General features: G+C 71.3%; 58 protein-coding genes (1 of these 58 only partly in view). 43 read left to right on the top strand and 15 right to left on the bottom strand.

Annotation, left to right across the window (positions count from 1 at the left end):
- Nucleotides 1–530 (top strand): ATP-binding protein (locus ACFOWB_RS07150; protein ID WP_378146478.1); only part of this gene is annotated, 530 nt, incomplete at its 5' end.
- Here ACFOWB_RS07150 and ACFOWB_RS07155 read toward each other — a convergent pair.
- Complete coding sequence (locus ACFOWB_RS07155) at nucleotides 520–1,017, bottom strand: hypothetical protein (RefSeq protein ID WP_261403970.1); 498 nt, start codon at nucleotides 1,015–1,017, stop codon at nucleotides 520–522. The two genes, ACFOWB_RS07150 and ACFOWB_RS07155, sit on opposite strands and share 11 nt — an antisense overlap.
- Before the next feature lie 689 nt (nucleotides 1,018–1,706).
- Between ACFOWB_RS07155 and ACFOWB_RS07160 the strand changes: the two genes are divergently transcribed.
- On the top strand, nucleotides 1,707–2,243 hold the full coding sequence (locus ACFOWB_RS07160) for a hypothetical protein (RefSeq protein ID WP_261403969.1): 537 nt from the start codon (nucleotides 1,707–1,709) through the stop codon (nucleotides 2,241–2,243).
- A complete protein-coding gene (locus tag ACFOWB_RS07165) occupies nucleotides 2,194–3,513 on the top strand; it encodes a DNA-packaging protein (protein WP_378146900.1) in 1,320 nt (439 codons plus the stop codon). The genes ACFOWB_RS07160 and ACFOWB_RS07165 overlap by 50 nt, the downstream gene beginning before the upstream one ends.
- A gap of 258 nt (nucleotides 3,514–3,771) precedes the next feature.
- Here ACFOWB_RS07165 and ACFOWB_RS07170 read toward each other — a convergent pair whose 3' ends face one another.
- The gene (locus ACFOWB_RS07170; protein ID WP_378146480.1) at nucleotides 3,772–4,779 is read right to left on the bottom strand and encodes a DUF1236 domain-containing protein; all 1,008 of its coding nucleotides are present in this window, start codon (nucleotides 4,777–4,779) and stop codon (nucleotides 3,772–3,774) included.
- A 232-nt stretch (nucleotides 4,780–5,011) separates the two neighbouring features.
- On the opposite strand from ACFOWB_RS07170, the gene ACFOWB_RS07175 reads away from it, so the two are divergent.
- From ACFOWB_RS07175 to ACFOWB_RS07185, 3 genes are all read left to right on the top strand, one after another.
- Entirely contained in the window at nucleotides 5,012–6,172 is a 1,161-nt protein-coding gene (locus tag ACFOWB_RS07175; RefSeq protein WP_261403967.1) for a phage portal protein, read from the top strand.
- 412 nt (nucleotides 6,173–6,584) lie between these two features.
- Nucleotides 6,585–7,145 (top strand): HK97 family phage prohead protease, encoded by a 561-nt coding sequence (locus ACFOWB_RS07180; protein WP_261403966.1) that lies wholly within the window; start codon nucleotides 6,585–6,587, stop codon nucleotides 7,143–7,145.
- Nucleotides 7,142–8,407: a phage major capsid protein gene (locus ACFOWB_RS07185; protein WP_378146483.1), complete on the top strand. Its 1,266-nt coding sequence runs from the start codon at nucleotides 7,142–7,144 to the stop codon at nucleotides 8,405–8,407. Before ACFOWB_RS07180 ends, ACFOWB_RS07185 begins: the two co-directional genes overlap by 4 nt.
- An 85-nt stretch (nucleotides 8,408–8,492) precedes the next feature.
- Here ACFOWB_RS07185 and ACFOWB_RS07190 read toward each other — a convergent pair whose 3' ends face one another.
- A complete protein-coding gene (locus ACFOWB_RS07190; RefSeq protein ID WP_261403965.1) occupies nucleotides 8,493–9,752 on the bottom strand; it encodes a hypothetical protein in 1,260 nt (419 codons plus the stop codon).
- A gap of 215 nt (nucleotides 9,753–9,967) precedes the next feature.
- Between ACFOWB_RS07190 and ACFOWB_RS07195 the strand changes: the two genes are divergently transcribed.
- Genes ACFOWB_RS07195 through ACFOWB_RS07250 form a run of 12 tightly spaced genes read left to right on the top strand, consistent with a single transcriptional unit; the run spans nucleotide 9,968 to nucleotide 20,173 of the window.
- The gene (locus ACFOWB_RS07195) at nucleotides 9,968–10,501 is read left to right on the top strand and encodes a head-tail connector protein (RefSeq protein ID WP_261403964.1); all 534 of its coding nucleotides are present in this window, start codon (nucleotides 9,968–9,970) and stop codon (nucleotides 10,499–10,501) included.
- Entirely contained in the window at nucleotides 10,498–10,830 is a 333-nt protein-coding gene (locus ACFOWB_RS07200; protein WP_378146486.1) for a phage head closure protein, read from the top strand. The genes ACFOWB_RS07195 and ACFOWB_RS07200 overlap by 4 nt, the downstream gene beginning before the upstream one ends.
- Nucleotides 10,827–11,234, top strand: a complete 408-nt coding sequence (locus ACFOWB_RS07205) for a DUF3168 domain-containing protein (protein WP_378146487.1) — start codon at nucleotides 10,827–10,829, stop codon at nucleotides 11,232–11,234. Before ACFOWB_RS07200 ends, ACFOWB_RS07205 begins: the two co-directional genes overlap by 4 nt.
- Nucleotides 11,235–11,265: 31 nt before the next feature.
- Entirely contained in the window at nucleotides 11,266–11,673 is a 408-nt protein-coding gene (locus ACFOWB_RS07210; protein WP_261403962.1) for a phage major tail protein, TP901-1 family, read from the top strand.
- Nucleotides 11,674–11,696: 23 nt separating this feature from the next.
- The gene (locus ACFOWB_RS07215) at nucleotides 11,697–12,053 is read left to right on the top strand and encodes a gene transfer agent family protein (RefSeq protein WP_261403961.1); all 357 of its coding nucleotides are present in this window, start codon (nucleotides 11,697–11,699) and stop codon (nucleotides 12,051–12,053) included.
- Nucleotides 12,054–12,070: 17 nt separating this feature from the next.
- Entirely contained in the window at nucleotides 12,071–12,235 is a 165-nt protein-coding gene (locus ACFOWB_RS07220; RefSeq protein WP_315855136.1) for a phage tail assembly chaperone, read from the top strand.
- The gene (locus ACFOWB_RS07225) at nucleotides 12,228–12,734 is read left to right on the top strand and encodes a phage tail tape measure protein (RefSeq protein ID WP_261403960.1); all 507 of its coding nucleotides are present in this window, start codon (nucleotides 12,228–12,230) and stop codon (nucleotides 12,732–12,734) included. Before ACFOWB_RS07220 ends, ACFOWB_RS07225 begins: the two co-directional genes overlap by 8 nt.
- Before the next feature lie 16 nt (nucleotides 12,735–12,750).
- On the top strand, nucleotides 12,751–13,380 hold the full coding sequence (locus ACFOWB_RS07230; RefSeq protein ID WP_261403959.1) for a DUF2460 domain-containing protein: 630 nt from the start codon (nucleotides 12,751–12,753) through the stop codon (nucleotides 13,378–13,380).
- Between the two features lie 9 nt (nucleotides 13,381–13,389).
- Nucleotides 13,390–14,262: a DUF2163 domain-containing protein gene (locus ACFOWB_RS07235; protein WP_378146491.1), complete on the top strand. Its 873-nt coding sequence runs from the start codon at nucleotides 13,390–13,392 to the stop codon at nucleotides 14,260–14,262.
- Complete coding sequence (locus tag ACFOWB_RS07240) at nucleotides 14,255–14,707, top strand: NlpC/P60 family protein (protein ID WP_261403957.1); 453 nt, start codon at nucleotides 14,255–14,257, stop codon at nucleotides 14,705–14,707. Before ACFOWB_RS07235 ends, ACFOWB_RS07240 begins: the two co-directional genes overlap by 8 nt.
- Before the next feature lie 35 nt (nucleotides 14,708–14,742).
- Nucleotides 14,743–18,675 (top strand): baseplate multidomain protein megatron, encoded by a 3,933-nt coding sequence (locus ACFOWB_RS07245; RefSeq protein WP_261403956.1) that lies wholly within the window; start codon nucleotides 14,743–14,745, stop codon nucleotides 18,673–18,675.
- A gap of 22 nt (nucleotides 18,676–18,697) precedes the next feature.
- Nucleotides 18,698–20,173, top strand: a complete 1,476-nt coding sequence (locus ACFOWB_RS07250; RefSeq protein WP_378146495.1) for a DUF2793 domain-containing protein — start codon at nucleotides 18,698–18,700, stop codon at nucleotides 20,171–20,173.
- A 30-nt stretch (nucleotides 20,174–20,203) separates the two neighbouring features.
- On the opposite strand, the gene ACFOWB_RS07255 is transcribed toward ACFOWB_RS07250, so the two are convergent.
- Nucleotides 20,204–20,467: a hypothetical protein gene (locus ACFOWB_RS07255; RefSeq protein ID WP_261403954.1), complete on the bottom strand. Its 264-nt coding sequence runs from the start codon at nucleotides 20,465–20,467 to the stop codon at nucleotides 20,204–20,206.
- A gap of 81 nt (nucleotides 20,468–20,548) precedes the next feature.
- On the opposite strand from ACFOWB_RS07255, the gene ACFOWB_RS07260 reads away from it, so the two are divergent.
- The 6 genes from ACFOWB_RS07260 to ACFOWB_RS07285 all read left to right on the top strand — a co-directional run bounded on the left by ACFOWB_RS07260 (nucleotide 20,549) and on the right by ACFOWB_RS07285 (nucleotide 25,087).
- Nucleotides 20,549–21,232, top strand: a complete 684-nt coding sequence (locus ACFOWB_RS07260; protein WP_378146498.1) for an NlpC/P60 family protein — start codon at nucleotides 20,549–20,551, stop codon at nucleotides 21,230–21,232.
- Between the two features lie 34 nt (nucleotides 21,233–21,266).
- The gene (locus tag ACFOWB_RS07265) at nucleotides 21,267–21,629 is read left to right on the top strand and encodes a hypothetical protein (RefSeq protein WP_261403952.1); all 363 of its coding nucleotides are present in this window, start codon (nucleotides 21,267–21,269) and stop codon (nucleotides 21,627–21,629) included.
- A gap of 13 nt (nucleotides 21,630–21,642) precedes the next feature.
- Entirely contained in the window at nucleotides 21,643–22,302 is a 660-nt protein-coding gene (locus tag ACFOWB_RS07270) for a hypothetical protein (RefSeq protein ID WP_378146500.1), read from the top strand.
- Nucleotides 22,303–22,417: 115 nt separating this feature from the next.
- Nucleotides 22,418–22,948: a PepSY domain-containing protein gene (locus tag ACFOWB_RS07275; RefSeq protein ID WP_378146502.1), complete on the top strand. Its 531-nt coding sequence runs from the start codon at nucleotides 22,418–22,420 to the stop codon at nucleotides 22,946–22,948.
- A 31-nt stretch (nucleotides 22,949–22,979) separates the two neighbouring features.
- Nucleotides 22,980–23,645, top strand: a complete 666-nt coding sequence (locus tag ACFOWB_RS07280; RefSeq protein ID WP_378146504.1) for a response regulator transcription factor — start codon at nucleotides 22,980–22,982, stop codon at nucleotides 23,643–23,645.
- Nucleotides 23,642–25,087, top strand: coding sequence for an ATP-binding protein (locus tag ACFOWB_RS07285; protein ID WP_378146506.1), 1,446 nt, complete (start codon nucleotides 23,642–23,644; stop codon nucleotides 25,085–25,087). The genes ACFOWB_RS07280 and ACFOWB_RS07285 overlap by 4 nt, the downstream gene beginning before the upstream one ends.
- Nucleotides 25,088–25,093: 6 nt before the next feature.
- On the opposite strand, the gene ACFOWB_RS07290 is transcribed toward ACFOWB_RS07285, so the two are convergent.
- A complete protein-coding gene (locus ACFOWB_RS07290; RefSeq protein WP_261403949.1) occupies nucleotides 25,094–26,806 on the bottom strand; it encodes an FAD-dependent oxidoreductase in 1,713 nt (570 codons plus the stop codon).
- Nucleotides 26,803–27,864 (bottom strand): NAD(P)/FAD-dependent oxidoreductase, encoded by a 1,062-nt coding sequence (locus ACFOWB_RS07295; RefSeq protein ID WP_261403948.1) that lies wholly within the window; start codon nucleotides 27,862–27,864, stop codon nucleotides 26,803–26,805. Before ACFOWB_RS07295 ends, ACFOWB_RS07290 begins: the two co-directional genes overlap by 4 nt.
- Before the next feature lie 306 nt (nucleotides 27,865–28,170).
- On the opposite strand from ACFOWB_RS07295, the gene ccmI reads away from it, so the two are divergent.
- The 9 genes from ccmI (at nucleotide 28,171) to ACFOWB_RS07340 (ending at nucleotide 37,515) form a co-directional block, all read left to right on the top strand.
- Entirely contained in the window at nucleotides 28,171–29,298 is a 1,128-nt protein-coding gene (gene ccmI, locus ACFOWB_RS07300; protein WP_261403947.1) for a c-type cytochrome biogenesis protein CcmI, read from the top strand.
- Between the two features lie 12 nt (nucleotides 29,299–29,310).
- Nucleotides 29,311–29,853, top strand: a complete 543-nt coding sequence (ccmE, locus tag ACFOWB_RS07305; RefSeq protein WP_261403946.1) for a cytochrome c maturation protein CcmE — start codon at nucleotides 29,311–29,313, stop codon at nucleotides 29,851–29,853.
- Nucleotides 29,850–31,835 carry a heme lyase CcmF/NrfE family subunit gene (locus tag ACFOWB_RS07310; RefSeq protein ID WP_261403945.1) on the top strand — a complete coding sequence of 662 codons (1,986 nt, stop codon included), beginning with the start codon at nucleotides 29,850–29,852 and terminating at the stop codon, nucleotides 31,833–31,835. The genes ccmE and ACFOWB_RS07310 overlap by 4 nt, the downstream gene beginning before the upstream one ends.
- Before the next feature lie 131 nt (nucleotides 31,836–31,966).
- Complete coding sequence (locus ACFOWB_RS07315) at nucleotides 31,967–32,440, top strand: cytochrome c-type biogenesis protein (RefSeq protein ID WP_261403944.1); 474 nt, start codon at nucleotides 31,967–31,969, stop codon at nucleotides 32,438–32,440.
- 132 nt (nucleotides 32,441–32,572) lie between these two features.
- Nucleotides 32,573–34,144, top strand: coding sequence for a Do family serine endopeptidase (locus tag ACFOWB_RS07320; RefSeq protein ID WP_378146902.1), 1,572 nt, complete (start codon nucleotides 32,573–32,575; stop codon nucleotides 34,142–34,144).
- A gap of 230 nt (nucleotides 34,145–34,374) precedes the next feature.
- A complete protein-coding gene (locus ACFOWB_RS07325) occupies nucleotides 34,375–35,070 on the top strand; it encodes a response regulator transcription factor (protein WP_315855135.1) in 696 nt (231 codons plus the stop codon).
- Complete coding sequence (locus ACFOWB_RS07330; protein WP_261403942.1) at nucleotides 35,054–36,502, top strand: sensor histidine kinase; 1,449 nt, start codon at nucleotides 35,054–35,056, stop codon at nucleotides 36,500–36,502. Before ACFOWB_RS07325 ends, ACFOWB_RS07330 begins: the two co-directional genes overlap by 17 nt.
- 447 nt (nucleotides 36,503–36,949) lie before the next feature.
- Entirely contained in the window at nucleotides 36,950–37,159 is a 210-nt protein-coding gene (locus ACFOWB_RS07335) for a DUF3126 family protein (RefSeq protein ID WP_261403941.1), read from the top strand.
- 59 nt (nucleotides 37,160–37,218) lie between these two features.
- On the top strand, nucleotides 37,219–37,515 hold the full coding sequence (locus tag ACFOWB_RS07340; RefSeq protein ID WP_261403940.1) for a DUF6949 family protein: 297 nt from the start codon (nucleotides 37,219–37,221) through the stop codon (nucleotides 37,513–37,515).
- A 10-nt stretch (nucleotides 37,516–37,525) separates the two neighbouring features.
- Here the strand turns inward: ACFOWB_RS07340 and ACFOWB_RS07345 are convergent, their stop codons facing one another.
- Complete coding sequence (locus tag ACFOWB_RS07345) at nucleotides 37,526–39,328, bottom strand: alkaline phosphatase D family protein (RefSeq protein WP_261403939.1); 1,803 nt, start codon at nucleotides 39,326–39,328, stop codon at nucleotides 37,526–37,528.
- Between the two features lie 156 nt (nucleotides 39,329–39,484).
- Here ACFOWB_RS07345 and ACFOWB_RS07350 point away from each other — a divergent pair, with 156 nt between their 5' ends.
- Nucleotides 39,485–40,015: a gamma carbonic anhydrase family protein gene (locus ACFOWB_RS07350; protein WP_261403938.1), complete on the top strand. Its 531-nt coding sequence runs from the start codon at nucleotides 39,485–39,487 to the stop codon at nucleotides 40,013–40,015.
- Between the two features lie 105 nt (nucleotides 40,016–40,120).
- Here ACFOWB_RS07350 and ACFOWB_RS07355 read toward each other — a convergent pair whose 3' ends face one another.
- From ACFOWB_RS07355 to ACFOWB_RS07365, 3 genes are all read right to left on the bottom strand, one after another.
- Nucleotides 40,121–40,756 carry a transglutaminase-like cysteine peptidase gene (locus ACFOWB_RS07355; protein WP_261403937.1) on the bottom strand — a complete coding sequence of 212 codons (636 nt, stop codon included), beginning with the start codon at nucleotides 40,754–40,756 and terminating at the stop codon, nucleotides 40,121–40,123.
- Between the two features lie 434 nt (nucleotides 40,757–41,190).
- A complete protein-coding gene (locus tag ACFOWB_RS07360) occupies nucleotides 41,191–41,787 on the bottom strand; it encodes a PilZ domain-containing protein (RefSeq protein ID WP_261403936.1) in 597 nt (198 codons plus the stop codon).
- 110 nt (nucleotides 41,788–41,897) lie between these two features.
- A complete protein-coding gene (locus ACFOWB_RS07365; protein WP_261403935.1) occupies nucleotides 41,898–42,494 on the bottom strand; it encodes a PAS domain-containing protein in 597 nt (198 codons plus the stop codon).
- A gap of 215 nt (nucleotides 42,495–42,709) precedes the next feature.
- Here ACFOWB_RS07365 and ACFOWB_RS07370 point away from each other — a divergent pair, with 215 nt between their 5' ends.
- From ACFOWB_RS07370 to ACFOWB_RS07380, 3 genes are all read left to right on the top strand, one after another.
- Nucleotides 42,710–43,534 (top strand): rhomboid family intramembrane serine protease, encoded by an 825-nt coding sequence (locus tag ACFOWB_RS07370; protein WP_261403934.1) that lies wholly within the window; start codon nucleotides 42,710–42,712, stop codon nucleotides 43,532–43,534.
- A gap of 87 nt (nucleotides 43,535–43,621) precedes the next feature.
- Nucleotides 43,622–44,053, top strand: coding sequence for a CBS domain-containing protein (locus ACFOWB_RS07375; protein ID WP_261403933.1), 432 nt, complete (start codon nucleotides 43,622–43,624; stop codon nucleotides 44,051–44,053).
- A gap of 15 nt (nucleotides 44,054–44,068) precedes the next feature.
- A complete protein-coding gene (locus ACFOWB_RS07380) occupies nucleotides 44,069–44,443 on the top strand; it encodes a SecDF P1 head subdomain-containing protein (RefSeq protein ID WP_261403932.1) in 375 nt (124 codons plus the stop codon).
- A gap of 9 nt (nucleotides 44,444–44,452) precedes the next feature.
- On the opposite strand, the gene thrS is transcribed toward ACFOWB_RS07380, so the two are convergent.
- The 3 genes from thrS to ACFOWB_RS07395 all read right to left on the bottom strand — a co-directional run bounded on the left by thrS (nucleotide 44,453) and on the right by ACFOWB_RS07395 (nucleotide 47,399).
- The gene (gene thrS, locus ACFOWB_RS07385; protein ID WP_378146517.1) at nucleotides 44,453–46,429 is read right to left on the bottom strand and encodes a threonine--tRNA ligase; all 1,977 of its coding nucleotides are present in this window, start codon (nucleotides 46,427–46,429) and stop codon (nucleotides 44,453–44,455) included.
- Nucleotides 46,430–46,500: 71 nt separating this feature from the next.
- On the bottom strand, nucleotides 46,501–46,965 hold the full coding sequence (gene yidD / locus ACFOWB_RS07390) for a membrane protein insertion efficiency factor YidD (protein WP_378146519.1): 465 nt from the start codon (nucleotides 46,963–46,965) through the stop codon (nucleotides 46,501–46,503).
- Complete coding sequence (locus ACFOWB_RS07395) at nucleotides 46,962–47,399, bottom strand: iron-sulfur cluster assembly scaffold protein (RefSeq protein ID WP_378146521.1); 438 nt, start codon at nucleotides 47,397–47,399, stop codon at nucleotides 46,962–46,964. The genes yidD and ACFOWB_RS07395 overlap by 4 nt, the downstream gene beginning before the upstream one ends.
- A 185-nt stretch (nucleotides 47,400–47,584) precedes the next feature.
- Between ACFOWB_RS07395 and folE the strand changes: the two genes are divergently transcribed.
- The 3 genes from folE (at nucleotide 47,585) to ACFOWB_RS07410 (ending at nucleotide 49,867) form a co-directional block, all read left to right on the top strand.
- A complete protein-coding gene (gene folE / locus ACFOWB_RS07400; protein WP_261403931.1) occupies nucleotides 47,585–48,250 on the top strand; it encodes a GTP cyclohydrolase I FolE in 666 nt (221 codons plus the stop codon).
- A gap of 88 nt (nucleotides 48,251–48,338) precedes the next feature.
- Nucleotides 48,339–48,785, top strand: a complete 447-nt coding sequence (gene hisI / locus ACFOWB_RS07405; protein WP_261403930.1) for a phosphoribosyl-AMP cyclohydrolase — start codon at nucleotides 48,339–48,341, stop codon at nucleotides 48,783–48,785.
- Nucleotides 48,786–48,865: 80 nt separating this feature from the next.
- Entirely contained in the window at nucleotides 48,866–49,867 is a 1,002-nt protein-coding gene (locus tag ACFOWB_RS07410) for a patatin-like phospholipase family protein (RefSeq protein WP_378146524.1), read from the top strand.
- A gap of 15 nt (nucleotides 49,868–49,882) precedes the next feature.
- Here the strand turns inward: ACFOWB_RS07410 and ACFOWB_RS07415 are convergent, their stop codons facing one another.
- The gene (locus tag ACFOWB_RS07415) at nucleotides 49,883–51,064 is read right to left on the bottom strand and encodes a hypothetical protein (RefSeq protein ID WP_261403929.1); all 1,182 of its coding nucleotides are present in this window, start codon (nucleotides 51,062–51,064) and stop codon (nucleotides 49,883–49,885) included.
- A 159-nt stretch (nucleotides 51,065–51,223) separates the two neighbouring features.
- On the opposite strand from ACFOWB_RS07415, the gene ACFOWB_RS07420 reads away from it, so the two are divergent.
- Together ACFOWB_RS07420 and ACFOWB_RS07425 are read left to right on the top strand one after the other, a co-directional pair.
- Complete coding sequence (locus tag ACFOWB_RS07420) at nucleotides 51,224–51,793, top strand: nitroreductase family protein (protein ID WP_261403928.1); 570 nt, start codon at nucleotides 51,224–51,226, stop codon at nucleotides 51,791–51,793.
- The gene (locus ACFOWB_RS07425; protein ID WP_261403927.1) at nucleotides 51,793–52,392 is read left to right on the top strand and encodes a flavin reductase family protein; all 600 of its coding nucleotides are present in this window, start codon (nucleotides 51,793–51,795) and stop codon (nucleotides 52,390–52,392) included. The genes ACFOWB_RS07420 and ACFOWB_RS07425 overlap by 1 nt, the downstream gene beginning before the upstream one ends.
- Here the strand turns inward: ACFOWB_RS07425 and ACFOWB_RS07430 are convergent.
- On the bottom strand, nucleotides 52,389–53,096 hold the full coding sequence (locus ACFOWB_RS07430) for an aldolase/citrate lyase family protein (protein WP_261403926.1): 708 nt from the start codon (nucleotides 53,094–53,096) through the stop codon (nucleotides 52,389–52,391). The two genes, ACFOWB_RS07425 and ACFOWB_RS07430, sit on opposite strands and share 4 nt — an antisense overlap.
- Before the next feature lie 137 nt (nucleotides 53,097–53,233).
- Here ACFOWB_RS07430 and ACFOWB_RS07435 point away from each other — a divergent pair, with 137 nt between their 5' ends.
- Nucleotides 53,234–53,868: the 5' portion of a lytic transglycosylase domain-containing protein gene (locus ACFOWB_RS07435; protein WP_378146528.1), read on the top strand. 529 nt of this gene lie beyond the right edge of the window; the window shows 635 of its 1,164 coding nt (coding positions 1–635); its start codon is at nucleotides 53,234–53,236; its stop codon lies beyond the right edge, outside the window.

Here is a 53,868-nt window from a genome sequence, read left to right on the forward strand (position 1 = left end):
GCCAGCGGGCCGCCGGCGCCGCGCTCGCCCAGACGGCGCGCGATTGGGCGGTGCTGAAGCTCGCGAGCCTGCTGATCGGCGCCGCGGTCGAGCGCGCCGGAAGCGTCGACCGCAGCCCGACGCTCGAGCGCGCCGGCGGCCTGTTCGCGCTGCTCACCGGCGGCGCCTTCGAGGGCTTCGCGCAGGATTTCGAGAAGGACGAGCCGGCGCTCGTCGCGCGGCGCGCCGGCGGCGAGCGGGTCGCGGTCTCGGGCCTGAGCGAGGGCACCCGCGACCAGTTCTATCTCGCGCTGCGGCTTGCGGCGCTCGAAGACTACGCCGAGCGCGCCGAGCCCGCGCCCTTCATCGGCGACGACCTGTTCGCGAGCTTCGACGACGCCCGCACCGAGAACGGCCTTCGGGCGCTCGCCGAGGTCGGGGGCAAGATCCAGCCGATCCTCTTCACCCACCACCGGGCGGTGGTGGAGGCGGCCAAAGCCACGCTCGGCCCGGCGGTCGACGTGATCGAGATCGAGCCCGTCACGCGCTGAGCGCGCGGCGCGCGAAGGCCCGGACGCGGGCAGCGGCCGAGGCCGCCGCGCGCCAGGCCGCCGTGCCGCGCACCCAGGCGAGCGCGCGCTCGCGCAGCGCGACCAGAAGTCCGTAGCCGCGGGCGAACCAGCCGATCTCGAGCATGCGCGCCTTGCCGGCGTGGAAGATCCGCTCGCAGATCAGAAGGCTCGACAGATGCGCGGCCACGAGCGCGACGGCCCCTGTCACGAAATGGCCCTCGGCGATCCAGTAGAGAGCCACGAACTTGAACGGCTCGATGGCTGCGAACGGCACGGCGAGCAGCGCCAGCGCGCCGTAGGGCGGCAGGCCCGCGATCCAGTCGCCGATCCTCTGGAACAGTCTTAGGCCCGCGGCCCAGCCGATGATCGGGCGCACGAGCGGCCCGAACAGGGCGTCGAGCGCGTCATAGGCGAGCACGAGCGCCGCGACCGGAACGGAGAGGATTTTCTTGAGGAGGTCCCGCATCACGCCCCGATGCGCCCGGGCCGCGGCGTTTTGAGGGCGGGGCTCGACTGTGGCGAACTTGGGAGCAGGTCGATCCCCTTGTCGTCATGCCCGAGCTTTGCTCGGGTATCCACGACTTCGGCGTAGAGCTTCACGTCCCTAGGAAGTCGTGGATGCCCGGCTGCCGCCGGGCATGACGGCGGCGGGTGTGATCTGCGAATTCCGCCCTCCGTCATGCCCGAGCTTCGCTCGGGTATTCACGACTTTGTCGTAGAGCTTCACGTTCCTAGGAAGTCGTGGACGCCCGGCTGCCGCCGAGCATGACGGCGGCAGGCGTGATCTGCCAATTCCGCCACTCGTCATGCCCGAGCTTCGCTCGGGTATCCACGACTTTGGCGTAGAGCTTCACGTTCCTAGGAAGTCGTGGACGCCCGGCTGCCGCCGGGCATGACGGCGACGGATGTGATCTGCCAATTCCGCCCCCGTCATGCCCGAGCTTTGCTCGGGTATCCACGACTTTGGCGTAGCGCTCGACGCTCCTGGAAAGTCGTGGACGCCTGGCTGCCGCCGGGCATGACGGCGGCGCAGGAACAACTAAAAATCCTAAATAGGAAAAAAGTCATTGACAGCGTGACGCTGGTCGGGTAGGTTTCTTCCATGCTCCACAGTTGCGTCGAGGTCGCGGCGCTGTCCTGCGAAGGAGGCGCGGCATGACGGCCGATCGCCCGGTGAAACAGGCGTTGCACGGCGCGGCCGCGCGGTCCGTCGCCCAGAACGGCATTTCGCCGGATACCGTCGCCGAGGCGCGGCGGCTCTACGAGTCGAGCGCGCTGTCGATCGAGGCGATCGCGACGCGGGTTGGCGTCGGCCGGACGTCGGTGCGGCGGCTCGCGGAGAAGGGCGGCTGGCGCCGGCCCGCGGCCGCGCAGGCGCGAAAACGTCTCGTCGGCGCGATCCGCGAGAAGGCCGAGAAGGAGATCGTGGCCGCCGAGGCCGCCCTTGCGGGCGGCGGCGACGCGGGCCCGGCGGCGCGCACGCTGGCGAGCCTGGTGCGCACGCTGCGCGAACTCGCCCGCTACGACGAGGAGCAGGCGCGCTCAGATGGGCAGGGCCGCGCCGGCGGGCGGGCGGCTGGCGCGGACATGGTGGACGGCGAGGAGTTCGATGGCTTTGTCGCCGATCCTGACGCCTTCCGCGATGCGCTTGCGCAGCGTCTTGAGAAGCTTCGCGACGAACGCGGAACGTGACTCGCAGCTCGCCGCGCTCACCGCGCGGGACGTCGCGCTGATTGAAGGCGACTGGGCGCTCTGGGCGCGGCGGGATCAATGCCCGCCGGCCGGCGACTGGACCACGTGGCTCGTGCTCGGCGGCCGCGGCGCGGGAAAGACCCGCGCCGGCGCCGAATGGACGCGCGGCGTCGCGCTCGGCCGGCCGGGCTTTGCGCCCGCCGCCGGACGGATCGCCCTCGTGGCCGAGACCTACGCCGATCTTCGCGAGGTGATGATCGACGGCCCCTCGGGGCTGCGGGCGATCTGCCCGGGCCCCGAGCGGCCGCGCTACGAGCCGACGCGCAAGCGTCTCCTCTTTCGCAACGGCGCGGTGGCCCACGGCTTTTCGGCCGAGGACCCCGAGGCGCTGCGCGGGCCGCAGTTCGACGCCGCCTGGTGCGATGAGATCGGCAAGTGGCGACACGGCGAGGAGGCCTGGGACATGCTGCAGTTCGGCCTGAGGCTCGGGGCTCGGCCCCGGCAGGTCGCGACCACGACGCCGCGCGCGACGCCGCTGGTGAAGCGGCTGGTCGCCGACGGCGCCGTCGCGGTGACGCGCGCCGCGACCAAGGCGAACGCCGCCAATCTCGCGCCCGGCTTCCTGCAGGCGGTGGTCGGCGCCTATGCCGGCACGCGGCTCGGCCGGCAGGAGCTCGACGGCGAGCTGATCGAGGACCGCGACGACGCGCTGTGGTCGCGAGAGGCGGTGGAGCGGGCGCGGGTCGCCGCCGCCCCGGCGCTGCGCCGGATCGTGGCGGCGGTCGATCCGCCGGCCTCCTCGGGCAAGAGTTCGGACGCCTGCGGGCTCGTGGCGGCCGGTCTCGGCGAGGACGGGCGCGTTTATGTGCTCGCCGACGAGACGCTGCAGGGCGCGCGGCCGGAACTTTGGGCGGCGCGCGCCGTCGCGCTGTGGCGCAGGCTCGAGGCCGACGCGCTGGTCGCCGAGGTCAACCAGGGCGGCGAGATGGTGCGCGCGGTGATTTCCGGCGTCGATCCGTCGATCCCGGTGATCGCGGTGCGGGCGACCCGCGGAAAATGGCTGCGGGCCGAGCCCGTGGCGGCGCTCTATGCGCAGGGGCGCGTCTCGCATGTCGGGCCGTTGCCGGCGCTCGAGGACGAGATGGCGGGGTTCGGGCTCGACGGCCTGTCGAACGGCCGCTCGCCCGACCGCGTCGACGCGCTGGTCTGGGCGGTGTCGCATCTGATGTTCGCCGCCCGGGGCAGGGGCCCGCGGGTTCTGGCGCTTTAGGAGATTTCGCCCGACGGCGCAGCCGCTCCGCCGTCATGCCCGCGCGGCGGCGCGGGCGTCCACGACTTTCTGGGATCGTCGAGCGCTACGCCGAAGTCGTGGATACCCGAGACAAGCTCGGGCATGACGGTTGAGGCGCGCGCGCCTGAACCGGAAGCGGCTTGAAAAAAATGCGCCGGCCGACCGGGGAGGGGTCGGCCGGCGCAGTAACGGAAGCCCGGCGGCGAATGCGCAAGGGGGTGTCCGCCGGGCCTCCGGTTACGCTTCGATCACGTCGACGATCTCGTAGGTGTCGGGGTCGACGATGACGATGAGGTCGTCGTCCGTGACGAAGTAATAGTAGCTCTCATATTCGGGCACGATCTCGACGATCGTGCTCGGCAGGCGCTGCGCCCTGATCTTGTCGCGCGGCAGCTTCACGCCGACCGAGAACGAGACGCCGACGCTCGACCGCGAGACCTTGGCGGACGAGCCGGAGCTCCTGATCGTGGTCTTGATCTTGGTCTTCTGCTCGGTCGAGACGCTGACCTTGGTCCTGGTGGAGGACTTCGACGACGCCTCGCCGCGGTCGCGGTCTCCGCCGGAACGGTCGCGGTCCCCGCCGGCGCGATCGCCGCCGCGGTCGCGGTCGCCCGACTTCTCGCCGCGGTCCATTCCGGACTTCTCGCCGCGATCCTTGTCCATGCCGGATTTTTCGGAGCCGGATTTTTCAGAGCCCGACGACATGTCGCCGGACTTGTCCTTGCCCGAGCCGTCCTTGCCCGAACCCGACTTCATGTCGGAGCCGCTTTTCATGTCGGAGCCCGAACCGGACGTCTCGGAGCCGGCCTTGTCGCCGCCCGACTTGCCCGAGCCGCTCTCCGAGCTCTTGCCGGAGCCGCTCTCCGAGCTCTTGCCCGAACGCTCGCCGCTGTCCGAACCGGACCTCGAGGTCGAGCCAGCGTCCTGACCCGACCCCTGGCCGGAATCCATGCGGCCGCCCGACGACGATCCGCCGCTTGACGCGCCGCCGTCGGACATGCCCGACGACGACCCGCCTGACGACGACCCGCCGCGTTCGGCGCCCGAAGACGAGCCGCCCGCCGAGGAGCCGCCGGACGAACCGCCGCTCGACGACGAACCGCCGGACGAGTCGCCGCCGCCGCCGCCCGACGAGCCGCCGGACATCTCCTTGCCGCCGCCGCCGTCGCCCTTCTGGGCGAACGCGGCAGCCGGCGCCACAGCGATGGCGATCGCCGCGACGGTGGTCATGAGAAGATTTTTCATGGGAAGTCTTTGCCCTTCTGCGGCGGAGAAAAATCACCGCCGCCAAAGCGCGCCCTCGGGACCGCCAACGCGACCCCCGGGCGATCGTTCCGAAAAACATGTCGAAAAACACGCGGCGGACACAACGATCCATGCTGCGCCGCGGCGTGAATCCTGAGGCGTTTTCGCCCAACCGACTGACAACCCGAGCGGAACCGCGCCCGCCGCGCCGCCGCAACCCGTGAGAGCCGCCATGGCGTTCGGTTTCGCGCATTTGTTCGGCCGCCGCCGTGAGGCGAAGTCGCATCCCGCGGGGTCGCTCGTGGCGTTGCACGCCGGCGGCCGCGCGGTCTGGTCGGCGCGCGATCCCGCGACGCTCGCCCGCGAGGGCTACCCGAAGAACCCGGTGGTGCACCGCGCGGTGCGCATGGTGGCCGAGGCGCTCGGCGGCGTTCCGCTGGCGCTCTCCGAGGGCGACCGCGAACTCGACCGCCACCCGCTGCTCGACCTGCTCGCCCGCCCGAACGCCCGGCAGGGCAAAGCGGGGCTGCTGGAGGCGGTCGCCGCGCATCTGCTGACCGCAGGCGACGCCTATTTGGAGGTCGTCTCGATCGAGGGCGAGCCGCGCGAGCTTCATGCGCTGCGGCCCGACCGGATGCGGCTCGAGGCCGGGCCGGACGGCTGGCCGGAGGCCTACGAGTACCGGGTCGGCGCGACGGTCGTGCGCTACGACCAGCGGGCCGAGCCCGTGGCTCCGATTCTCCACCTCTGCCTGTTCAATCCGCTCGACGACCACTTCGGCCTGAGCCCGCTGGAGCCGGCGGCCGCGGCGGTCGACCTCCACAATGCGGCCTCGGCCTGGAACAAGGCGCTGCTCGACAACGCCGCCAGGCCGTCGGGCGCGCTGATCTACAAGGGTCCGGAGGGGCAGGGCCTCGCCGACGACCAGGTGGAGCGGCTGAAGGAGGAGCTGGAGGCGCAATTTTCCGGGGCCGCCAACGCCGGGCGGCCGCTGTTGCTCGACGGCGGCCTCGACTGGCGGCCGATGTCGCTCACCCCGCAGGAGATGGATTTTCTCTCCGCCAAGAATTCGGCCGCGCGCGAAATCGCGCTCGCCTTCGGCGTGCCCCCGATGCTTCTGGGCATCCCGGGCGACGCGACTTACGCCAACTACGCGCAGGCCAATGTCGCGCTGTGGCGCCAGACCGTGATCCCGCTGCTGGGGCGGATCGCGCAGGCGATCGCCAACTGGCTCTCGCCCGCCTACGGCGCCGAGCTGACGCTGACGCCCGACCTCGACGCCGTGGAGGCGCTGAGCGCGGAGCGGGAGTCGCTCTGGCGCCGCGTGACGGCGGCCGACTTCCTCACCGACGAGGAGAAGCGCGCGGCGGTGGGGTATGGGGCGAGAACGTGAGCAGGTCAGCGCCGCCGATCCTGCCGAGCCGGCGCGCAGTAGGCGTCTGGTCGAGACTTGCAGAGGCCGACTGCGTGCTTCGAGACACGGCCTTACGGCCGCTCCTCAGCATGAGGCCGGTTTGATTCCGCTCCAACGGTCGTGACGCTTCGACAGTCCTCATGCTGAGGAGGCCCGCAGGGCCGTCTCGAAGCATGCCGCGACAGGGTCGAGCGCGGCGTCTTCGCAGTGAACCTATTGCGGCGTGCGGATCCTCTCTTTCTTGTCCCGGACGTGATCCGGGACCCAGAACCGAGACGTGTCTCGATCAGGCTCCGCCGCCTCCGCGCTTCAGTCTGAGCGCCTGTCGGTTCTGGGTCCCGGATCAGGTCCGGGACAGGAGGTCCGCGGCTCCATCATCAGGGATCACCCCATGCCCAACCCGCTCTCCCGGGCGCGAACGCTTGCGCCTGCGCGCCGCCCCGCGCCGGAACTGAAGCGCCCGCCGCTGGCTCCGGCGGTCTCGGCCGACGGCGCGATCGAGGGCTACGCCAGCCTCTTCGGCGTCGTGGATCTCGGCCGCGACAGGGTCGAGCGCGGCGCCTTCGCCGCGAGCCTCGCCCGCCGCGGGCCGCGCGGAATCCGCTTCCTGTTCCAGCACGATCCGGCCGAGCCGATCGGCGCCTGGACGTCGATCTCCGAGGACGTCCGGGGCCTGCGGGTCTCGGGGCGGCTCAATCTCGCGGTCGCCCGGGCGCGCGAGGTGCATGCGCTGCTGCGGCAGGGCGCGCTCGACGGGCTTTCGATCGGCTTTCGCGCGGTGCGCTCGGTCCGCGAGGCAGCGGGCGTGCGCCGGCTCATCGAGATCGACCTCTGGGAGGTCTCGGTCGTCACCTTCCCGATGCTGCCCGACGCGCGCGTCGCGGCGGTCAAGCGTCGCGTTTCTCCCGCCGCCGCCCGGCGGCCCCACGCCAGAGAGGCAGCAGCCCGATGACCCTCGCCGATTTCTCCTCCCCCGAAACCAAGGCCGCCGAGGGCGCGCCGTCGTCGCTCGAGGTGGTGACCGCCTTCGACGACTTCATGCGCGCCTTCGAGGCCTTCAAGGAGACCAATGACGAGCGCCTCGCCGAGATCGAGCAGCGGCTCTCGCCCGACGTGGTGACGAGCGAGAAGCTCGCCCGCCTCGACGACGCGCTCGACCGGCAGCAGCGCGCGCTCGACCAGCTGTCGCTGAAGAGCCGCCGGCCGCCGCTCGAGACCGGCGTTGCGCGCGACAGCGGCCGCGCCGAGCACAGGTCCGCGTTCGACGCCTATGTGCGGCGCGGCGAGGTCGCCTCGCTGAAGGGGCTGGAATCCAAGGCGCTCGTCGCCGGAACCGACGCGCAGGGCGGCTATCTCGCGCCCGACGCCACGGAGCGCGAGATCGGCCGGCGGCTTGCCGAAGTCTCGCCGATCCGTGCGATCGCGAGCGTCCAGGCGGTGACGGCTTCGGTCTATCGAAAGCCCTTCGCGACGGAAGGCTTCGCCTCCGGCTGGGCGGCCGAGACCGCGGCCCGCGCGCAGTCGGCGACGCCCGTGCTCGACGAGCTGACCTTCCCGGCCATGGAGCTCTACGCCATGCCGGCCGCGACCCAGACGCTGCTCGACGACGCCGCGGTCGACCTCGACCAGTGGATCGCGCAGGAGGTCGAGACCGCCTTCGCCGAGCAGGAGAGCGTCGCCTTCGTCACCGGCGACGGGATCACCCGGCCGCAGGGGTTTCTCACGCCGCCGAAGGTCGCGAACGGCAGCTGGTCCTGGGGCAATATCGGCTATGTGGCGAGCGGCGCCGCAGGAGCCTTCGACGCTGACGAGCCGGCCGACGCGTTGCTCGACCTCGTCTATGCGCTGCGCGCCGGCTATCGCCGCAACGCGAGCTTCGTGATGAACCGCCGCACGCAGGCCGCCGTGCGAAAACTGAAGGACGTCGACGGCCGCTATCTCTGGGAGCCGCCGGCCGGCGGGCAGGGGGCCGCGAGCCTGCTGGGCTTCCCCGTGGTCGAGGCCGAGGCGATGCCGGACGTCGCGGCCGACGCCCATGCGATCGCGTTCGGCGACTTCCGCCGCGGCTATCTGGTGGTGGACCGGATCGGGGTGCGGATCCTGCGCGATCCCTACACCGCCAAGCCCTATGTGCTGTTCTACACGACCAAGCGCGTGGGCGGCGGCGTGCAGGACTTCGACGCCATCAAGACGCTGCGCTTCGCGGCGAGCTGAGGCGTCGGAAAGGGACGCGCCGCAGGATCGATCCCCACCCTCTCCCGCACGCGGGGGAGGGACGGAGACGGCGGCGCGTCGCGTTCTACTTCGGCGTCGCGATGTAGAAGGTGTCGACGGCGTTGTAGCCCTCGGTGAAGGCGATCACGCCGCCGCTCACCGAGCGGTCGCCGACATAGGGCAGGTAGTAGTCGGCCCCGCCGCGCGCGACGCGCAGAACCTTGCCGCCGGGCTTGGCCACGAAGAACACGTCCTGGTGGTTGCCGTTTCCGTCGACATAGAACGCGGTGAAGGCGAGGCCGCTCGCGTCGACGCCGAAGCCCGGGCCATAGCCGTTGCCCACGAAGGTGTGGAACGTCGTGGCGGCGCCCGGAACCTTGGTCTTCGTCGTGACGAAGGCCAGGGCCTCGTCGAGCGTCCTGGGCTTGAAGATGCCCGAATAGCCGTCGGCCGGCTGGTCCGACAGGACGGCGATCTCGCTCGACGTGTCCGAGGCCGAGGCCGCGGAGTTGCGCACGTGAACGCCGCTCGAGCCGCCCTGCAGCCGCGTCATGTTGTCGATGAGGTCCGTGAAGCCGTCGCCCGCCTGAAAATAGGCGTTCGCCCCGCTCACCGGATCGAACAGTCCGCTGGCGTAGAACTGAAGGCTCTTCTTCGCCACGAGCGGGCGCGAGAAGTAGCCGAAATAGCCCGGGACCGGCCCTGAGGGCGAGCGGGCGTCGAGCTCGGTCTCGGCCGAATAGATCACGGTCTTCAGGCTCGAGCCGTCGATCTTGGCCCTGAAGACGCCGGTCGCCCCGTTCGGGTCGACGCCGAAGAACGCAACCGTCTTGCCGTTGGTCGAGGCCCAGCGGATGTCCTGGAACACGAGCCCGCCGGCCTTCGGGATCGGCGTCTTGCCGTTCGCGATCAGCCGCACGCCGCCGCGCACGTTCGCGGTGTAGAGGCCGTTCGTGTTGTCGGCGTCGCGGGCGAAGAACACCACCGTCTCGCCGCCGATCAGCGTCGGATATTCCGAGCCCGTATTGCCGAAGGCCGTAAACTTGCCCTTGCCGGCCGGCGCCTTGGTCTCGAAGCCCGCGAGCTTGCGGATCTTCTTGGTCGAGATCTGGTAGCTCCAGATCCCGTCCTGCGGGCCTGCGCGATTGGTCCAGACGACGAAATCGCCGGAGATCGCAGGCGGCCCGAAGAGATTGAAGGGCGTGCAGGGATCGGGCGGCAGATCGGGCCGGCAAAGCCCCTTGAGCGGCGCGGTGATCTTGAAGTCGGCCGCCGCGGCGGCGGAGCCGAAAAGCGCAAGGAGCGCTGCAGCGAGCGCTGCGCGCCGACCGGAAATGCGGATCATGAGGCGCTCCCCGAACGATCCCGTGGTGACGTTATCAAGTGCTGACAAGTCGTATCGCCGAACGCCAAAGCATTCGGCGTCGACATGCTCGCAAACATTACCACTCTGTATTGTGCAAGACAATCGATCGGCTTCGGCCTGTCGGGTTTATTTGCGCGCCATGTAGTCGAATACCGCGCAGGCGCTTCGTCATCATCAAAAGTCATGAGGATCTCATGCCCGCCGTGCTTTTGAGCGCGCCCGCGGCCGAACCGATCGGCCTGTCGGACGCCAAGGCTTTCCTGCGCCTCGACCACGACGCCGAGGACGCGCTCGTTGGCGATCTCATCGCCGCGGCGCGCGACCAGGTCGAGCGCCTCACCCGCCGGGTGCTCGTCGCCCAGCGCTGGCGGCTCGACATCGCGGTTCCGGCCGACGGCGCGCCCGTGCTGCTGAAGCCGCGCCCGGTGCGCGAGGTCGAGGAGGTGCGGATCCGCCGTCCGGGCGGCGCGCTCGAGGTTCTGGACGAGGCGCTCTGGCGCTTCGACTGGGCGGGCGAGCGGCTGACCTTCGCGGCCTCCGTTCCGCCGGGCGCGCGGGTCGAGATCGATCTCGCGGTCGGCTATGGCGAGCCCGACCAGGCGCCGGAGTCGCTGCGGCTTGCGGTGCGCCGGCTGACCGCGGAAGGCTTCGAGCGGCGATCGGGCCGCGACGGGCCGCCGGCCGACGTCTGCGGGCTCGTCGAGCCCTACCGGGACATGCGGCTGTGAGCGCGGCGGCGACCCCCGGGCTCCTGCGCCGCAGGATCTCGATCGAGCGCCCGGCCGACGCCGACGACGGCGCCGGCGGCGTGACGCGCGGCTTCGCGCCGCTCGCGACCGTCGCGGCGAGCCTTGAGCCGCTCTCGGCCGAGGAGGCGGCGGCCGGCCGCGCGCTCGGGCTCAACCGCCTGTGGCGCGCGACGATCCGCGGGCGGGGCGACCTCACCGGCGGCCACCGCGTCGCCTGGCGCGGCCATGTGTTCGACGTGCTCTCGGTCCGCCCGCTCGACGCAGACGGGCGTTTCGAGGAGCTGCTCTGCGAGGAGACCGGCGCATGAGTTCGGCCGCGCTTTCCCTGCGGGCCGCGGTCCGCGGGCGCCTTGCGGGCGACGCCGCGCTTTCGGCGCTCACCGGCGGCCCGCGGATCTATGACGAGCCGCCGCGGGGAAGCCTGCCGCCCTACGTCGCGCTCGGCCGCTGCGAGAGCCAGGACGCGTCCGGCGACGGCGCGCCCGCCGAGGAGCATGCGCTGACGCTCGAAGTCTGGTCGCGCGAGGGCGGGCTCTCGGAGGCGCTCAGGATCGCCGACCGCGTCGTGCGGCTGCTCGACGACGCCGATCTTTCGCTCGACGGCGCGCGGCTCGCCGGCCTCGCCTGGCGCGCGACGGAGGCCGACCGCGTCGCGGAGGCGGGCCTTCGCCGCGCGACGCTGACGTTCCGGGCCGTCACCGAGCTCGCCTGACCCATCGACCCCACGCCATCGGAGATCCCTCATGGCCATCCAGAAAGGCAAGGACCTGCTCGTGAAGGTCGCCGACGGGGCGGGCTTCGCGACCGTCGCGGGGCTGCGCTCGCGCCGGCTCGCCTTCAATTCCGAGACCGTCGACGTCACCCATTCCGAAAGCGCCGGCCGCTGGCGCGAGCTTCTGGCCGGGGCCGGCGTGAAACGGGCGAGCGTCGTCGGCGCGGGCGTCTTCCGCGACGGCCCGTCGGACGCGCTGGTGCGCGGGCTCGTGTTCTCCGGCGACGTCGCCGAGTTCCAGATCGTGATCCCGGATTTCGGACGGATCCAGGGGCCGTTCCAGGTCGTCGGGCTCGAGTTCCGCGGCGAGCACGCGGGCGAAGTCACCTACGACCTCTCGCTCGAAAGCGCGGGCGAACTCGCCTTCTCGGCGCTATGACGCCCGACTTCGAGGAGCTTCCAATGCCAGCCAATCGCCGCCGCGGCGAGGTCGAGGCCGTGTTCGACGGCAGGCCCTGCCGGCTCGCGCTCACCCTCGGCGCGCTCGCCGAACTCGAACACGCCTTCGCGGTCGCCGACCTCACCGCGCTCGCGGAACGCTTCGAGACGGGGCGTCTCTCGGCGCGCGACGTCACGACGATCTTGGGCGCGGGGCTGCGGGGCGGCGGCGCCGATCTTTCCGACGCCGACGTCGCGCGCCTGTCGCACGAGGAGGGCGCGGCCGGTTTCGTTCGCGCGGTCGCCGACCTGCTGCGCGCGACCTTCGGGGCCGGGGAGGGCGGCCCGGCGGGCCAAAACCCTTTCCCTGGGACGAGCTGAGCGCCGTCGGACTCGGCGTGCTGAAGCTCGCGCCGCGCGACTTCTGGCGCGCGACCCCGGCAGAGATCGCGGCGGCGGCGCGAGGGCTCGCCGGCGCGGCCGGCGCCGTCGCCCCGCTTCGCCGCGGCGAGCTTGAGCGCCTGATGACGACGTTCCCCGACGCGGAGACACGACATGGCTGAGGGCGAAGCGATCGCCGTGACGATCGAGGTCGAGGCCTCGGCGCTTCGACGCGAACTGACGGAGGCCGAACGCCTCTCCCGCCGCTTCGGCTCGGCGCTCGGCGACGCGCTGGAGGCCGGCGTCGTGCAGGGCTCCTCGCTCTCGGAGGTGCTGCGGGGGCTCAGCGCGCGGCTGTCCTCGATCGCGCTGTCGGCGGCCCTGAAGCCGGTCGAGACCGCGTTCGGCTCGATCTTCTCCGGGCTGACCCGCGGCCTGTTCGGCGGCGCCTCGCCTTTCGGCGCCGCAGGCCTCGCCGCGCCGCAGGGCGTCTCGACCGCGCTCGCCTCCGCTTCGCCCGCAGCCGTCGCGGCGCCTGCGCCTCAGTCGGCGCCGCAGGCCGGCCATGGCGCGATCACCGTCAACATCTCGACGCCGGACGCCGAAAGCTTCCGGCGCTCGGAAGTCCAGGTCTCGGCCGCGCTCGCCCGGGCGGTGGCGCGGGGCCGGCGCGGGCTTTGATCAGGGAGGGCCGCAGGTGAGCCCCTTTCACGACGTGCGCTTTCCGACCGACATCGCGCGCGGGGCGCGCGGCGGGCCCGAGCGGCGCACCGAGATCGCGACGCTCGGCTCAGGGTTCGAGGAGCGCAACGCGCTCTGGGCCCATTCGCGACGGCGCTGGGACGCGGGGCTCGGCGTGCGCACGCTCGCCCAGCTCCAGCAGGTCGTCGCCTTCTTCGAGGAGCGGCGCGGGCGGCTCGTCGGCTTCCGCTTCAGGGATCCGCTCGACCATTCCTCGGCGCTTCCGGGCGTCGGCGTGGAGCCCGCCGACCAGCTGCTCGGGGCAGGCGACGGCGAGACCCGGCGCTTCGCGCTGCGCAAAACCTATGGCGGAGCGTTCGACCCCTATCGCCGGCCGATCCGCAAGCCGGTGGCCGGCACCGCGAGGGTCGCGGTCGGGGGCGTCGAAACCACGGCGTTCGCGCTCGATCTCTCGAGCGGCGAGGTCGTGCTCGACGCGGCCCCGGCGGACGGAGCGCCGGTCTCGGCGGGCTTCGAGTTCGACACGCCGGTGCGCTTCGACGCCGATCGGCTCGAGGTCGACCTCGCGGCTTTCGGCGCGGGCTCCGCGCCCTCGGTGCCGCTGATCGAGATCCGGCTCGCCTGAAGGACCCCCATGCGCCACATCCCCGAAGCGCTCGCCGGGGCGCTCGCCTCGGGCGTCTCCACGCTCGCGCGCTGCTGGCGGCTCGAACGCCGCGACGGCGCGACGCTCGGCTTCACCGACCATGACTGCGACCTCGCCTTCGGCGGGCTCGTCTACCGCGCCGCGAGCGGCATGAGCGCCTCGGCGGCCGAAGCCTCGCTCGGCCTCGGCGTCGACGGGCTCGAGGTCGTGGGCGCGCTCGACGACGCCGGGCTCACCGACGCCGATCTCGCCCGCGGCGCCTATGACGGGGCGCGCGTCGAGCTGACGCTCGTCGACTGGGAGGACGTCGAAAACCGCGTGACGTTGTTCTCCGGCGCGCTCGGCGAAGTCGCGCGCGAGGGGCGGGGGTTCACGGCGGAGCTTCGGAGCCTCGCGCATGCGCTCAACCAGCCGCGCGGCCGGCTCTACCAGCGCGCCTGCGACGCGGCGCTGGGCGACGCCCGCTGCAAGGCGGATCTGACGCTCGCCGAGCATCGGGCCGAAGGCGTCGTGACGGCGGTCATCGGCGTCCGCGGGCTGACGGCGGACGCGCTCGACGGGCGCGGACGTGCGTTCGAACGCGGCCGGCTCATCTGGACCAGCGGCGCCAATCAAGGCGCCGCCGCCGAGGCGCGGCGGCACGCGGACGGCTTTCTGGAGCTCGCCGAGGCGCCGCCGGCGCCGATCGCCGAAGGCGACGGCTTCATGGTGACGGCGGGTTGCGATAAGTCTTTCGAAACCTGTCGAACGCGCTTCGACAACATCCTCAACTTTCGAGGATTTCCGCAGATGCCCGGCAACGACTGGCTCACCCGCCAGGCCCATCAGGGCGACGATCTCGACGGCGGCCGCCTTGTGTGAGGATCGACCGCCGCTCGATCCCCGCTCGGCCGCCGTGGCGGCGGCGGCGCGCGAGTGGATCGGCACGCCCTACCGCCATCAGGCGAGCCTGAAGGGCGCAGGCGCGGATTGCCTCGGCGTCGTGCGCGGGGTGTGGCGCGAGCTGATCGGGCCCGAGCCCGAGCCGCCGCCGCCCTATGCGCGCAGCTGGGCCGAGGACGGCGCGGGCGAGCTCGTGCTCGCCGCGGCGACGCGCTGGCTTGTCCCGGCGGCAAGCGACGAGATCGCGGCCGGCGACGTGCTGCTGTTCCGGGTCTTCCGCGGGACGGTCGCCAAGCATTGCGGGATCGCGACCGGGCGACGCGCCATGGTCCACGCCTATGACGGCCATGCGGTCGCCGAGACCGCGATCCCGGACGTCTGGGTCCGGCGCCTCGTCGCGCGGTTCCGCCTGCCGGGCTTCTGAGAACCCCCTTGTCTTCCAGCCGAAAGGCCTCTCTCATGGCCGTACTCGCGCTCACCGCCGCAGGGGCGGCGATCGGCGGGGCCCTGCTGCCCGCCGGCGTCTCGATCCTCGGCGCGACGTTGTCGGGCGCGGCGATCGGCGGCGCGATCGGCGGGCTCGCGGGCTCGGCCATCGACCAGGCGCTGCTGTCGCCGACCGTGAAGGCCTCGGGCCCGCGGCTGCAGGACCTGTCGGTCACGACCTCGACCGAAGGCGCGCCGGTGCTGCGCGTTTACGGACGAATGCGCGTCGGCGGCCAGGTCGTCTGGGCCTCCAAGCTCCGCGAGGACAAGGACGTCGAGCGCAGCAAGGGCAAGGGCGGCAGCGTCGAGCAGACGACCTACTCCTATTTCGCGAGCTTCGCCGTCGGCCTCTGCGAGGGACCGATCGACGGGATCGGCCGAATCTGGGCGGACGGCGAGGCGCTGGAGACCGACGGCTTCGAGATGCGGCTCCATCGCGGGACGGAGGGGCAGCAGCCCGATCCGAAGATCGTGGCGGTCGAGGGCGCCGAATACGCGCCGGCCTATCGCGGGCTCGCTTATCTGGTCTTCGAGGAGCTGCCGCTCGAGCGCTTCGGGAACCGCGTGCCTCAGATCACCGTCGAGGTGATCCGCCGTCCCGCCTCCGACCGGCCGGCGCTCGAGGATCTTGTGACCGGCGTGACCCTGATCCCCGGCGCGTCCGAATTCGCCTACGCCACCGACGTCATCGAGCGGCAGGCGGGATACGGGACCTGGGAGGCCGAGAACGCCCACACGGCCGACGGCCGGTCGGACCTCGCCTCCTCGCTCGACGAGCTCGCGACCGTCGCGCCGAACGTTCGGCATGTCTCGCTCATCGTCGCCTGGCACGGGACGGATCTGAGGATCGGCCACTGCCGCATCGTCCCGAAGGTCGAGGGGCTGCTGAAGCAGACCCGGCCGTGGGAGTGGCGGGTCGAGACCATCAAGCGCGCCGACGCCGAGCGGGTCTCGCGCATCGGCGGGGCGCCGGCGATCGGCGGCGCGCCCGCGGACCGGGCGGTCCATCAGGCGATCCGGGAGCTCAAGGCGCGCGGCTTCAAGGTGATGCTGACGCCCTTTGTGATGATGGACGTGCCTCCGGACAACGGCCTGCCGGACCCCCATGGCGCGCCCGAGCAGCCGCCCTATCCCTGGCGCGGCCGCATCACCTGCCATCCGGCGCCGGGGCGGCCCGGCTCGCCCGACGGGACGCCGGCGGTCGCGGGCCCGGTCGAGAGCTTCTTCGGGACCGTGACGCCCGAAAACTTCGGCTGGAGCGAGGATCTGAAGGCGGTGACCTACAACGGCCCGCCGGCCGAGTTCTCCTACCGCCGCTTCGTGCTCCACTGCGCGCGCCTCGCGGCCGAGGCCGGCGGGGTCGACGCCTTCCTGGTCGGCACCGAGCTCGTCGAGATCACGCGGCTGCGCGACGGGCCCGGCTCCTATCCTGCGGTCGGGGAGCTTCGGCGGCTCGCGGGCGACGCGCGCGAGATCCTCGGGCCGGCGACGCGCATCGGCTATGCGGCGGACTGGAGCGAGTTTCCGCCGCACAGGCCGGCGGACGGGTCCGGCGACCTTCATTTCCATCTCGACCCGCTCTGGGCCGACCCGGACATCGACTTCGTCGGGGTCGATTTCTACGCCCCGCTCGCCGACTGGCGCGACGGCGACGGACATCTCGACGCGCTCGCGGGCTTTTCGGGTCCGCGCGACCAAGACTATCTCGACGCCAACATCGAGGGCGGGGAGGGCTTCGACTGGTTCTACGACGCCGCCTCCGACCGCCGCGACCAGATCCGCACGCCGATCCTCGACTCCGCCCATGGCGAGCACTGGGTGTTTCGCTCGAAGGATTTCCGCAGCTGGTGGGAGAACCCTCATCACGACCGCCCCGGCGGCGCGCGCGCGGCCGCGCCGACCGGCTGGGTCCCGGCCTCGAAGCCGATCGTGCTGTGCGAGATCGGCTGTCCGGCGATCGACAAGGGCGCGAACCAGCCGAACGTCTTCGTCGACGCCAAGTCGTCGGAATCCGCGCTGCCGCATTTCTCGTCCGGTCGGCGCGACGATCTCGGCCAGCGCGCCGCGCTCGAGGCGCTCATCCGGCATTGGAGCCCGGAGAACGGCCGTAACCCGGTCTCCCCGCTCACCGGCGAGCCGATGATCGATCCGGCCCGCGTCTTCGTGTGGACCTGGGACGCGCGGCCGCCCTCGGCCTTTCCGCTGCGTTCCGACGTCTGGACGGACGCGGCCAACTGGCGGCTCGGCCACTGGATCACCGGGCGTCTCGGCTTCGCGGCGCTTCGCGACGTCGTCCGCGACCTCGCCGGCGGCCTGGGCGCGCCGCTCGATCTCGACGATCTCGAAGGGCTGGTGCGCGGCTACGCCATCGACCGGGTGATGAGCCCGCGCGAGGCGATCGAGCCGCTCCTCGACGCGTTCGGCGCCAAGGCCGCGGCCCGCGGCGGCGCGATCGCGATCTGGAACCGACCCGACGCGCCGGTCGCGACGCTCACCCCCGACGACCTCGCCGAGGCGGGCGGCGGGCGGCCGGCCTTCCGGCTCGTCCGGGCGCAGGCTTCCGAGATCCCCGAGACGCTGAAGCTGCGCCATGTCGATCCCGACCAGGACTATCGGCAGGGCGCGGTCGAGGCGCGGCGGCTCGCGGGCGAAGGCCGGGCGGTCGCCGAAGCCGCCTTCGCGCTCGCGCTGACGGCCGGCGAGGCGCAGGGGCTCGCCGACGCGCTGCTGATCGAGGCCTCGGTCGCGCGCGAGACCGGCGCCTTCGCGCTGCCGCCGAGCCGGCTCGCGCTGGAGCCCGGCGACCTCGTGGCCTTTGCGGCGGCCGGCCGCACGACGCTGTTCCGGCTCGACTCGATCGGCGAGGAGCATGTCCGGCCGGTTCGCGCGGTCCGCGCCGATCCGGACGTGCGCGACGCCGCGCCCGAGGAGCCGGTCCGCCGACCCCCGCCCCGAAAGGGCCGCCCGACCGAGCCGCTGTTCGAAGCGCTCGACCTGCCGTTGATCGACGGCGAGGCGCCGCACGCCCCGCGGCTCGCCGCGGGCTCCAAGCCCTGGAGCGCGGTCGCGGTCTATCGTTCCGACGACGGCGACGCCTATGGGCTCGACGCCATTCTGCGCCGCCCGGCGGCGATCGGCCGGCTCGCCGCGCCGGCGCCGCGCCACGACGCCGGCCGTTTCGACCTGACGAACGCGCTCGACGTCGAGCTCGCGCCTGACCAAACGCTCGAAAGCCGCAGCCGCAAGGCGGTGCTGAACGGCGCCAACCTCGCTGCGCTGCGCGGAGCCGGCGGCGTCTGGGAGGTTCTGCAGTTCACGACCGCGAGCCTCGTCGCGCCCGGCCGCTGGCGGCTCGAGGGCCTGCTGCGCGGCCAGTTCGGCACGGAGGACGCGGTCGGCGACCCCACGCCGAAAGGCTCGGCCTTCGTGCTGATCGACGCCCGCATCGGCGTCTCGGGCGTCGGCGAGGATCGCCGCGGGCTCGATCTCGTCTGGCGGGCCGGGCCTGCCTCCCGGCCGCGCGACGACGCGACCTACGCCGCGCGGGTCGAGCGCATGGGCGCCCGCGGCCTGCGGCCGATTTCGCCCGTGCGGCTTGCAGGGCGACGCGATCCTCTGACCGGAGACGTCACGCTGTCCTGGATCCGCCGCACCCGCGTCGGCGGCGACGATTTCGACGCCCGCGAGGTGCGGCTCGCCGAAGAGCGCGAGGCCTATGAGGTCGAGATCCTCTCGGCCGGGGTCGTGGTTCGCACGCTTGGCTCGGAGGCTCCTTCAGCGCTCTACGCCGCCGCGCGGCAGACGGCGGATTTCGGCGCGCTTCCGGCCGTGATCGAGGTCGCGGTCCGCCAGCTCTCCGCGACCGTCGGGCCGGGACTTCCCGCCCGCGCGACGCTGCTCCTCTGACGAACCCCAGGAAGCCCGATCCATGAGCGACAGCCCCCATCTCGGCCTCGGCTATCTCGCGCCGGCGCAGGCGCAGAAGCACGTGACCGTCAACGAGGCGTTCCGGCGGCTCGACGCCATCGTCCAGCTCGGCGCGCTCGACCGCGACCGGACCGCGCCGCCCGAGGCCCCGGAAGAGGGCGACCGCCACATCGTCGCCGCCGGCGCGGCGGGGGCCTGGGCGGGGCAGGCGGGAAGGATCGCGGCGTATCTCGACGGCGGTTGGACCTTCATCGAGCCCAAGCCCGGCTGGCTCGCTTACGTCGCCTCGGAAGGCGCGCTGCTCGCTTTCATAGACGGCGGTTGGGCCGGCGGCCTCGCGGCGACCGAGGCCCTGACGAAGCTCGGGATCAACGCGTCGGCGGACGCGGTCAACCGCCTCGCGGTCGCCTCGCAGGCGGTGCTCTTCACCCATGAGGGCGCTGGCGTCCAGGTGAAGCTCAACAAGGCGGCGGCCGCCGACGTCGCGAGCTTCCTGTTCCAGCGCGGCTATTCGGGACGCGCCGAATTCGGGCTCGTCGGCTCGGACGCTTTCAGCCTCAAGGTGTCGGCCGACGGCTCGGCCTGGATCACCGCGCTCAGCGTGGATCCGGCGAGCGGCGCCGTGTCGACGCCCGCCACCCCGCAGGCGCGCGTCGACAAGTTTACCGCGAGCGGAACCTGGACCAAGCCCGCCTGGGCGAGCCGCGTCGTCGCCGAGATGATCCCGGGCGGCAACGGCGGCGGTTCGGGCGGACTGCGGGCCGCGGGCGCGGCCGTGGCGGGCGGCGGCGGGGCGGCTCCCGCGCCGGTCGTCGTCTACGAGTTCCTCGCCGCGGAGCTGCCGGCGACGGTCGCGGTCACGGTCGGGGCGGGCGGCGCGGGGGGCGCGTCGCAGACCGCGGCCGACGCCAACGGCCTCGACGGCGCGGCCGGCGGCGTCTCGAGCTTCGGCGCCTACAACGCCCGCCAGAACAGCGGCGTGAACGGCGGCGGCGGCGCGGCGGCGCAAGGCCTCGCCGGCTCGCTCTCGGGACATCGCTGCATGCCGGGCTTCCCGGTCGCGCTTGCGGGCGGAAACGGCAACGCCGGCGTCGGCAACACCGGCGGGGAGGGCGTCGGCAAGCTCGGCGGCGGCGGAGGAGGTGGCGGAGGCCTTTCGGCCGCCAACCTCTGGAGCCGCGGCGGCGACAGCGGATCGAACCGGCTCGCCACCAACACCAGCCGCCGCGCCAACGGCGGCGTGGCCGAGGGCCAGGGCGGCTCGGCCGGCGGGGGTGTCGCAGGCTCGCTCTATTTCGCGCCGGGCGATTCCGGCGGCGGGGGCGCGGCGAGCGCGGCAGGACATGGCGGCGCGGGCGGCGACGGCGCGGCGCCCGGCGGATCGGGCGGGGGCGGCGGGGCCGCGCGCAACGGTTTCGCCTCCGGCAAAGGCGGCGACGGCGCGCGCGGCGAGGTGTGGGTGACGAGCTACCGCTGAGGCCGCGCCGATACGGCGGCGGCCGGCCGGCTACCGCCCGCCGCGTTCGTCGGGCCGCGCGCGGCGGGCGGCCATGTCGGCGGCCTCGGGGTCGTCGCGCTCGTCGAGCTTGGAGGCGAAGCTGATGGCGGCGAGCGACGTCGCGGCCGACATCACGAACAGCGCGAACAGCTTCATGGTCGGGATCTGAAGCCCGTCATAGAGGCGGCTCAGGAACAGATAGCTGAACCCGCCCACAAGCCAGACGAGCGTCGTGGCCGCCGCGAACGCCGTCCAGCTGGCGATTGTCCTCATGGGCCTCAGCATGAGGCCGCAGGCCCAAGCGCGCCACCGGATTCTGATCGGCGCGCCCTTCACAACATGCGGAGGACGACCATGACCACGCTGGAGCTCCAGCGGCGGCTCGCCGCGCGCGGCTTCGATCCGGGCCCGCTCGACGGGATCTGGGGACGCCGCACGATCGCGGCCGTCAAGGCCTTCCAGGCGAGCGCGGGCCTTGCGCCCGACGGCGTCGTCGGGCCGCTGACGCGCGCGGCGCTCGGGGCGCCGGCCGCGCGCGCGTCGGCGCCGGAGGATCCGCCCTGGCTCGCCGAGGCGCGGCGCTGGATGGGCCTGCGGGAGATCGCGGGCCCGGCCTCCGACCCGCAGATCCTCGCCTGGGGGCGGGCGGGCGCCGACTGGTACAGGGACGACGACGTTCCCTGGTGCGGCGCCTTCGTGTTCGGCCAGTTCGCGGCGGCGCTGCCGGACGAGCCGCTGCCCGCCAACCCGCTCTGGGCGCGCGGCTGGGCGCGGTTCGGCGTGACGCTTTCGAAGCCCGCGCCCGGCGCCGTGCTCGTGTTCGAGCGCGGGCCGACGGCCGGACATGTCGGCTTCTATGTCGGCGAGGACGCCGGCCGCTTCCGCGTGCTCGGCGGCAACCAGTCGAACGCCGTGACCGAGGCCTGGATCCTCAAGAACCGCCTGATCGCGATCCGCTGGCCCGCGACCGTCCCGGCGCCGCGGCCGCGGCGCGTGCGGGTCGCGGCCGGCGGCGCGACGAGCCTCGACGAAGCCTGATCGCGCGACCGTTCCCAGCTCAAAGGAGACGTTCATGACCCATGCGCTCACCCGTTCCCGCCTCGAGGCCGCGGTGGCGGACGCCGCCGCCGATGCGCTCGGCGAGGCCGCGGTCCCGACCGGCAAGGCGATGGCGGGCGCCCGGCGCCTCGCCGAGAGCGTCTCGGCCGATCCGCGCGTCGCGCCGGCGCTCGAGCCGGTGTCGCGGCTGAAGAGCCAGACGCTGCGCGGCGTGGCGATCGCGGCGGGCGCGCCGCTTGTCGTGGCGCTCGGGAAAGCGCTCGGCGCGCCGATCGCCGAGAGCGCGGCCGCCGAACTCGTCTCGACGCTCGTCTCGCTCGCGGGCGCGGCCTACGCCTGGTACGGCCGCGAGACCACGACGCGTCCGCTGAAGTGAGGCCCGGGCGGCGATGAACGCGAGCGTCCGGGCGGCGAGCGTGGAGCGGTCCCTCCACGACGACGCCAAGCTCGCCGCGCTCGAGCAGCGGGTCTACGGGCTCGAGCGCGGGGTCCACGACCTCAACCAGCTGTTCACGGGCCGCATCGGCGAGGTGTCGGCGCAGCTCGCCGGGCTCACGACCAAGCTCGACGAGCGCTCGCGCACGCCCTGGGCCACGATCGTCTCGGCCATGGGCGTGGTGCTGGCGATCGTGGTGGCGGGCGGCCAGCTCGCCAAGGCGCCGGTCGACGAGGCGCTCGGGCGCCTCGAACGGGACTACGAGCGGCTGGCGCGCGAGAGCGTGTCGGGCGCCTATCTCTCGGAGTTCAAGTCGACCTACGAGAACAACCGCCTGGTCAGCCGACAGGACTACGACGCCCGCTTCGCGCGGGTCGACGCGGCGCTCTCCGTTCTCGACGCCCGCGCCCGCGAGGCCCGCGACGCGGTGGTGCCGCGGGGCGAGCACCAGGAGCGCTGGCGGGCCGAGGACGCCGCGATCGCAGGGCTGCAGCGTCAGGTCGACGACCTCAAATCGGCGTTCGGCGGGCTCTACAACGCGCGCGACGTCATCGTCGATCTGCGCCAGCGGCTCGACCGGGTCGAGCGCCGCGGCGAGGCGCCGGCGCGCTGACCACGCCTCGCCGTGGCCTTGGCGGTCCGGCCCGGGCCGTTATCTAAGGGGGCGAGCCGAGGCCGCGCAGGTGACATTCATCGTGGGTTCAGAGCGTTTCTGGCACAGGGAGGGCATGCACACGCCTTGCGTCATAGCGCTCGCGCTCGCGCTCGCGACGGTTTCGGCGGCCGCCCAGGACAAGCCCGTTCTCGCGCCGCCCGGCCAGGGCCCTTCGGGCCCGCAGGAGCCGGCCGGCGCGCCCGGAAAGCCTCAGGACGAGGGCGTCGAGAAGGCCCGAGCGGCCGCGAAGTCCGCCGATCCGGAGGACGAGGAGCAGCTCGACCGCGCCCGCGCGGCCGCCAGAGCCGCCGATCCGCGTCCGGATCTCGACCGCGCCCGCGACGCCGCGCGCGCGGCCGATCCCGGCGGCAAGGACTGCATGTCGGCGCGCGACGCCCGCGGCGCGATCGCGCAGAAGCGCGCCGTGTCGCTCTCACAGGCCCTGCGCACCGCCCGCGGCGCCTGGGACGGCGAGGTCATCGACTACAAGCTCTGCACCTTTGACGGCGCGCTCGCCTATGATCTCACGCTGCTCAACGACGACGGCCGGGTCGCCCGCGTCCGCGTCGAGGCGGTGAGCGGCAAGCTCGTCGGCGTGAGATAAAGGCCGCTCGCGGCCAGGAGGACAATTCGCAATGCGGCTGCTCGTCGTCGAGGACGATCCCGACCTCAATCGCCAGATCGTGACGGCGCTGGAGGAGGCCGGCTATGCGGTCGACCGCGCCCATGACGGCGAGGAGGGCCACTTCCTCGGCGACACCGAGCCCTATGACGCGATCGTGCTCGACATCGGCCTGCCGAAGATGGACGGCATTTCGGTGCTCGAGCAGTGGCGCCGCGACGGCAAGACGACGCCGGTGCTGATCCTCACCGCGCGCGACCGCTGGTCCGACAAGGTGCAGGGCTTCGACGCCGGCGCCGACGATTACGTGCCGAAGCCCTTCCATATGGAGGAGATCCTCGCCCGCATCCGCGCGCTGCTGCGCCGCGCGAGCGGACACGCCTCGAGCGAGATCCTGTGCGGGCCGGTGAGGCTCGACACGAAGTCCGGCCGCGTCACGGTCGACGGGGCGGCGATCAGGCTCACCAGCCACGAATACCGGCTGCTCTCCTACCTGATGCACCATCAGGGCCGGGTGGTGTCGCGCACCGAACTCGTCGAGCACCTCTACGATCAGGATTTCGACCGCGACTCCAACACCATCGAGGTCTTCGTCGGGCGGCTGCGCAAGAAGCTCGGGGCCGAGGTCATCCAGACGGTCCGCGGGCTCGGCTACCTGCTCGGCGTGGAGCCTGCGTGAGCGCCCACGCCGACGGCGGCCGGGGCCCGGCGGCGATCGCGCCGCCCGTGGAGCAGACAGCGGCGCGGAGAAAGACCAAGCGCGCCGCCTCGATCGCGGCGCGGCTGTTCGGCTCCGCCGCGATGTGGACGACCGCGATCCTGGTGATCGGCGGCCTCACCCTGTCCTCCTACTATGTCCGCTCGGTCGAGAACGGGTTCGACCAGCGGCTCCACGTGCATCTCAAGACGATCGTCGCGCGGGTCGCGGACGGCACTTTCCAGAGCGCCGATCCCGGATCTTTCGGCGAGCCGCGGTTCGAGATTCCGCTCTCGGGCTGGTACTGGCAGATCACCCGGATCGATCGGGATCCGCCCGAGGCCACGACGTCGAAGTCGCTGTTCGAGGAGCAGCTTCCGCGGCTCGGCGCGAGCGGCGCGGACGGACAGGCGAGCGTGCGCGAGGGCTATGCGGCCGGGCCCGAGGGACGGCGCCTGCGGATCGTCGAGCGCATCATCGATCTCGGGCAGGACGGACGCTATCTGATCTCGATCGGCGCGGCCTCGAACGAGATCGACAAGGACGTCGCGAACTTCAACTTCGCGCTGCTGGTCTGCTTCGTACTGCTGGGGCTCGGCCTCGTCATCACCACGGGCTTCCAGGTGAAGTTCGGCCTGAAGCCGCTCGCGCGCATCCGCGCCCAGCTCGTCGAGATCCGCAACGGCGACCGCGCCCGGCTCGACGGCGCCTTCCCGCGCGAGATCGCGCCGCTCGCCGGCGAGCTCAACGCGCTGATCGACTCCAACCGCCAGATCGTCGAGCGCGCCCGCACCCATGTGGGCAATCTCGCCCACGGCCTGAAGACCCCGCTGTCGGTGATCGCCAACGAGGCGAACGCCGGCGACGGCGCGTTCGCGGAGAAAGTCCGCGAGCAGGCGGTGCTGATGCGCCGGCAGATCGACCATCATCTCGAGCGGGCGCGGCTTTCGGCCGGCATCGCCTTCGCGGGCGAGTCGGCGGAGGTGAAGCCGGTGGTGGAGGGGCTCGCCCGAGCGATCGAGAAGATCCACCGCGACCGCGCGATCGAGGTCGAGATCTCGATCGCCGAGCCGCTGCGCATGCGCTGCGAGCGGCAGGATCTCGAGGAGATGGTCGGCAATCTCGTGGACAACGCCTTCAAATGGGCGAACGCCAAGGTCGCAATCACGGTCGAGGCCTCGCCGGAGGCCACCAAGGCGCAGCCATCCGCCCGGCTCACCGTCGACGACGACGGTCCCGGCCTCACCGACGCCCAGTTCAGCGAGGTGATGGCGCGCGGGCGCCGGCTCGACGAGACCAAGCCCGGGTCGGGGCTTGGTCTCGCCATCGTCAACGAGCTCGCGGCGATGTATGGCGGCTCGGTGGAGCTGCGCCGCTCCGCCATGGGCGGGCTGCGCTGCGAGCTGACGCTGCCGACGGTCTGAGCGCGCTCAGGCGTCTCTGAGGCGCGCGCGGGCGGCAAGCGTCGCGAGCGTCGGCCGGCCGGGCGAGGGCGGCGCGAAGCCGACGCCCGTTATCCTCTCGAACGCCAACGCGGCGACGTCGCCGCCGAGCCGCCCGCCGTCCGGGCCGAGCCCGAGGCCGAGCCGCCGGGCGACCGCCGCAGGCGCCGGCCCGCGACGCGCGGCGGCGGCGACGAGATCGGCGAGGGTGACGTCGGCTCCGAAATCCACGAAGGCCTCCGCGGCGCCAGGCTCGTCGAGCCGCGCGGGCAGGACCGCGGCGACTTCGCCGGCTTCGTCCGCGCTCGCCTCGACGACGGGAGCGGGGCCCGTGGGCTCGGCGCCGAGACGCGCCGCGGCGGCGGCCCCGGCGGCCCAGCCGCCCGCAACGGCCTCGACGGCGTTCGGCCCGGCCGAGGCCGAGAACACGCCCTGATCGGACCCGAGTCCGCAGAGTCGCGCGAGTTCGTCGCGCGGCGCGAGGCCGCCCGAGACGACGAGCGCGTCCGCCTCTAGAATGCGCGCCCCCGCGGTCGCGCCCTCGCCGAAGCGGTTGCGGGTCCGCACGCCTGCGAGCTGGGCCTCGCCTTCGGCGAATTCGACGCCGGTGACGACGGTCGACAGGCTGACGGGCGCGCCGAGCGCCTTCGCCATGTCGACCGCGGGGCCTTGCGGGTCCGCGCGCGCGTCGAGCACGAAGCCGACCTCGACGCCGGCCTCGCGGAGATCGGTCGCGGTCCGGTAGCCCTCGTCGCAGGTCGTCGCGACCATCACGCGGGAGCCCGGCGCGACGGCGTGGCGGCGCAGCAGCGCGCGGGCGGTCGTGGCGAGCATGACGCCGGGCCGGTCGTTGCCGGGGAAGACGAGCGGCCGTTCGCGCCAGCCCGTCGCCAGCACCACGGCTGAGGCCGAGACCAGCGTGACCGTGACGCGGCCCGGGCGCTGGGGATCGTCGCGCTCCATGACGCAGACCGATCCGTCGGCCTCGATCGAGATCGCGGTCGCCCCGAGCTTCAGCGCGTCGCGGTCGCGAAGGCCTGCGGCCTGCGCCGACGCCCAGCCGGCGAGCGGGAGGCCGTCCACGGTCCCGCCATAGAGATCCGCGAGGCCGCCGGCGCGGCGCGAGGCTTCGACCACCCGCACGTCGACGCCGGCCGAGCGGAGCGCGGCTGCCGCCGCAAGCCCCGCGAGCCCCGCGCCGATCACCAGCACGCCGCAGGTCTCGACCCGCGAGAAGGGCGGCGGCTCGACGGCCGGCAGGCGCGGGCCCGGAAGCGGCAGGGCGCGCCGGAGCCGCTCCAGCATCTGCTGGGCCGCCGGAAGCGCGCGGCGATCGGGCGACATGACCGGCGCGAAACGACGCAGCGCGGTCTCGACGCCCGAGCTCGCCTGGCGGGCGCGAAGGCCCTCGCGCAGCGTGATCTCGGAGCCGGACACCAGGCTCCAGGGGCCGGCGTCGCCCTCGAGCGCCATCGGCGTCTGGTCTTCGAGCCCGAGCGCCATGAGGCCGCGCGGCCGGCCGAGCAGCGGGCTGCCGCCGAACTTGCGGACGCCGCTCGCAAGCAGCGCGCTTGCGAGCGTGTCGCCATAGAGCCCACCGAAGACGCGGCCGCCGAGCCGAAAACCGACCGGCTCCGAGCGGTCGACCTCGGTTCCGAAGCCGCCGGGCGCCGTGGCGGGAAGGCGATGGGGGCCGGTCATCGAGCCGTCTCCTGGGCGCGGACGGCGGGCCGGCGGGTCGGCGCGAAGGGGTCAAGCGCCTCGACGCCGCGTCGGCCGGACATCAGCGCCGCGAGGTGGTCGGCGGCCGCGAGCCCGAGCGAGAGCCCGTCGCGGCCATAGCCGAGCGCGAGCCAGAGCCGGTCGATCTCCGCGGCGCCGACCTGCGGCAGGCCGTCGATTCCGGTCCAGATCGTCACGGGCTCTTCGGCCGCGAGCGTCAGTCCGCCGAGCGTCGGCGCGATCGCGACGGCCCGCCGCGCGATCGCGTCGACGCCGGCCGGACCCGAGATCGTCAGCGCGCCGACGCGGTCGCGCGAGATCAGCAGGTCGTCGATCACGAGCGACGGCCCGATGTCCGGGGCGTCGGCGGACGTCACCAGGATGGTCCGCTCGTCGCGGGTGAGCGAAAGCCGGCCGCGGCCTTCCCGCACGAGGCGGATGGCCGACAGGTCGCCGGCGAGCGCGACCGCGCCCGCGCCGACGTTGCGCGCCATCACCTCGACCCCGGTGACGACCGAGCCCTGCCGCTCGATCGCGCCGACGGGCGCATGGGAGAAGAGGTGCGCGCCGAGCGCCGCGGCGTCCTGCGCGATCGACAGCGCGAGCGCGTCGGCGTCGACCGCGAGCGCGCCCGGCTCGTAGAGCCCGGCCCCGAGGTCGGCCCAGTCGGCGAGCGGCGGGCTCAACGCCGCGGTCTCGCGCGCCGGAATCATCCAGGCGTCGGCGCCGTCGGCCTTGAGGCGCCGCGCGGCGTCCTCGAACTGCTCGACCTCTCCGAAGCCCGTCGCGAGCGTCACGCAGCCCGGCCGGTCGATCGCGACCGGGCTCGGCAACCCGGCCTCGAGCCGCTTGAGCCGCTGGACGGCGTCGCCGTCGCTTCCCGCGCGCAGCCGCTCGACATGGGCGGCGCGCGCCACCGGCCAGGCCCGCTCGTCGGCAGCGGCCGCGATCTCGCCTGCGGCGAACAGCGCGACCGAGGCCCCTTCGGCGGCGCAGGCGCGCGCGATCGCGAGACCGCGCACGCCCCCGCCCACCACGGCGACGTCATAGGTCTCGCGCAGCGCCTCGGGGGGCGCGAAGGTCTGTCCGGGGCGGGCGCGCCGCCTGCGAAGGAGGGACGGAAGATCGAACAGGGCGGGGGCTCTCGTGGCCGGACGGCGAATTGGAGTGATTTAAACCTCACCCTATAAAGCCCTGCGGCGCGAGGATCAGCCACCTCGCGGCGATTTTTACGAAGGCGTCATCGGCGCGCGACCCCGTGTCTCTTCTCGCCGGGCTCGAACGCTTCTAATGACAACGCCAACATGACGGCCGGGACGAACCGGCCGAAAAGGAGACGCGGCTTGGGCTCGACCATGGCCTTGTGGCTGATTTTCGCGGTGATGACCGGCGCGGCGGTGTTCGTCGTGCTGGGCTCGCTCGCGCGCAGCCGCACGGCGGGCGCGGACGGGTCGGAGGCCGACGCCGCCGTCTATCGCGACCAGATCGACGAGATCGCGCGCGACCGTTCGCGGGGGCTGATCGACGAGCGCGAGGCCGAGAGCGCCCGCGTCGAGGTCGCCCGTCGCCTGATCGCGGCCTCGGAGCGCGGCGGGGACGCTCCCGCCTCGGCGTCCACGGGCCGCCGCCGCATCGCCGCCGCGCTGTCGCTGGTCGCGATCCCGGCGATCGGGCTCGGCGTCTATGCGAGCCTCGGCAAGCCGAACCTGCCGGACCTTCCGCTCGCCGCCCGCAAGACCGAGGCGCCCGACGGCGCGAACGTCGCCGATCTCGCGGCCCGCGTCGAAACCGCGCTCGCCAAGAACCCGAACGACGGCCGCGGCTGGTCGGTGATCGCGCCGATCTATCTGCGGCTCGGCCGGCCGGCCGACGCCGCGACCGCCTACGCCAACGCGATCCGCCTGCTGGGCGCGACGCCCGACCGCGAGGCCAATCTTGGCGAGGCCCTGTTCGCGGCGGCCGACGGCGTCGTGACGGCGCAGGCGCGCGCCGCCTTCGAGCGCTCGGTCGAGGGGCCGCAGCCCTCGATCAAGGGGACGTTCTACCTCGCCCGCGCCGCCGAGCAGGACGGCGACCTCGCCGGCGCCTTCTCGCGGCTCAAGCTCATGTTCGCTAACGCTCCCCAGGACGCGCCCTATCTCGAGGCGCTGAAGGAAGAGTTCCAGCGCATGGCCGACGTGCCGGCGCTGCAGTTGCCGACCGGCGACGAGGCGGCCACGCTCAAGACGCCGGAAGAGCGCGAGGCCTTCATCCGCAAGATGGTCGAGGGGCTCGACCAGCGGCTTTCCGCCGACGGCGGCGATCTCGGCGAATGGCTGCGCCTGGTGCGCTCGCGCGTCGCCCTCGGGGAGGTCGACAAGGCCCGGGACGCGCTCGCCAAGGCGCGGGAGAAATTCGGGGCGGACGGACGGGCCGCGGTCCGGCTCGAGGCGCTGGCGCTCGGGCTCGGGCTCGAAGGCCGCGGCGCCTAAAGGGAATCTCGGATGACGCTCGACGCTTCGACCTCCTCGTTTCCCTCGCCGCGCCGGCGCGCGAGCGCCCGCAAGCGCCGCCGCTTCGCGCTGCTCGCGGTGATCGGCCTCGTGCTCGCGGCCGCGGTCGCGCTGGTGCTGAACGCCTTCACCGACACGCTGGTGTTCTTCCGCACGCCGAGCGAGATCGCCCAGCGGGGCGACGCGCTTGGCACGCGCATGCGGCTCGGCGGGCTCGTGAAGCAGGGCTCGGTCCGCCACGAGGGCACGACGGTGTTCTTCACCGTGACCGACAACAAGGCCGACCAGGCGGTGACTTACACCGGCATGCTGCCGGATCTGTTCCGCGAGGGGCAGGGCGTCGTGACCGAGGGTTCGGTGCAGACCGACGGCGTCTTCAAGGCCGACAGCGTGCTCGCCAAGCACGACGAGAACTACATGCCCAAGGACGTCGCCGACCGCTTGAAAGAGCAGGGCGAGTGGCGTGGCGGCGGCAAGTCCGACGGCAAGTCCGACGCCGCTCCCGCAGCAAAGCCCGCGGAGACGTCGAAATGATCGCTGAAACAGGACATTACGCGCTCGTCCTCGCGCTCGCTCTCGCGATCCTGCAGTCGATTCTGCCGCTCTGGGGCGCGCGGGTGCGCGACGTCGCGCTGATGCGGCTCGCAAGCCCGCTCGCCGTCGCGCAGTTCGGCTTCGTGGGCCTGGCGTTCGCGGCGCTCACCCACGCCTATCTCACCTCCGACTTCTCGGTGCTGAACGTCGTCGAGAACTCGCATTCGCTGAAGCCGCTGATCTACAAGTTCTCGGGCGTCTGGGGGAACCACGAGGGCTCGCTCCTGCTCTGGGTGCTGATCCTCGTGCTGTTCGGCGCGCTGGTGGCCGTCTTCGGGCGCAATCTCCCCGCTCGCCTCAAGGCCGACGTGCTCGCCGTGCAGGCGATGATCTCGACCGCCTTCCTGCTGTTCGTGCTGATCACCTCGAACCCGTTCGAGCGCGTGGTCCCGGCTCCGATGGAAGGGCAGGACCTCAACCCGCTGCTGCAGGACCCGGGCCTCGCGATCCATCCGCCGCTGCTCTACATCGGCTATGTCGGCTTCTCGATGGCGTTTTCGTTCGCGGTCGCCGCGCTCATCGAGGGCAAGGTCGACGCCGCCTGGGCGCGCTGGGTGCGGCCCTGGACGCTGACCGCCTGGCTGTTCCTGACGCTCGGCATCGCGATGGGGTCCTACTGGGCCTATTACGAGCTCGGCTGGGGCGGCTTCTGGTTCTGGGACCCGGTCGAGAACGCCTCGTTGATGCCCTGGCTCTCCGGCACCGCGCTGCTGCATTCGGCGGTCGTCATGGAGAAGCGCGAGGCGCTGAAAGTGTGGACGGTGCTGCTGGCGCTGCTCACCTTCGCGCTGTCGCTGCTCGGCACGTTCCTCGTCCGCTCGGGCGTGCTGACGTCCGTCCACGCCTTCGCCGTCGATCCCGCGCGCGGCGTCGCGATCCTGATCATCCTCACCGTCTTCGTCGGCGGCAGCCTCGCGCTCTACGCGCTGCGCGCGCCCGTGCTGAAGCAGGGCGGCATCTTCGCGCCGGTCAGCCGCGAGGGCGCGCTCGTCGTCAACAACATCTTCCTCACCGCCGCGACCGCCGCCGTCTTCGTCGGCACGCTCTATCCGCTCGCGCTCGAAGCCGCGACCGGCGAGAAGATCTCGGTCGGACCGCCCTTCTTCAACGCGACCTTCGGGCCGATCATGCTGCCCGTGCTGCTGGTGATGCCCTTCGGGCCGCTGCTGGCCTGGAAGCGCGGCGACGCCTATCGCGCGGCGCAGGGGCTGATGATCGCCTTCGGCGTCGCGATCGTGGCGACGGCGCTCGTCGCGGGCTTCACCCTGGGCGGGCCCTGGCTCGCGCCGATCGGGATCGGCCTCGGCCTGTTCGCGATCGTGGGCGCGTTCGCGGAAGTCATGGAGCGCACCAAGCTCTTCAAGGCGCCGTTCGGCGACAGTTTCGCGCGCGCCAAGGGCCTGCCGAGCTCGACATGGGGCGGGGCGCTGGCGCATGCGGGTCTCGGCGTGACGCTCATCGGCGTCGTGGCGGCGACCGCCTGGTCGAGCGAGAACGTCGTGGCCTTGAAGCCCGGCGAGAGCGTCGACCTCTCGGGTTTCCACGTGACCTTCGAGGGGCTCGAGCAGCGGCAGGGGCCGAACTACGCCTCGGTGGTCGCGAAGCTGACCCTGCGCGAGGGCGGAACCGTCGTCGCGGCGGTGGAGCCCTCGCGGCGCATCTATCAGGCGCGGAAAATGGACCTCGCCGAGAGCGGCATCGCGACCTTCGGGCTCAGCCAGTTCTACGCCGCGACCGCGGAAGCGCGCGACGACGGGGCGACGGGCCTTCGGCTCCAGTACAAGCCGCTGGTGCTGCTGATCTGGCTCGGGCCGGCGCTGATGGCGCTTGGCGGGGCGTTCTCGCTCGCCGACCGGCGCCTGCGCGTCGGAGCCCCGAGAAAGGCGGCGCGGCCCGCGCCCGCGCTGCAGCCGGCGGAATGATGGCGGGGCCAAGGACAGGGCGCGTCATCCCGGACGGCCGTAAGGCCGATCCGGGATCGTCTTCAGGATATGGTGCCTCTTCGAGGCTTTTCCGGAAGACGATCCCGGCTCTTCGCTTCGCTGCGGCCGGGATGACGGCGGTTCTTTTGCTCGCCTCCGCCCCCGCCTTCGCCGTGAACCCCGGCGAGCAGCTTCCCGACCCTGCGCAGGAGGCCCGCGCGCGGGCGCTTGGGACGGAGCTGCGCTGCATGGTCTGCCAGAACCAGTCGATCGACGACTCCGACGCCCCGCTCGCGAAAGATTTACGACTGCTGGTCCGCGAGCGCGTGAAGGCGGGCGACAGCGACACGCAGGTCATCGAGTTCCTCACCGAGCGCTACGGCGAGTTCGTGCTGCTGCGGCCGAGGTTCCGCGGCGAGACGCTGTTGCTCTGGCTGTTCGCCCCTGCGGTGCTTGGGGTCGGCGTCTTCGGCTACCTGTTCTGGGCGTTCCGCTCGCGAAAGAGAGCCGCGGCCGGCGAAGGCTTGTCCGAGGCCGAGCGTGAAAGGCTCGACGCGCTGCTCTCGGCGAACGACGAGCAAACGGCGGCGCGCGCCAAGAGCTGACCGGTCACGGATCGCTCCAGCTTACGTAAGTTTCATGCGCCGGACAGACGCGCGTAAGATTGGCCCGGTGAATATCCTGACCAAGCGCCCATATGGGAGCGTACGGATTTTCCTTCCCGGAGACTGATGTCCATGACGATCGACAAGCCCACGGCCACCTCGCGCCGCCGCAGGACGATCGCTGCCTCGGTGATCGCGCTTGCGGTCGCCGGCGCGATCGGCGCCGAGGCGCTCACCACCCTAACGACGCCCGCCGTCGCCCAGACGCAGATCCAGCCGCAGGCCGGCCCGGCCCTGCCGAGCTTCGCCGACGTCGCCGAGCGGGTGAAGCCCGCGGTCGTCAGCGTGCGGGTCAAGAACGTCGCGCTCGACGACGACGACGGCCCCGGCGGCCAGAGCGGCCCCGGCGCTCCCGGCGGGCAGGGCGGCATGCCGAACATTCCGGGTCTCGGCCAGCTTCCGGACGACCACCCGCTGAAGCGCTTCTTCAAGGAGTTCGGCCAGAACCAGCAGGGACCGAAGGCGAACCCGCGTCCGCGCGGCATGAGCCAGGGCTCGGGCTTCTTCATCTCCGAGGACGGCTACGTAGTCACCAACAACCACGTGGTCCAGGGCGCCAAGGACGTCGAGCTCGTCGCCGACGACAGCAAGACGACCTACAAGGCCAAGGTCATCGGCACCGACCAGCGCACCGATCTCGCGCTCCTGAAGGTCGACGGCGACCGCAAGGACTTCAAATACGTGAAGTTCGGCGCCCCCGAGGGCCCGCGCGTCGGCGACTGGGTGATCGCGGTCGGCAATCCGTTCGGCCTCGGCGGCACGGTGACGGCCGGCATCGTCTCGGCCCGCGGCCGCGACATCGGCGCCGGCCCCTATGACGACTTCCTGCAGATCGACGCGGCGGTGAACCGCGGCAACTCCGGCGGCCCGACCTTCAACCTGAAGGGCGAAGTGGTCGGCGTGAACACCGCGATCTTCTCGCCCTCGGGCGGCAATGTCGGCATCGCGTTCTCGATCCCGTCGGAAGTCGCGACCGGAATCATCGAGAAGCTGAAGAGCGGCGGCAAGATCTCCCGCGGCTACATCGGCGTGCAGATCCAGCCGGTGACGGACGAGATCGCCGACTCAATCGGCCTCAAGAAGGCCTATGGCGCGCTCGTCGCCGAAGCCCAGAAGGGCACGCCGGGCGAGAAGGCGGGCCTGAAGTCCGGCGACACCATCCTCAAGGTCGACGGCGAGGAAATCGACAGCGCCCGCGACCTCTCCCGCAAGATCGCCTCGATGGATCCCGGCAAGCCGGTGACGCTGACCATCTGGCGCGACGGCAAGGAAGAGACCAAGGAGCTGAAGCTCGGCACGCTTCCCGACGAGCCCAAGCAGGCCTCGCTGAAGACCGACGAGGACGACAGCGCCAAGAGCGGCAAGGTCCGGCTGGGCATCGAGGTCTCGCCGGCGTCCAAGATGGGCAACGCCGGCGACCAGGGCCTCGTGGTGACGCAGGTCGACGAGGACGGCGCCGCGTCCGGCAAGCTCGAGCAGGGCGACGTCATCATGAAGGTCAGCGGCAAGACCGTCTCGACGGTCTCCGAGGTGGCCGGCCAGCTCGACGAGGCGCAGAAGAACGGCCGCAAGTCCGTGCTCCTGCTCGTCAAGCGCAACGACGCGACGCGGTTCGTCGCGATCGAGATCGGCAAGGCTGGATAAGCCTTCGCCGATGACCCAGGCGCCAGCGGTCCCCCCCGAGCCGCCGCCTGGGCCTTCTGCGGGCGGCGCGCGTTTCCCCCGAGCGCGCGCCGCCTAGGCGGAAGAACTCCCCGTGCGCGCCCCGTGACCAGGGCTCTCCCCGCCCCACGCGGGGGCGCGCGCAGCGGCCGGTTACAGATCCGAGAAACCAGTGTTGAATGCGCCGCTTGCGGCGAACGGAGAGCCGCGCCATGACGACGGCCATGAAACTCCTCATCGTCGAAGACGACCGCGAAGCGGCGGCCTATGTGGTCAAGGCCTTCACCGAGGCCGGGCATGTCGTCGACCATGCGGCCGACGGCGAGCAGGGCTATGCGCTGGCGAACGGCGAGGCCTCCTACGACGTGCTTGTGGTCGACCGGATGCTGCCGAAGCTCGACGGGCTCTCGCTGATCGGGCGGCTGAAGGCCGAGGGCCTCAACGCGCCGGTGCTGATCCTCTCGGCGCTCGGGCAAGTCGACGACCGCGTGCAAGGGCTCCGGGCCGGCGGCGACGATTATCTCACCAAGCCCTACGCCTTCGCCGAGCTCCTCGCGCGGGTGGAGGCGCTGGCGCGGCGCGGCAAGGCGGGCGCGGCCGACACGGTCTACCGCATCGCCGATCTCGAACTCGACCGGCTGTCCCACACCGTGACGCGCGGCGGGCAGGACGTGCCGCTGCAGCCGCGCGAGTTCCGCCTGCTCGAATACCTCATGCGCAACGCCGGACAGGTGGTCACGCGCACGATGTTGCTGGAGAATGTCTGGGACTATCATTTCGATCCCCAGACCAACGTGATCGACGTCCATGTCTCCCGCCTGCGCTCGAAGATCGACAAGGGCTTCGACCGCCAGCTGCTGCACACGGTTCGCGGCGCGGGGTACATGATCCGTGACGGCGCTCGGTAAACTTCTCCGAACGACCGCGTTCAAGCTGGCGCTCGCCTATCTGGTGGTGTTCGCCGCGCTCTCGACGGTCGTGCTCGCTTATGTCTCGTGGCACGCCAACGCGCTGATCGCGGGCCAGCTCAACGCCACCGTCAACGCCGAGATCACGGGCCTCGCCGAGCAGTACCGGCAGGGCGGCATCCGCAAGCTCGTGGCGGTGGTGGACGAGCGCTCCAACCGCGCGGGCAACGGCTCGCTCTATCTCCTGACGACCGTCACCGGCGACACGCTGGCGGGCAACGTCTCGGGGCTTCCCGGCGCCTCGCTCGCCGAGGCCGGCGAGCGCGAGCTGCCCTATCAGCGCGTCGGCGAGGCCAACACCGCGCCTTATCCGGCCGTGGTGCGCGTGTTCGTGCTGCCGGGCGGATACCGGCTGCTGGTGGGGCGCGACACCGAGGAGCGCGAGCGGCTCGCAGGCGTCATCGCCAACGCCGTGCAGTGGTCGATCGCGCTCGTCGTGGTGCTGGGGCTCGCAGGCGGCGCGTTCGTCGCGACGCGGGTGCTGAAGCGCCTTGACGCCATGACGGAAACGAGCCGCTCGATCATGGCCGGCGACCTTTCGGGGCGCCTCGCCGTCACCGGTTCCGGCGACGAGTTCGACCGCCTCGCCGAGGCCGTCAACGCGATGCTCGACCGCATCAACGAGCTGATGGCGGGATTGAAGGAGGTCTCCGACAACATCGCCCATGACCTCAAGACCCCGCTGACGAGGCTCCGGAATCGCGCGGAGGCGGCGCTCCGCGACGCGCGGTCGGACGAGGACTGGCAGGTCTCGATGGAGCAGATCATCGCCGAGAGCGACGGCATGATCCGCATCTTCAACGCGCTGCTGCTGATCGCCCGCGCCGAATCCGGCGGCGTCAGGGGACAGCTCGCCGAGGTCGACGTCGCCGACGTCGTGCGCGAGGTCGCCGAGCTCTACGAGCCGCTCGCCGAGGAGCGCGGCGCGGCGCTGAAGGTCGACGCGCCGTCCTCGCTCATCGTGATGGCGAACCGGGAGCTCATCGGACAGGTGGTGGCCAATCTCGTCGAGAACGCGCTCAACTACGCGACCGGGGAGGGCGGCGGCGACGAGGTGACGGTCTCGGCGCTGGGCTCCGGCCTCAACGCCGAGATCGCGGTCGCGGACCGCGGGCCGGGCATCGTGGAGAAGGATCGCGCCCGGGCGGTCGAGCGCTTCGTGCGGCTCGACTCGAGCCGCTCCCGTCCCGGTTCGGGATTGGGACTGGCGCTCGTCTCGGCAGTCGCGCGCCTCCATGGCGGACAACTCGCGCTTTCTGACAACGCCCCGGGGCTGAAAGCCGCGCTTATTTTGCCCCGCGCCGCGACAGCGCTCGCCGGTCCGCCAGAGCTCGCGCGCCTCGCCCCGCCGACGGCGGCTGCGGCGGAGTAGCGAGCGGATGGCGGAGATCAAAGGCCGGCGTCCGGTCGCCATGTCCCGATTGCGCGACATCGGATGGGCGCACTGGGATCCGATCGGGATCGGTCCGCCGCAACCGGAATTCGCCGACGAGTACGACGGATATCTTCAGGAGGCTGTCGGCCTTCTCCGCAGGGGCGCAGAACCGCGCCGTCGCAGAACTCCTGACCGAGATCGAAGCTGATCATATGGGGCTCGGCCGAGGGCCTGACGCCGACCGGCGCGCAGCTGCGACGGTCAAGGCCCTCTACGCCTACGTCATGGAATTGGACGGCGGACGCCCATCCTCTGAATGACGGGAGAATGTCCGTGCTTGCGGTTGCCACCCGCGGCCCCGCGTGGCAATCCCTCGGCTCTGTTTCCGACGACGGCCAAGCTGCAGGCGCTGGCGTCGCGACTGTTTCTCCCTAGGAGGATCTCTTGGACAAACGCGAGCTCGAACGCGTGCAGGCCTATCTGCGCAAGACTTTCCAGAACCCGGGCTTCCGCGTCGTGGCGCGGCCGCGCAAGGACGATTCCGCCGAGGTCTATCTCGGCGAGGAGTTCATGGGCGTGCTGTTCCGCGACGACGAGGACGGCGATCTGTCCTACAATTTCTCGATGGCGATCCTCGAGACCGACCTCGACTGAGGCGTCCCGCATCGGGACGGCCCGCCTCTTGCTCAGGTCTGGGCAGGAGGCTCTCCCCCATGACGCTATTCTTCGGATCGCTCACCTTGATGCTCGGCTTCGCGGTCTCGGGCGCGACGGCTTCGGCGTTCGAGGCGGCGACCGGTCGGCGCGCAGGATTCAAGCTTCTGCGCGAGCCGACCGTCACGGCGGTCGCGGCCGTGCCGGTCGTCACGATCGGCGCGGCCTACATCATGGCCCGGAACCTGATGTTCGGTTCGAAGCGCCCGGCGCTCGCCACCATGGTGGGCGTCGTGCTGCTCGGCCTGTGGAGCCTCGTGATCGGCTCCGCGACGCTGACGGCTCTCGCCGTCTGACGCGCGCCGGTCAGTCGACCGGCCGCGCCGCCCTTTCGCCCGCCTTCACGCGGAAGCGCACCGTCTCCGTCACATAGGTCCGGTCGAACACCGTCGACACGAACACGTGGTCGACGGTCACAGCTTTCGGCCGCGCCTCGATCAGCATGAAGCCGCGACGGCGCTGCTCGGCGTAGATCAGCTGGTCGATCGTCGGCCGCTTCGCGCTCGACTCGACGAACAGCGCCGCGATGACCTCCGGCGCGGTGTTCAGCAGATACTGTTCATAGCCGGGCGACGAGACCGACGTTCCGCCGAACTCCGGCGCGACCGGCTTCGGCCCCTCGGCCGACGGCTGGACGAGGTTCGCGGTCCAGGCGTTGTGGCTGTCGCCGGTCAGCACGACGGGGTTCGGCGCCTTGGCGAGCGTCTCGAGCATCGCGAGGCGCGCGGTCGGGTAGCCGGTCCAGGCGTCGGCCGCGAGCGGGAACGGCAGGCCGGCGGCGCCGAGCGCCGCGATCTGGTCGCCGAAGCCCGCGCCGCCGACCCGGTCGAGATCCGCCAGCAAGGCGAGCCGCTGCGGCAGGCTCAGGAGCGAGGACGCGCCGATGTCGGGCGAGGCCTGGTAGAACATCAGCACCTGATTGCCGATCAGCTGCCAGGTCTGGTCAGCCTCGGTGATGCGCCGGTCGACCCAGTTCGCCTGGCGGCCTCCGAGCAGCTGGCGCGGCTTGCCGCCGCCGCGGACGTCCTTGGGGAACGGCCCCTGCGGCGCGACGCCCGAATAGACGTCGATCAGCGCCGGCGCCGCGAGCTGCTGGTCGCGGCCGGCCTGCCGGGTGTCGATCATCACGAGCCGGGCGAGGTCGCCGAAGTCGAACACGCGGTAGAGGTCGTCGGGATTGCCGGTGTCGGGGTCGAGCGGATCGCCGTCGGCCGGCTCGCGGATCGGGAGCCACTCATAGAAGGCGCGGATGCCGGCGGCCTTGCGGGCCTGGTAGTCGCCCTCGGTCTCCGGATCGTGGTTCTCCGCGCCGCCCTTCCAGGCGTCGTTCGCGACCTCGTGGTCGTCCCAGATGTTGATGACGGCGTTGCGCGCGTGGAGCTTCTGGAGATCCCGGTCGGTCTTGTAGAGCGCGTGCCGCGCGCGGTACTGCTCGAGCGCGATGATCTCCTCGCGCGGCTCGAGCTTCTTGTCGCGCGGCTTCGGAACGAGGCCGAGCGCGGCCGCCGGCGTCGTGTAGCCTTCAAGGCCCGGACCGTATTCATAGATGTAGTCGCCGAGATGCAGCACCGCGTCGAGGTCGTCGTAGCGGGCGATCTCGCGATAGGCGTTGAAGAAGCCGAGCTCGAAGTTCGAGCAGGAGACGGCCGCGAGGCGCAGCTGCTTCACCTTGCCGACCGGCAGCGTCTTCGTCCGGCCGACCGGCGAGGCCGCGCCGTCGGCCTCGAAGCGGTAGTAGTAGGTCTCGCCGGGCTCTAGGCCCTTCACGTCGACCTTCACGGTGAAGTCGCGCTCGGCGTTCGCCTCCGTCGTCCCTTCCTTGACGGTCCTGCGCATCGCGGCGTCGCTCGAAAGCGTCCATTTGACCGGGATTGGAGACGAGGCGTCGGCCTTGGTGACGCGCGTCCAGATCACCACGCGTCCGGCCTTCGGATCGCCGCTCGCGACGCCGTGGAGAAACGGGCCGGACTTCGCGGCTTCGGCCGGGTCCGTCACGAGCATGGTGATCGACGTCGCGGAGACGCCGGCCGCGAGCGTGAGGCGCAGCGCGTCGCGCCGCGAGAGGGCGGGGCCGGCCGGCCCGTGGCCGTGGTCGTCGTCGCGGGTCATGGGATCTGTCTCGGGAGGGGACGGATTGGAACGATTTCAGATAATTCGCGGGGTGCGACGCGCCTGTGACGGGCGGCGCGGCTCGTTCCCGTTGGACGGGACGGCGAGGCTTCGTTATTCCGGCGGAAGGTGCTGGACCTGCCCAAGGAGGAACGATTGGCGCTCTATTCGCTCGACGGGGTGAGCCCCAAAACGCCCGCCAACGGCCGCTTCTTCGTCGCGGAGACCGCGGTGGTGATCGGCGACGTGACGATCGAGGAAGACGCCAGCATCTGGTTCGGCGCGGTGCTGCGCGGCGACAACGACCCGATCGTCATCGGGGCGCGCTCGAACGTGCAGGACGGCTCGGTGCTGCACACCGACCCCGGCTACCCGCTGATCCTCGGGCCCGACTGCACGATCGGCCACGCGGCGATCGTCCATGGCTGCGAGATCGGCGCCGGATCGCTCATCGGCATGGGCGCGACGGTGCTGAACGGCGCGAAGATCGGGAGGTCCTGCCTCGTGGGCGCCGGCGCGCTGGTGACCGAGGGCAAGGAGTTTCCGGATTTCTCGATGATCCTCGGCGCGCCGGCGAAGGTGGTGAAGACGCTCGGGCCGGAGTGGGAGATCAATCTGATGGGCACCGCCGGCCGCTACGTGGCCAATGGCCGCCGCTACCGGGCCGGGCTCGTCAGGATCGACTGAAAATGGCGAGGCCGGCTCCTGGGCGGGAGCCGGCCTCTGGCTTGCGGTCGGTCGGGGCGGGAGTGGGGACGTGACCGGCCGCGAGCATCCCTGGAAAGCTTCGGCTCAGGGCGTGGCGACGCCGGCCGGGCCGATGCCGTCGCCGAGCATGACCCACAGGTTGGGGTCGGTCTGCGACTGGCGCTTGATGAAGGTGTAGCCGGTCTCGAACCACGGCTTGACGTCGTCGGCCTGGTTGTCGAGGGCGTAGTCGCCGCGGTCGGTGACGACGGTGAGAATGGCGTGGCCGTCGCCCTTGAGGTCGCGGACGACCGTGATCAGCAGCGCCTGGCGCGGCCAGCCGGCCTCGATGAGGCGGCGGCGCTTCTCGAGCACGTAGTCCTCGCAGTCGCCGTAGCCGGCGGTCGGATACGTCCAGAGCTCCTCGACGCCGAACTGCTCCTGATCGGTCATCGGCTGGATCTGGACGTTGACGCGGCGGTTGACGCGGTCGAGCTCGGCGACGCGGGTCGGGGTGAGCTTCACCCACTGGGCCTTGGCCGGAGCGACGTCGCAGTCGATCTCGCTGGTGCGGCAGAACTGGATCCAGCCGATCGGCGCCTTGGCGGCGGCCTCGACCATCATCGGCGTCGCCTGGGCGAGCTTGACGGTCTGCGCGGCGGCGGTTCCTGCCGTAGTAAATCCGCCGGCAACCAGTCCAAACAAGATGTAAATCGCGCTGTTCTTGATGTTCTTGAGCATTTGCAATCCCCGTCCTGTCCCGGGATGCAAAGTCTCACATTCGATTTGCTGTCGGTCTAAGTCGAGATAGCGTGTTTTAGCGACCAGATTTAGGATTTAAATACTTTTCGAAAATCAATTGTTTAGAGTTGCATTGGGTGTTTTGTTTACCACGGTGGCGACCGCGAAGAGAATGAGGGGAAGACTTGGTGGGCCAAACGTTAACGGCGCCCCGTTTTCCGGGGGGTCGATTATCAAAGCCTCAACCATGTTTTTGAATGCCCATTCATCGCGGGCCCCGGTCTAGGCCGGGCTAGGCTGCTTTTCCAGGCCCTGGGCCGGACCGTGCGGGACGCTCGCAGAGCCTGAAAGCCCTGGAGACGGCGCAAACAAAAACGCCGCCCGGTGGGGCGGCGTCTTGAAGCTCTGAGAAGAAAGAGAAAGGGCGTGGAGGCTCAGCCGAACTGTTCGGCGAGCTGCTCCTGGTTCTGCGGCCTGTTGAACTCGACGGCGAGGCCCTTGTCGAAGTGGCGCACGACGCGCGCCGCCGTCTTGCCGAGCATCACCGGCGCGCCGATCGGAAGCTGCAGCGTCGACTGCACCGCCGCGCCCGACAGCGACACGTCGATGATGCGGACCTCATGCTCCTCGCCGTCCTCGGTCACGAGCATCGCGCGCGGGTTGCGCGGCGTAAGGCGTTCGTGGCGGCGATCCTCCGGCAGGCCCAGCATCGAGCGGTTGGCCAGCCAGGTGAGCTGGGCCGCGAGCTTGTCGCGCTTGCGGATCGTCGCGCCGACCGTCATGGCGAAGCCGTTCGGGATCGCGCGGACCATCTGGCCTTCGACGCGGCCGACATGGTCGAGATAGACCACCACGCGCTCGCCCTGGCTGGCGGGCACCGGCGCGATCAGCGCGAGGCCGCCGGGCGACATGTCGACGGTCTGGCACGGATATTCGCGCCGCGACGACAACATGTAGCGTCCGAGCAGCGCGACTTTCACGCGCTGGTGGCGGCGACGTTCGTCCGAAAAGGGCGCTTTAAGGGAAAACATCGGCGACATGTCCGCGAGCGCCATGCGCGGAGAGAATCCGCGCATCCGGCAATGACCAAAAACTAGGGCCGCTCGGTTAACGGCGGGTAAGCTCGCAGGCGAGAATGCGCTCAGCGTCCGCCGTCAAACACCATGAATCTGCCGATCTTGCGTCCCACTGCGGCGATGGTCGAGGCCGCGGGAGCCATCGGCGACTCCATCGGCCGGCGCCGGCCGCTCGGCCAGATCATCCGCAGCGAGGTCAGTTCGAAGCGGGTCACGAGGCAGGCGCCGAGCCAATAGGGCGTCTCAACCGGCGCGAGCGAGCCGAGCAGGCGCGCATGGGTGCGGCCGCGATGGCGAAGCGGCAGCAGCCCGATCTCGAGATCGAGCTTGCGCCCGAGGTCGGTCGAACCCTGCGCGCCGATCACGGCGACGGCGGCGTCGTCCGACACCGTCCCGAGCGCGCCGAGCACCGTGGCGCGGTCCGGCCCGGACCACAGCGACAGGAAGGACTCGCCCTTCATCTCATGGCCCGTGATCGAGCAGATGCGCGAGCCCGACAGGCGGAACGGATAGCCGGAGTCCTGGTCGGCCTCGAGAATAAAGGTGTCGCCCAGCGCGCTGCGGATCGCGGCCGGATCGACGTCGGCGCGTTCGGGCGCCGCGCGCTCTCCCCGGAGACGGTTCCAGTATCCGAACAGATCCTTCGTCGCGGCGGCTTTCATGGGCGGCCCTTTCAACACTCTTGCATGGTCCCGGCGTGCCGTTCCGGGACAGACGCCCGGCGCAGCTCGCGGTTAACGAGGTATTGAGCAGGGGCCGTGCCAGTCGGGCGATCACCAAGCGCCGGCCTTGCAATCGCCGCAGCTTCGCGCGATCGCTCAGCGGCCGGGGAGGCCGTCCCGCCTCCACGCCGTCCTCGAACGAACGGACCTCACGCGTGCCGTCCCAGCGGGAACCCGCCTTCAACGCGCCGGCCTCGGTGCTCGCCTTGCTCGGCGCGTGCGTCGCCGTCCACGTCGTCCGCAGCCTGATCGGCGAGAACGCCGACATCGACGTCATCCTGCGCTTCGCATTCATCCCGGCGCGCTACGACCCGGCCTCTCCCTACGCCGCCGACTTCCTGGGCGGGGACGCGGCCAAGGTCTGGACCTTCGTGTCCTACGCCTTCCTCCATGGCGACTGGATGCATCTCGCCGTCAATTCGGTGTGGATGCTCGCCTTCGGCAGCGCCGTCGCCTGGCGGTTCGGGTCCGCGCGCTTCCTGGTCTTCTCGGCGGTCACGGCCGCGGCCGGCGCGGCCACCCATCTCGCGTTCCATTTCGGCACGCCGCTGCCGGTGGTCGGCGCGTCGGGCGCGATCTCGGGCCAGATGGCGGCCGCGACCCGCTTCATCTTCGAGGCCGGCGGGCCGCTCGGCGCCTTCCGTCGCAACGGCCGCGAGGCCTTCCTCGCTCCGGCCGAACCGCTCTCCCGCGCGATCCGGCGGCCGCAGGTGATCGTGTTTCTCGTCGTCTGGTTCGGCATGAACCTCGTGTTCGGCCTCGGCGGCGTGCCGTTCTCCGAAGAGGGCGCCACCGTCGCCTGGGAGGCGCATATCGGCGGCTTCCTCGCCGGGCTCGCTTTGTTTCCGCTGTTCGATCCCGTGCGGGCGCGCCCGACGTCTCATCCCAATGACGTGTGGGGCGACGGCTTGCACGAGGACGGGGGTCGCCCTCATGATGGCGGAACCGGGGCCGCCGAACGGTCGCCGCAGGACCGCTGAGGCGATCGCCGGACGGCCCTCCGCCAGGGTCCGGACGATCCGGACCCGTTTCAACGCCGCGCCAGACGGCGAGAGGAGGGATGCGAAATGAAGGTCGAGACCATTCTCGCCGCCAAGGGCCATTCGGTCGTGACCGTCAGGGCCGAGGATCCCGTCTCGAAGCTCGTTTCGACGCTTGCGGCCAAGGGGATCGGCGCCGTGATCGTCGCCGACGCAGACGGCGGCGTCGCGGGGATCATGACCGAACGCGACGTGGTGCGCGTCATCGCAAGCGACGGCCGCGAGGCGCTCGACCGCCCGGTCGGCGACTTCATGACCCGGAAAGTGGTGACCGCCACCCCACACGACACGCTCGATTTCCTCTCCGAGCGCATGACTCGCGGCAAGTTCCGCCACGTGCCGATCATGGATCACGACCGCCTCGTCGGGATCGTGTCGATCGGCGACGTGGTGAAGCATCGGATCGAGTCGATCGAGGCCGAGGCCTCGGCGATGCGGGACTACATCGCCACTGCCTAGATCCCAGGAAACTCGATGCTCGTCCGTTCGCTCGCCGGCATCCTTCTGGCGGCGGCCGTCGCCGTCGCGGCGCACGCCGCAACGGGAAGCGTGAGGCTCAAAGCCGACGACGCGACCGTGACGTTCGACGCCGACGGCCGCGCGCAGGTGGTGATCAAGCTCAACCGCCTCTCGTCGCTCAACCTAGCGACCTTCACGCGCGATCGCGTCGGCCTGACGGTGGACATTCTGATCGACGGCGCGGTGGTGATGTCGCCCGTCATCCGGTCGCCGATCGAGGGCGGCCAGATCGCGATCGCGCCCGCTTCGGAGGACTCCGCTCTGGCGCAGCGTCTCGCCGACAGGCTCAAGGCCGGCGAGACGATCCTGGTCCGGACGCGCGACCAGTAAGGCCGAGGCTCACTCCGCCGCCAGCGGGCGTCCGTCTGCGAGCCGCGCGCGCCTGACGTCCGGCGGGGTCGCCTCGTCGGCGAGCGCGGCGACGCATTCGTCGAGCGTCATCGAGGTCTGGCCCTGGCTGCCGAGGCGGCGGACCGACACGCCGCGCGTCTCGGCTTCGCGCGCCCCGACCACGACGAGCGCCGGCGTCTTGGTCAGCGAGTGCTCGCGGACCTTGTAGTTGATCTTCTCGTTCCTGAGATCGAGCTCGACCCGAAGCCCGGCCTTGCGAAGCTCGGCCGCGACCTCGAGCGCATAGCCGTCGGCCTCCGACGTGATCGTCGTCACGATCGCCTGCACCGGCGCGAGCCAGAGCGGGAAATGGCCCGCGAAATGCTCGATCAGGATGCCGGTGAAGCGCTCGAGCGAGCCGAAGATCGCCCGGTGGATCATGACGGGATGATGCTTCTCGCCGTCCGCGCCGATGTAGAAGGCGCCGAAGCGCTCGGGCAGGTTGAAGTCCACCTGGATCGTGCCGCACTGCCAGTCGCGGCCGATGGCGTCGCGCAGGACATATTCGAACTTCGGCCCGTAGAACGCGCCTTCGCCCGGATTGACCGCCGTGGTCACGCGGTTGCCATAGCGCGCCTCGATCTCCTTCAGCGCGTCGCTCATCACCTGCTCGGCGCGGTCCCACAGCGCGTCGGAGCCGACGCGCTTTTCGGGCCGGGTCGAGAGCTTCAGCATGATGCGGTCGAAGCCGAAGTCGGAATACATGCCGAGGATCAGCTCGTTCAGCGCGAGCGTCTCGGCCATGAACTGCTCGTCGGTGCAGAAGATGTGCGCGTCGTCCTGGGTGAAGGCGCGAACCCGCATCATGCCGTGCAGCGCGCCGGACGGCTCATAGCGGTGCACGATGCCGAATTCGCCCATGCGGATCGGCAGTTCGCGGTAGCTGCGAAGCCCGTGCTTGAAGATCTGCACATGGCCCGGGCAGTTCATCGGCTTGATCGCGAAGACGCGGTCGTCCTCGGTCTGCGTGACGAACATGTTCTCGCGATACCAGTCCCAGTGGCCCGACGTCTGCCACAGCGAATGGTCGAGGATCTGGGGCGTGTTGACCTCGACGAAGCCGGACGTGTTCACGACGCGCCGCGAATAGGCGATCAGCGTCTGGAACAGCGTCCATCCCTTCGGGTGCCAGAACACAGCGCCGGGGCCTTCCTCCTGAAAGTGGAAGAGGTCCATCTCGCGCCCGAGCCGGCGATGGTCGCGCTTCTCGGCCTCCTCCAGCATGTGAAGGTAGGCGTCGAGCCCGGCCTTGTCGGGGAACGCCGTGCCGTAGATGCGCTGGAGCATCGGGTTGTTCGAGTCGCCGCGCCAGTACGCGCCCGCGACCTTCATCAACTTGAAGGCGTCGCCGACCTTGCCCGTGGACGTCATGTGCGGACCGCGGCAGAGGTCCATCCACTGCCCTTGCGCATACATCTTGATCGTCTGGTCGGCGGGGATGGCGTCGACCAGCTCGACCTTGAACGTCTCGCCCTTGGCCGCGAACCAGTCCTTGGCGCGGTCGCGGCTCCAGACGTCCTTGGTGAACGGCATGTCGCGCGCGATGATCTTGCGCATCTCGGCTTCGATCGCGGCGATGTCGTCGGTGGAGAACGGCTCTTCGCGGTGGAAGTCGTAGTAGAAGCCGTTCTCGATCACCGGGCCGATGGTGACCTGCGTCTGCGGCCAGAGATTCTGCACGGCCTCAGCCAGCACATGCGCGCAGTCGTGGCGGATGAGCTCGAGCGAGCGCGGGTCGTTGCGGTCGAGGAACTCGATCCGGGCGTCGTTTTCGATCTTGTCCGCAAGGTCGACCACGACGCCGTCGAGCGCCATGGCGACGGTGCGCTTCAGCAGGGATTTGGAGATCTGGCCGGCGATGTCGGCGCCCGTGACGCCGTGCTCATAGGATTTCTGGGCGCCGTCGGGAAACGTGACGAGAGGCATGGTCTTCTCTTTCCGCTCACTCACTGCCTACGAACGCAGGTAAGCGATTTCAGGGGTTGGTCTTCGCCGCGTCAGCTCGGGTCGACGGCCTCGCAAATCGGCCGCCGCGCCCGGCGCGCGTAGGCCCACGGCCTAGACCACGTCGCGTCCGAAGGCAATTCGCGCGGCACGGGCTCGAAGCCGTCGCCGCCCCAGGGATTGCAGCGGCAGATCCGGCCCGCCGCCATCCAGCCGCCGGCCCATGCGCCATGGCGGGCGAGCGCCTCGTCGGCGAACTCCGAGCAGGTCGGCAGGTAGCGGCAGCGCCGCCCCATGAACATCGACAGCGAATAGCGATAGGCGAGAATGGGGAGGCGGAGAGCCGAGGCGAGCGGGGCGTGGAGGGAAAGGGAAGGGACGCGGGCGTCATCCCGGCCGAAGCGCGGCGAAGCGCCGGGATCGTCCTCCGCAGAGCGCGGCGTCTCCGCTTGCGCCTCGTTCCGAGGGCGATCCCGGATCGGCCTGCGGCCGTCCAGGATGACGCGCGTGCCGCTCACGCCGCCCGCTTCTTCTCGATCTGGTCGAGCGCGTCGACGACGGCGTCGAAGGTGAGCAGCGTCGAGGCGTGGCGGGCCTTGTAGTCGCGCACCGGCTCCAGCACCTTGAGATCCTCCCACACGCCGTCCGGCGCGGGGCCGTTGTCCTTCAGCATCGCCCGCATCGTTTCGCGCACCTCGCGCAGCTCCTGCGCGGTGCGGCCGACCACGGTGCGGGCCATCACGGAGGACGACGCCTGGCCGAGCGCGCAGGCGCGGACCTCATGGGCGAAGTCCGTCACCGTCTCGCCGTCGAAGGCGAGATCGATCGTCACTGTCGATCCGCAAAGTTTCGAATGCGCCGTCGCGGTCGCGTCCGGCGCTTCGAGGCGGCCGATGCGGGGAATCTCGGCCGCGAGCTCGAGGATCCGGCGGTTGTAGATGTCGTCGATCATCGATCGAGTCTCTTGATGGTCCTGTCGCCGAAGTCGCATTGTTCGATCGGCCTCGTTGCCTATATATGAACTCGCGACGCGCCCCGCCATGATCGGCCGCCGTAAGCTGAAGCCTCGCTTCGGCCGGTTGATCGGGGTTCAGTCGTCGCGCGTATGGGGCTAGCGCCCCGCCAAGAGGTTCTTTCATGGACGCTGTCGTTCAGCACCCCCGGGCCCGCGTTCCGATACCGGCGCCCAAACATTCTTCTGTCCCTGCCGAATTCGTCCAGCCGCGCCCGACCCGGGAGCAGGCCGAGGCGGCCGTTCGCACGCTCATCGCCTGGGCCGGCGACGACCCGACCCGCGAGGGCCTCATCGACACGCCCAAACGCGTCGTGAAGGCCTATGGCGAGCTGTTCGCCGGCTACGGCAAGGACGGCGCCGAGGATCTGCTGCGCGTGTTCGAGGAGGTCGCCGGCTACGACGACATGGTCGTGCTGCGCGACATTCCGTATTTCTCGCACTGCGAGCACCACATGGTGCCGTTCTTCGGCAAGGCGCATGTCGCCTATTTCCCGTCGAACGGCGTGGTGGGACTGTCGAAGATCGCCCGCGTGGTCGACGTCTTCGCCAAGCGCCTGCAGACGCAGGAGACGCTCACCTCGCAGATCGCCGAGGCGATCGACGAGCACCTGAAGCCCCGCGGCGTCGCCGTGATGCTCGAGGGCGAGCACATGTGCATGTCGATGCGCGGCATCCAGAAGGCGGGCGTCTCGACCGTGACCACGCAGTTCACCGGCGTGTTCAAGGACGAGCCGGCCGACCAGGCACGCTTCATCACCATGGTGCGCACCGGCCATCCGAGCCGCTGAACGCTGTTGGGGCCAGGGCGGGCGTGAAGGGCCGGCTCGTCCGGCCCTTTTCTTATGCCTCGCCGCCGTTCGCCCGGGACATCGCTCCATGACCGTCACGTTCCCCGCGCCGGGCTCGCACGACGAGCTCGAAGAAGGCCAGCGGCTTACCCCGAAGTTCGACCGGGACGGGCTCGTCGGCGCGATCGTGACCGACGTCGAGACCGGCGACGTCCTGATGTTCGCCCACATGAACGCCGAGGCGCTCGCCGCCACGATCGAGACCGGGGTCGCGCATTTCTTCTCGCGCTCGCGCGGCAAGCTGTGGCGCAAGGGCGAGACCTCGGGACACGAGATGTCGGTCGCCGAGATGCGGGTGGACTGCGACCAGGACGCTCTGTGGCTTCGTGTCCGCGTCGCCGGCACGGGCGCGGCCTGCCATACGGGCCGCAAGTCGTGCTTCTACCGCGCCGTGCCGACCGGCGAGGTCGGCGCGCCGCTTCGCCTCGTCGACGACGCGCGGCTGTTCGATCCCGCCAAGACCTACGGCGGCTGACGCCGCGCGCCGCGCGTTCAATCGGCGTTCACGCGGCCATGGGATGATCGCTCCGTCGCGAGAGCGAGGGTTCGGGTTCGGTGTTCCCCAGTCTGTCATCGCTGATCTCTCGTCCGGCCTCGATCGCCGAGACCGGGGACGCCGGCGCGCCGGAGCCGCAGGGCGACCGCCGACCGGTCTTCGCGCTCGCGCTCGGCGGCGGCATCGCGCGCGGCTGGGCGCATATCGGCGTCCTGAAGACGCTCGACGCCGCAGGCGTCAGGCCAGACATCGTGACCGGCACCTCGGTCGGCGCTGTCGTCGGCGGGTGCTGGGCGGCCGGAAAGCTCGACGAACTCGAATCTTGGGCGCGTTCGCTCACCCGGCGTCGCATGTTCGGACTGCTCGACGTCAGCTTCGGCGGCGCGGGCCTCATCGGCGGCGGCCGCCTCAAGGCGCAGCTCGAGGCCAATCTCGGCGACATCGCGATCGAGGATCTCGACGTCCGCTTCGCCGCGATCGCGACCGAATACACCACCGGCCATGAGGTCTGGCTCGGCCGCGGGCCGCTCGCCGAGGCGATCCGCGCCTCTTATGCTCTGCCCGGCGTGTTCGAGCCGCTGCGCATCGGCGGCCGCTGGCTGATGGACGGCGCGCTGGTCAATCCCGTGCCGGTCTCGGCCGCCCGCGCGCTTGGGGGGCGGATGGTGGCGGCGGTCAATCTGCAGAGCGACGTCTCGGGCCGCGGCACGGTGGTGCAGTCGATCGGCGCGAGCGAGCGCGATCAGGAGGCGGCCGAGGATCTCACCTGGTTCGCGCGCATGCGCGGCGCCCGGAGATCCGGCGGGGAGCCGGCCGCCCGGCGCCCCATCGAGGACGGCCCCGGCATTCCCGCCGTCATGGTCGACGCCTTCAACATCATGCTCGACCGGATCTCGCGTTCGCGCCTTGCGGGCGATCCGCCCGACGTCACCATCGGGCCGCGGCTCGCCGACATCGGCCTGTTCGACTTCCACCGGGCCGCGGAGTCGATCCGTCTCGGCGAAGAGGCCGGCGAACGCGCGATCGAGCCGATCCGCGAAGCGATGCGGGCGCTCGCCTGAATGAGCGGACTGTCCTTAGCGGACCGCGACTTCCACAGTGGCGTTGACGCCCGTGCGCACCGCGAAGCTCTGCTGGTAGAGGCGTCCGTCTCGGCGCGCGATCGCCATGTAGTCGCCTTCGGCCAGCACGACGCTCGAGAGCGCGCCGATCGAGTCGCGGATCACGTCGCCGCCGGGCGTCAGGATCGTCCATGACGTGTCGCGCAGCTCCGGTCCTCCGGGCGACTGCACGAGCTTCAGCGAGACATGGGCGGCCTTGTGGTGGACCTGCGCCTCGACAAGCTTGCCGGGCGCGACCTTCAGGTCGGCTTCGACATTGGCGTTGGCGTCGCCATAAACCGAGGACACATGATAGGAGCCGGCCGGAAGCCTCAGGAGCTGGCCGGGCTTCACGTCCTCCGCGACCGTGCGGGCGACGCCGCCGTCGTCGCGCGTGAGCGTGAAGGTCACGTCGCCCTCCGGCGCCTGCTGTCCGCCCACGAAGGCGGTGAGGCGCACCGCGCCCGCGGGCAGCACCATGGTCTGGCTGGTGGGCCGGCCGGCCGCCACCGTGACGAATTTCGCGGCGCTCACGAGGCCGTAGACCGCGTGGACGATGTAGGCCCCGGGGTCGACCTCGAAGCGCGGACGGGCGTCGTTCGATTCCGCCACCAGCATGTGCTCGCCGTTGGCGTCGGCCTGATCGGTGAAGAGACGCCACTTCACGCCGCTCGGGATGGCGGAGCCGTTCTCGTCGAACTGGCCCTGGAGCGTCAGGAACTGCTTGGCGAGCGGCGCCGCGCCTGCGCCGAGATCGGTCGGCGGCGACGTCGTGGTCGTCGTGGTCGGCCGCGACGCCGCGCCGGGCGCGAGATTGGGCAGGCGCATCTGGTCGACGATGGCCGGGTCGAGCCGATCGATCCGCTCGGGCGAAAAGACGGGGGCGGGAGGCGGCGCGGGCCGGGACAGGGTCGGCGGCGAAAGCGCGTCGGGGCCTGCGGGTCCGATGAGGTTCATGCGGCCGGTGATGACGCCGCCGAAACTCGGCGCGTTTCTCGGCCCGGCGCCCGAACGGGCGGCCTCTCCGGCGTTCGGAAGGCCCCCGGGCGCGAGCGCCCCGCCGGGCGCCGCCTGCGCGAGGGCGTCCCCGGCCGAGGTGACGGCGAGCGCCGAGGCCGTGAGAAGACCGGCGAGCAAGGACGGCGAACGACGACCCATGGGCCGAGCGATGCCATCAGCGGACCGCCAAGGCAAGCGTCCGAATGGGCGCCCCGGCCCCCCGTCCCCAGCGGGGCTCGCGGATGGCGACGCCTTGGCCGGTCGGCCGCGGATCGTGCTAAGCCCTCGCGCGACCAGTCACGTCCGCCGGAGCCTCCCATGTCAGACACGATCGAGCTGCTCGCCGCGCGCCGCTCCGTGCCCGCCAACGCGCTTTCCGAGCCGGGACCGAGCGACGCCGAACTGGAGCAGATCCTCACCCTGGCCTCGCGCGTGCCCGATCACGGCAAGCTCGCGCCCTGGCGCTTCATCGTGATCGCAGGCGAGGGCCGCGCCGAGCTCGGCCGTCGGCTCGCGGAGCTGCTGCGCGAGACCGATCCTTCGGTCTCCGAGGCGCGCCTCGGGGCGCAGTCGGCCTGCTTCTCGCAGTCCGCGCTCGTCGTCGCCGTCGTCAGCACGGCCGCGCCCCATGTGAAGATCCCCGAATGGGAGCAGGAGCTTTCGGCCGGCGCGGTCTGCATGAACCTCTCGGTCGCGGCGAACGCGCTCGGCTATGGCGCGCAGTGGCTGACGGGCTGGGCGGCCTATGAGCCGCGGGCCCGCGAGCTCATCGGCCTCGCTCCGCAGGAGCGCGTCGCGGGCTTCCTCCATCTCGGCACGCCGACCGAGCGTCTGCCCGATCGCCCGCGGCCGGAAATCGCCAAGATCACGACCCGCTGGAGCGCGTGATGTTCTACGAGCCGATCCTCGGGCACGGCCTGCCGCACGACCCGTTCAAGGCGATCGTCGCGCCGCGGCCGATCGGCTGGATCTCGACGCTCGACGTCCGCGGCCGGCGAAATCTCGCGCCCTACAGCTTCTTCAACGGCGTCTGCGGCTCGCCGCCAATGGTGATGTTCTCCTCCGAGGGCTTCAAGCATTCGGCCGAGAACGCGCGCGACACCGGGCAGTTCGTGTGCAGCCTCGCGACCCATTCGCTGCGCGAGCAGATGAACGTCACCTCCGCGCCGCTCGCCAAGGGCGAGGACGAGTTCTTCCGCGCAGGACTCGCCGCCGCCCCGAGCCGCACCGTCCGTCCGCCGCGCGTCGCAAAAAGCCCCGCGGCGCTCGAATGCCGAACCATCAGCGTCACCGAGCTCAACGACATGCATGGCGCCGCGACCGGGCGCTACGTGGTGATCGGCCAGGTCACCGGCGTCCACATCGACGACGCCTATCTGGTCGACGGCCTGTTCGACACCGCCAAGGCCCAGGCGCTCGCGCGCTGCGGCTACATGGACTACGCGACGGTGTTCGAGACGTTTTCGCTCGCGCGGCCGCAGAGCTAGCGGGCCGCGAACGTCTCCTGCGCGATCGCCGCCTGATTTACGTCGAGCGAGATCTTGCCCGAAAAGCCGTCGCGCCGGGCGCGTTCCGCCTCGCCCCGGAAGGCGCCAGAATCGCGCGTCGAAAACGGGCTGTCGAGCGCCGGTAGGCCCGCGTCGGCGGCGGCCGCGAGAGCGAGCGTGCGGGCGGTCTGGAGCGGGTCGCTCCAGCGCCCGTCGGCGTCGCGCGGCTCCTCGTCGCCGAAATCCGCGCCGAGCGCCTCGCCGTCCCAGGCGATCGCCGCCAGCCGCGGGGTGGCGACCGCAAAGCCGATCAGCCCGAACAGCGACGCCGTGGTCTCGGCGACCGCCACGATCGAGATCTCGCCGTCGTCCAGCCCGCCGGCGGCTTCCGCGACCGACAGGAGCGCGCCGAGGTGCTGGAGATCCGCGCCGGTCTCTGCTGCCGTCGTCGCCACGGCGTCGGGCCTCAAGGGCCCAAGCGCCGCAAGCTGCTCCGCGCCGCCATCGTCGAGCGGCGCGAGCTTCAGGACGACGAGCGGGCCGTCGGCGCCGGGACGCGCGCGCAGCCGCCGTGCCACGGCCTCGAGACCGGCGGCGCCGGCTTGGCCGAGATCGAACAGCAGGGCGTCCGCTCCGCCCGAGATCGGATCGCCCGGCGAGGCGACGAGGACGGATCGGATCGGACCGGCGTGAAAGCGTCGCAAGCTCTGGGTCTCCTAGGCGTTCGGCGGTGCGTTAACGAGCGGTTTACCATGTCGGCCGCATCCTCGTCGCAACGGGCCGGAGTCGGCGCCGGATGGGCGTCCCGCCCGGGACGTGAAGGGTCACGAGCGCGAAGTCGATGGAGCTCCTCACTCCCGCGGACGCCGCAGGCCGCGTCACCGCGGCGCTGAAGAGCGCGGCGGAGGCGACCGGCGCAGGCTTCGATTATCTGCTGCGCACCGCGACCCGCGAATCCTCCCTCAACGCCACGGCCAAGAACCCGTCGTCCTCCGCCCGCGGCCTGTTCCAATTCATCGATTCGACCTGGCTCGAGGTGATGAAGGAGGAGGGACCGGGCCTCGGCATGGGCGCCGCGGCCGGCGACATCGCCAAGACCGCGTCCGGCCGCTATGTCGTCGCCGATCCCGCCCGGCGCGCCGAGATCCTGGCGATGCGCGACGATCCACAGGCCTCCGCTTTGCTCGGCGCCGCCTTCACCCGTCGCAACGCGCAGGCGTTCGAGAACGGTCTCGGCCGCGCGCCGAGCGAGGGCGAGCTCTACGCCGCTCATTTCATGGGCGCGCAGGGCGCGATCGAGCTGACGAGCCTCGCGACGGCGACCCCGACCGCTTCGGCCGCAGCCGCGTTCCCGTCGCAGGCGTCCGCCAACAGATCGATCTTCTATGACGGCGGCCGCGCCCGCACCGCCCGCGAGGTCTACGACCGGCTGACCGCGACGCCGTCCGGAACCGCGATCGCCGCGACGTCTCCCGC

Source organism: Chenggangzhangella methanolivorans (assembly GCF_042648545.1).
GTDB classification, from domain to species: Bacteria; Pseudomonadota; Alphaproteobacteria; order Rhizobiales; family Methylopilaceae; genus Methylopila; species Methylopila methanolivorans.

What these genes read in the sequence shown, in the direction of transcription:
- ACFOWB_RS07155 (WP_261403970.1), bottom strand. Translation starts at nt 1,017, where the DNA reads ATGCGGGACCTCCTCAAGAAAATCCTCTCCGTTCCGGTCGCGGCGCTC.
- ACFOWB_RS07160 (WP_261403969.1), top strand. Translation starts at nt 1,707, where the DNA reads ATGACGGCCGATCGCCCGGTGAAACAGGCGTTGCACGGCGCGGCCGCG.
- ACFOWB_RS07165 (WP_378146900.1), top strand. Translation starts at nt 2,194, where the DNA reads ATGCGCTTGCGCAGCGTCTTGAGAAGCTTCGCGACGAACGCGGAACGT.
- ACFOWB_RS07170 (WP_378146480.1), bottom strand. Translation starts at nt 4,779, where the DNA reads ATGAAAAATCTTCTCATGACCACCGTCGCGGCGATCGCCATCGCTGTG.
- ACFOWB_RS07175 (WP_261403967.1), top strand. Translation starts at nt 5,012, where the DNA reads ATGGCGTTCGGTTTCGCGCATTTGTTCGGCCGCCGCCGTGAGGCGAAG.
- ACFOWB_RS07180 (WP_261403966.1), top strand. Translation starts at nt 6,585, where the DNA reads ATGCCCAACCCGCTCTCCCGGGCGCGAACGCTTGCGCCTGCGCGCCGC.
- ACFOWB_RS07185 (WP_378146483.1), top strand. Translation starts at nt 7,142, where the DNA reads ATGACCCTCGCCGATTTCTCCTCCCCCGAAACCAAGGCCGCCGAGGGC.
- ACFOWB_RS07190 (WP_261403965.1), bottom strand. Translation starts at nt 9,752, where the DNA reads ATGATCCGCATTTCCGGTCGGCGCGCAGCGCTCGCTGCAGCGCTCCTT.
- ACFOWB_RS07195 (WP_261403964.1), top strand. Translation starts at nt 9,968, where the DNA reads ATGCCCGCCGTGCTTTTGAGCGCGCCCGCGGCCGAACCGATCGGCCTG.
- ACFOWB_RS07205 (WP_378146487.1), top strand. Translation starts at nt 10,827, where the DNA reads ATGAGTTCGGCCGCGCTTTCCCTGCGGGCCGCGGTCCGCGGGCGCCTT.
- ACFOWB_RS07210 (WP_261403962.1), top strand. Translation starts at nt 11,266, where the DNA reads ATGGCCATCCAGAAAGGCAAGGACCTGCTCGTGAAGGTCGCCGACGGG.
- ACFOWB_RS07215 (WP_261403961.1), top strand. Translation starts at nt 11,697, where the DNA reads ATGCCAGCCAATCGCCGCCGCGGCGAGGTCGAGGCCGTGTTCGACGGC.
- ACFOWB_RS07225 (WP_261403960.1), top strand. Translation starts at nt 12,228, where the DNA reads ATGGCTGAGGGCGAAGCGATCGCCGTGACGATCGAGGTCGAGGCCTCG.
- ACFOWB_RS07235 (WP_378146491.1), top strand. Translation starts at nt 13,390, where the DNA reads ATGCGCCACATCCCCGAAGCGCTCGCCGGGGCGCTCGCCTCGGGCGTC.
- ACFOWB_RS07245 (WP_261403956.1), top strand. Translation starts at nt 14,743, where the DNA reads ATGGCCGTACTCGCGCTCACCGCCGCAGGGGCGGCGATCGGCGGGGCC.
- ACFOWB_RS07250 (WP_378146495.1), top strand. Translation starts at nt 18,698, where the DNA reads ATGAGCGACAGCCCCCATCTCGGCCTCGGCTATCTCGCGCCGGCGCAG.
- ACFOWB_RS07255 (WP_261403954.1), bottom strand. Translation starts at nt 20,467, where the DNA reads ATGAGGACAATCGCCAGCTGGACGGCGTTCGCGGCGGCCACGACGCTC.
- ACFOWB_RS07260 (WP_378146498.1), top strand. Translation starts at nt 20,549, where the DNA reads ATGACCACGCTGGAGCTCCAGCGGCGGCTCGCCGCGCGCGGCTTCGAT.
- ACFOWB_RS07265 (WP_261403952.1), top strand. Translation starts at nt 21,267, where the DNA reads ATGACCCATGCGCTCACCCGTTCCCGCCTCGAGGCCGCGGTGGCGGAC.
- ACFOWB_RS07270 (WP_378146500.1), top strand. Translation starts at nt 21,643, where the DNA reads ATGAACGCGAGCGTCCGGGCGGCGAGCGTGGAGCGGTCCCTCCACGAC.
- ACFOWB_RS07275 (WP_378146502.1), top strand. Translation starts at nt 22,418, where the DNA reads ATGCACACGCCTTGCGTCATAGCGCTCGCGCTCGCGCTCGCGACGGTT.
- ACFOWB_RS07280 (WP_378146504.1), top strand. Translation starts at nt 22,980, where the DNA reads ATGCGGCTGCTCGTCGTCGAGGACGATCCCGACCTCAATCGCCAGATC.
- ACFOWB_RS07290 (WP_261403949.1), bottom strand. Translation starts at nt 26,806, where the DNA reads ATGACCGGCCCCCATCGCCTTCCCGCCACGGCGCCCGGCGGCTTCGGA.
- ccmE (WP_261403946.1), top strand. Translation starts at nt 29,311, where the DNA reads ATGACGCTCGACGCTTCGACCTCCTCGTTTCCCTCGCCGCGCCGGCGC.
- ACFOWB_RS07310 (WP_261403945.1), top strand. Translation starts at nt 29,850, where the DNA reads ATGATCGCTGAAACAGGACATTACGCGCTCGTCCTCGCGCTCGCTCTC.
- ACFOWB_RS07315 (WP_261403944.1), top strand. Translation starts at nt 31,967, where the DNA reads ATGACGGCGGTTCTTTTGCTCGCCTCCGCCCCCGCCTTCGCCGTGAAC.
- ACFOWB_RS07320 (WP_378146902.1), top strand. Translation starts at nt 32,573, where the DNA reads ATGACGATCGACAAGCCCACGGCCACCTCGCGCCGCCGCAGGACGATC.
- ACFOWB_RS07325 (WP_315855135.1), top strand. Translation starts at nt 34,375, where the DNA reads ATGACGACGGCCATGAAACTCCTCATCGTCGAAGACGACCGCGAAGCG.
- ACFOWB_RS07340 (WP_261403940.1), top strand. Translation starts at nt 37,219, where the DNA reads ATGACGCTATTCTTCGGATCGCTCACCTTGATGCTCGGCTTCGCGGTC.
- ACFOWB_RS07345 (WP_261403939.1), bottom strand. Translation starts at nt 39,328, where the DNA reads ATGACCCGCGACGACGACCACGGCCACGGGCCGGCCGGCCCCGCCCTC.
- ACFOWB_RS07355 (WP_261403937.1), bottom strand. Translation starts at nt 40,756, where the DNA reads ATGCTCAAGAACATCAAGAACAGCGCGATTTACATCTTGTTTGGACTG.
- ACFOWB_RS07360 (WP_261403936.1), bottom strand. Translation starts at nt 41,787, where the DNA reads ATGTTTTCCCTTAAAGCGCCCTTTTCGGACGAACGTCGCCGCCACCAG.
- ACFOWB_RS07365 (WP_261403935.1), bottom strand. Translation starts at nt 42,494, where the DNA reads ATGAAAGCCGCCGCGACGAAGGATCTGTTCGGATACTGGAACCGTCTC.
- ACFOWB_RS07375 (WP_261403933.1), top strand. Translation starts at nt 43,622, where the DNA reads ATGAAGGTCGAGACCATTCTCGCCGCCAAGGGCCATTCGGTCGTGACC.
- ACFOWB_RS07380 (WP_261403932.1), top strand. Translation starts at nt 44,069, where the DNA reads ATGCTCGTCCGTTCGCTCGCCGGCATCCTTCTGGCGGCGGCCGTCGCC.
- thrS (WP_378146517.1), bottom strand. Translation starts at nt 46,429, where the DNA reads ATGCCTCTCGTCACGTTTCCCGACGGCGCCCAGAAATCCTATGAGCAC.
- ACFOWB_RS07395 (WP_378146521.1), bottom strand. Translation starts at nt 47,399, where the DNA reads ATGATCGACGACATCTACAACCGCCGGATCCTCGAGCTCGCGGCCGAG.
- folE (WP_261403931.1), top strand. Translation starts at nt 47,585, where the DNA reads ATGGACGCTGTCGTTCAGCACCCCCGGGCCCGCGTTCCGATACCGGCG.
- hisI (WP_261403930.1), top strand. Translation starts at nt 48,339, where the DNA reads ATGACCGTCACGTTCCCCGCGCCGGGCTCGCACGACGAGCTCGAAGAA.
- ACFOWB_RS07415 (WP_261403929.1), bottom strand. Translation starts at nt 51,064, where the DNA reads ATGGGTCGTCGTTCGCCGTCCTTGCTCGCCGGTCTTCTCACGGCCTCG.
- ACFOWB_RS07420 (WP_261403928.1), top strand. Translation starts at nt 51,224, where the DNA reads ATGTCAGACACGATCGAGCTGCTCGCCGCGCGCCGCTCCGTGCCCGCC.
- ACFOWB_RS07425 (WP_261403927.1), top strand. Translation starts at nt 51,793, where the DNA reads ATGTTCTACGAGCCGATCCTCGGGCACGGCCTGCCGCACGACCCGTTC.